Consider the following 57,671-nt stretch of genomic DNA (forward strand, 5'->3'; position numbering starts at 1 on the left):
AACAACGAACCGGTAATGATTTACTGTAACATTACCGGTTATTTAAAAAATAGCTTTTTGAGTACATGAAGAAGATAGTTTAAAGCTAGTTTGCTTTCGTTATGGGGCAAGGTAGTTGCTTAATTAATATTGTTTGTGGGATGAAAATAAGGTTGTTGTTTGAACTTTAAAATAGGGGGGCTTGTGAAATGAGTATTAAGAAAAAACTTGGTATGGGTGTTGTAACTGCAGCGCTTGGTCTATCTTTAATTGGTGGGGGAACATATGCGTATTTTAGTGATAAAGAAGTATCACAAAACGCGTTTGCAGCGGGTACTTTAGATTTGAGTGTTAATCCTGAAGTTGTTATTAATGTCGACAATATTAAACCGGGTGATGAAATGGAGCGCGGTTTTCAATTAGTTAACAAAGGAACCTTAGCGATAGGAGACGTGAAACTTCTTACAGATTATAGTGTTATTGATGCTAAAGGAGATAATGGAAATGCTGATTTTGGTGATCATATCCGTGTTGATTTCTTATGGAATTTGGATAAAAATGAGGTTCCAATTTGGTCTACTACATTATCTGAGTTAAAGGTAGCTACGCAAAATGGAAGTATTCCTGATCTTGTACAAAAAGGTGTTGTAGACCGGGAAGGAAATGGACTTGCTCCTGGTGATGATGATACTTTCTATGTAATGTTTACATTTGTAGATAATGATGAAGAACAAAATGTATTTCAAGGAGATTCATTGAAATTAAATTGGACCTTCAATTCAATGCAGACAAACGGTGAAGAGAAATAAAGGTAAATGTTATATATAAGAATGAATTGAGAAATAGTATTTTTAATAGTGTAAAGGTTGATTTAGTGAATCAACCTTTTTTGTTTTTAGATTTTTTTATGTGTAGGGGTCGCATTTTTATAGTAGTCATAACAGAGCTTTTCACATTCATAGCAGTACTTCTAACATTTATGTCGAATTAAGAAGATATATAGGAGGGATACATATGGAAATAGCTGTAGAACGAGTTTTTACAAAGGAGATTTTAACAAGAGCTGCAAGTTTGTTTCATGTAACGGTGGAAGAAAAGCCACTTGGAGATTTTGAAAATTACATTTTTAAGGCGAAGGGTGATAGTGATGAAGATTACGTATTACGTTTAACGCATTCTTCCCATCGTTCTAAAAAAGAGGTAGAGGCTGAACTAGATTTTTTACGATATGTTGCGGAGAACGGTGCAAAGGTAGCGGGACCTCTTTACTCAACATCTCAAAATCTTGTAGAAGAAATTGTAGTAGAGGATGGAACTTTCTTTTTTGCTTCCTTATTTACATACGCAAAAGGTGAGCAAGTAAAAGGAGAAGGATCGCCATATTGGGGAAATGCTTACTTTGAAGCGTGGGGAAAAGCGATTGGACAATTGCACCGCCTTACAATGAATTACCCTAAAACTGACTACCGTGATACGTGGGAAGAGGATGAAAGTAGTATTGTTAATGAATTAGAAGATGAGAACGTGAAAGAAATTGCAGCTGTATTAATGGAGGAAATAAATGCTCTTCCAATTGAAAGAGAAACATTCGGCCTTATGCATGGTGATATTCATCCAGGCAATTTTCACTATGATGGAAAAGAGTTAACAATCTTTGATTTTGATGATGCGGCCTATAATTACTTCATTCATGATTTGGCAATGGTTCTTTATTACTCTGTTCTTTTTACACCGTGGACAGTGGAAGAAAAGACGACATTCGCTCGTAAACAGTTACAAGTGTTAAGAAAAGGGTACGAATATGAGCACAGGCTGGCGGATAGTTGGTATGAATCGTTACCTTTATTTTTACGTTTACGTGATATAGGTTTGTATGGCACGCTCCAAAAGAAATTTAAAGGGAAAGATATGCCAGATCATTTCAGAGAATTAGCTGAACAACTCTATGAAAGAATTATAAAAAGAGAAGCGATTGTGAATATATAATACATTCATATTAAAACAAAGTATATAAAATAAATATATACTTTGTTTTTTTATACAAAAATATGTTTATTTTATTAAAATAATATTGTTATAGATTCGGTATGCACGTATAATTTTATGTATATTCTGAATATTCTTTAAAAATGAGGAGGGGGAATGTTGGAAGCAATCGTAAGTTGGATCAATAATATTGTTTGGAGTCCAGCACTTGTTTATTTATGTTTAGGAGCAGGTTTATATTTTTCTATTCGAACGAGGTTTTTACAAGTAAGGCATGTAGGAGAAATGGTGAAGCTTACATTTCAAGGAGAAAAATCGGATGCTGGTGTTTCTTCTTTCCAGGCGTTAGCGCTTTCATTATCAGGGCGCGTTGGAACAGGAAATATTGCGGGTGTTGCAACGGCTGTTGCATTTGGTGGTCCAGGAGCTGTCTTTTGGATGTGGGCGGTAGCTTTTCTAGGAGCAGGTTCTGCTTATGTAGAATCAACACTTGCACAAATATATAAGACGAAGCATCAAGGGCAATTCCGTGGTGGTCCGGCTTATTACATTGAAAAAGGGCTAGGAGTTAAATGGTATGCATTAGTATTCGTTGCGGCAACAATTCTTGCAACGGGGATGCTGTTACCGGGTGTTCAGGCAAATAGCATTGCTGTAAGTTTGGAAACAGCTTTCGGTATTAATACTTCTGTATCTGGAGCGGTATTAGTAGCAGCATTAGCGCTTATTATTTTTGGGGGAGTTAAGCGAATTGTTAACGTAGCACAAGTTGTAGTGCCGTTTATGGCACTTGGTTATATTTTAGTAGCTTGTGTAATTGTAGCTATGAATATTGAAAAGTTACCAGATGCTTTCATGTTAATTTTAAAAAGTGCATTTGCATTAGAAGCAGCTTTTGGTGGGATTATTGGTTTAGCAATCTCTTGGGGAGTAAAACGTGGTATTTATTCCAATGAAGCAGGGCAAGGAACTGGGGCACATGCGGCGGCAGCTGCTGAAGTATCACACCCAGCTAAACAAGGGTTAGTACAAGCATTTTCCGTTTACATTGATACATTATTCGTCTGTTCAGCAACAGCATTTATGATGATTATTACAGGCATGTATAACGTATTTGATGCAAGCGGAAAAAACTTTATCGTCAATAAATTAAACGGTGCACAGCCGGGTCCTGGTTATACACAGGCAGCAGTAGAATCTGTTTTCCCTGGATTTGGAAACGGTTTCGTCGCAATCTCGCTATTATTCTTTGCATTTACAACAATTATGGCGTATTACTACATTGCAGAAACGAATATTGCATACTTAAATCGTGATAAAGACCGTCCTTGGATGTCCATCGTACTAAAGTTTGTATTCTTAGGAGTCGTATTCTATGGTTGTGTAAAAACAGCTGCAACAGCGTGGGCTTTAGGTGACATCGGTGTAGGAATTATGGCATGGGTTAACATTATCGCGATTTTACTACTACAAAAACCAGCATTGATCGCCTTAAAAGACTATGAAAAGCAGAAAAAAGAAGGGAAAGATCCAGTATTTGATCCGCAGGAATTAGGAATTAAAAATGCTGATTTCTGGGAGCATGAATATGGGAAAGATAAAAAAGAAGAAGTATCTTAATAGGATAGGAACGAAGGAGCAAAGGGAACGACCTTTGCTCTTTTTTTATGGACAAAATGAAGCTGAAAGTTATTTTTTTGCCTATTTTTGAATATAAAAAGAATGTACATGCTTTGTTAGAGGAAGGGGGGAGTATGGTGATTGAGTTTCGTAATGTAAATAAATATTATGGTGACTTTCAAGTTTTAAAAGATATTAATCTGCAAGTACAAAAGGGTGAAGTGGTAGTAGTTGTTGGACCTTCAGGGTCAGGGAAAAGTACATTGCTTCGGTGTATAAATCAATTAGAGACAATTACAGATGGAGAATTAATTGTACAAAATACAGAGGTACACAATAAGAAAACGGATATGAATGAATTACGCCGAGATATCGGGATGGTCTTTCAACATTTTTATTTATATCCACATAAAACGGTTCTTCAAAATATTACACTAGCGCCTATTAAAGTAAATAAAGTTTCAAAAGAGGAAGCTGAGAAAACAGCGATGTTTTATTTAGAGAAAGTAGGAATCCCGGAAAAGGCTAATGTATACCCGCATCAATTATCCGGAGGTCAACAGCAAAGGGTAGCGATTGCTAGGGGACTTGCGATGCAGCCTGAAATTATGCTATTTGATGAGCCTACGTCTGCTCTTGATCCGGAGATGATTGGAGAAGTGCTTGACGTTATGAAAACGTTAGCTAAAGAAGGGATGACGATGGTTGTCGTCACGCATGAGATGGGATTTGCGCGAGAAGTAGCAGATAGGATTTTATTTATGGATGAGGGCCAAATTATTGAGGATACAACACCAGCAGCATTTTTTGCAGACCCAGAACAAGAAAGGGCGCGTCTATTTTTAAGCCGAGTGTTAAATCATTAAAGGAGGAATTTCATGCTTAAAATGAAAAAGTTGTTTACCTTAATCGTATTCTCATGTTTATTCGTACTTGTCGTTGCCGGGTGCGGAAGTAAAAAAGATGAGGCGAAAGAAACGAATACGAAGCAAGGCGGAGCCATAGAGCAAATTAAGAAGCGTGGGAAATTAGTAGTTGGGGTGAAGAATGATACGAATTTATTTGGATTGAAAAACCCTTCAACAGGGCAGGTAGAAGGATTTGATGTTGATGTTGCAAAGGCACTTGCGAAAAAAATTCTCGGAGATGAAAAGAAACTAGAATTAAAAGAAGTAACGTCTAAAACGCGTATTCCACTATTGAAAAATGGTGATATTGATGCAATTATCGCAACAATGACAATTACGGAAGAACGTAAAAAAGAAGTTGATTTCTCAGATGTATATTTTAAAGCAGGGCAATCGTTACTTGTGAAAAAAGGAAGCAATATTAAAGGTATTGATGATATAAAACAAGGTGTGAAAGTATTAGCCGTAAAAGGCTCAACATCTACAAATAACATTCGTCAAAAGTCACCAGAAGCGACTGTATTAGAATTTGAAAATTATAGTGAGGCATTTACGGGGTTAAAAGCAGGGAAAGGTGATGTTTTAACGACAGATAATGCAATTCTTTACGGAATGGCAAAGCAAGATTCAAATTATGAAGTTGTAGGGAAAATTTTCACGGATGAGCCGTACGGAATTGCTGTGCAAAAAGGTGCAGATGATTTAACGAAAGAGATTAATAGCTTACTAAAAGATATGAAGGCGAGTGGGGAGTACGACAAACTGTATGAAAAATGGATTGGCCAAAAACAAGAGTAGTAAAGTGAAACTTTAATTAGTGGGGCTTAATCCCAGTGAATAGTAAGAGTGAGGGGATGAGGGATGCTCATCCTCTTCTTGTAAAGAAAGAGGGGAGAATATGTGCCTGATTTTTCTATATTAACGAATAACATTGATATGTATTTAGAAGGCTTTAAGTATACAGTTATGTCTAGTGTAATTGCGTTAATAGGCAGTTTTATTTTAGGAGTAATTTTGGCAGTAATGCGTATTGCACCGATTCGTATTTTAAACTGGATAGGATCAGCTTTTGTGGAGTTTGTAAGAAATATTCCACTCGTATTAATTGCATTTATATTTTATTTCGCTTTACCTGTAATAGGAGTTACTTTAAATGGTTTTGTAGCAGGAACACTTACGCTTACGGTATATACTGCAGCGTTTATTGCCGAGGTTATTCGCGCTGGTATTTTATCAGTCGCGAAAGGTCAAATGGAAGCAGCGCGTTCCTCAGGATTGACTTATACGCGAGCGATGTACCATGTCGTTTTACCTCAAGCGATGAAAATCGTAATCCCTCCTCTAGGAAATCAATTTCTTAATTTAGTAAAAAACTCTTCCATACTCGGAATTATCGCTGGTGCTGATTTAATGTATCAAGGAGATTTAATTTCAACGAAGACGTTTGTTACGTTTGATGTTTATATATTTGTCGGGATGTTTTATTTAATATTAACAATTCCGCTCAGTATGCTAGTGCGTTATTTAGAAAAACGCTTGGCAAAGGAGGCGGTGTAAATGGATTTTAAGGGAGCTATAACAGGGGATCATATCCTCTTTTTGTTAAAAGGATTACTTATAACGTTAGAGGTAGCGCTCGTAGCAATTGTACTTAGCTTTATTATTGGTAGTGTAATAGGAATATTGCGCTATACGAAAATACCTGTCGTTTCACAAATATTAGGAGTTATCGTGGAAGTGATTCGAAATTTACCGCTACTTTTAATTATATTTTTTACGTATTTTGCACTTCCAGAAGCGGGATTGAAGTTAGAAATTATAACAGCTACAATTGTTGCTTTAACAATATTTGAAGCGGCAATGATATCTGAAATTGTTCGAAGCGGTCTATTATCTATCGAAAAAGGGCAGATTGAGGCTGCAAGGTCTTCAGGATTAACGTATGTGCAAGCGCTTTGGCATATTATTTTGCCGCAAGCATTAAGAAGAATGGTCCCCCCGCTTGTTAGTCAGTTTATTTCATTGCTAAAAGATACGTCGCTCGCAGTTGTTATATCATTGCCAGAGCTTATGCATAATGCTCAAATTATTAGCGGGCAAAATGTAAATTATATGATTCCGACTTTTATAGTAGTGGCTTGTATGTATTTTATAGTGAATTATAGTTTATCAATTTTATCGAGAAGATTAGAGCTTCGTTAACTCTTACAATATATGTAAGGGTTTTTTCCTTGTTTCTCCTTATTTTCCTCTAAATAGTATCTAAATCTTGCAATAATTCGATTTTTTATATTATTTTATCAGAAAAGTGTTAATTTTATATAGAAATTGTAATCGCTTTCGTGTATATTTTTATTATCAGAAAATTTTAAAAAGAGATAGGGGTACTTGTAGGGGGAGGATTAAGATGCAGCAACCAACAAATGAGAAATTACATCGTACGATGAAGAGTAGACATTTATTTATGATCGCACTTGGTGGTGTAATCGGAACTGGTTTTTTTCTAGGTTCAGGTTACACTATTAATCAGGCTGGACCAGGGGGGGCCATCCTTTCATATTTAGTGGGCGGATTTATTATGTATTTAACAATGCTTTGTCTTGGAGAACTAACGGTAGCAATGCCAGTTTCAGGGTCTTTCCAAAAGTATGCGACGAAGTTTATTGGACCAGGAACAGGCTTTATGATCGGCTGGCTATATTGGCTTGGCTGGGCAGTAACAGTAGGACTGGAATTAACATCGATCGGTTTAATGATGAAAAGATGGTTTCCAACTGTTGATGTTTGGGTATGGTGTCTTGTATTCGGAGTTATTTTATATGCTTCAAACGCTATCTCAGCGAAAAGTTACGCTGAATTAGAGTTTTGGTTCTCTAGTATTAAAGTAGTTACAATTATTGCATTCGTTCTACTTGGTGGTAGTGCATTACTAGGATTTTTACCATACGACGGAAAAGAAGCGGCACCTCTTTTCTCTAACTTCGTAAGCGATGGCGGGTTATTCCCGAATGGACTAGCTGCCGTATTACTTACAATGATTACGGTTAACTTCTCATTCCAAGGAACAGAGTTAATCGGGATTGCAGCAGGAGAAAGTAAAGATCCAGAAAAAACAATTCCACGCGCAATTCGTAATACAGTATGGCGCATTATGTTATTCTTCATTTTAACAATGACGATTTTAGTAGGATTAATTTCTTGGAAAGAAGCAGGCGTAATTGAAAGTCCATTCGTAGTTGTATTTGATAAAATCGGTATTCCGTATGCAGCTGATATTATGAACTTCGTTATTATTACTGCTTTATTATCTGTAGCGAATTCAGGATTATATGCAGCAACGCGTATATTATGGTCACTTGCAAATGAAGGAATGGCACCAACTTCTTTCAAGAAAGTAAATAAACGTGGTATTCCAATTACAGCGCTAGTCGTAACGATTGCGGTAGCTGGATTATCTCTATTCACAAGTTTCCTTGCAGAAGATACAGTGTACATGTACTTATTATCGATAGCTGGTTTATCGGCTGTTTCAAGTTGGATCATTATTGCGCTATCGCAACTTCGTTTTAGAAGTCAGTATATAAAAGGCGGAGGGAAATTAGAGGACTTAAAGTATAGAACACCACTATACCCGATTGTTCCAATTTTAGCTTTAATTACAAATAGCATCGTTGTTATTAGTTTAGCGTTTATTCCTGAACAAAGAATGGCGTTATATTGTGGTATTCCATTTATCATTTTCTGCTACATATATTATTATATGAGTAAGAAACGGAAGAAACCGATGAAAGTGGAGATGGAAAAAACAAATGAAACTAACAATCAAACACGATGATATAGAAGCAGATTTATCGTACGGTCAATTAGCGATTGGAAAAGAAAATGGGTATTCACCGTTACAATTACTCGTTTCTTCTATCGCAGGATGTAGTGCAATTGTCTTCCGAACAATTTTAGAAAAGAAACGTATTACATACGATACGTTTACAATTGAAACCGAAATTGGTAGAAGTGAAGCTTTATCAAAACCAGTTGAAAGTGTTCATTTGCACTATAAAATCAAAGCACAAAACATTACAGAAGAGCAGTTGGACAAGGCGCTGCAACTTGCAGTGAAAAATTGTACGATTGTTCAATCTGTAAAAGATAGTATAAAGGTTACGGAAACGATTGAATTAATAGGGTGAAACATAAAAACGTGAGACTACGGCTCTCACGTTTTTATGTTTTAGAAAGAGGAGAAATTTAATGGAATGTTTAGGGTGTAAATTAGCAAACAAAGAGGAAAAAATATATAAAGTATATGAAAATGAATATGTAACATGTTTTTTAGATCATGCCCCTTTCTATCCAGGACATATTTTAATTGTGCCAAAGCATCATGTTGTAGAAGTGGACGAATTAGATGATGTTGTAGCAAAATCGATTATGGATGCTTCTAAGCTTATTGTAAAAGCGATTAAGTCATTATATAAACCAGATGGAGTTACAATTTGTCAAAATGGTGGAATCTTTAATGAGTTAACGCATTACCATATGCATGTCGTACCGAGATATAAAGAGCGCTCGTTTGCCGAGTTTTATACGGTACAACCTGGAGAAAAACAGAATCATAACTTTGAAGAAACAAAGACATTGTTAAAAGAAGCGATAGAGAACATACTGCATCCCGAAAAGGCGTAAGAGTGATATTCTTAAGGGGACAGTCAGGAAAATTCTAATAAACAAAAGCCCGATTTCTCAGTTAAAATAGAGAAATTGGGCTTTTGTTTATTCTATTATTAAATTTTATCTATTAAAGAATGCTGCAGTGTCACAAAGTATATCGCTCATTCGTTATATAGAATGAGAGGAGGAATTATATGAAAGTTACAAACAACGATTATGAAAAGATGGAAGAGCTATACGAGTTGTACGAACAAAAAGTTTATTATGTAGCGTATTCTATTTTAAATAATATTCAGCAGGCTGAAGATGCAGTTCAAGAGACGTTTATTACTCTTTATAAGAACTTGGAAAAGCTCCATAGCTTGAACACTCAAGAGCTTAAACGCTACACTTTGAGGGTCGCGAAAAATAAGGCGATTGATAGTTACCGGAAAAATAAACGACATGAAACATTTTTAGAAGAATATGAAAGAGAATCAATAGAAGCAGTAGATGAAAATATTGAAGAGTGGGAAAAACGTAAAATGTCTGAGGTTCAAATTGATACATTGCTAAAAGAGTTAAATGAATCGAACAGACAGGTGTTTAAGTACAAAGTCTTCTATAACTTAACGTATCAAGAAATTTCAAGTGTCATGGGGATAACGGAGGCCAATGTCCGTAAGCAGTTTGAACGCGCTCGAAAACGAGTTCAAAATATGATGGGAGGTATACAACATGACGAATTCAAAGAACTCCAAAGAAATATATGAACTTGCTGAAAAAATTGCTTTAGATGATTTTGATAAACTCGAAGAACAGCATGAATTTTCACATACATATACGCGCAAAAAGAAATTGTTTATGGAGGAAATGCAGCTGAAAGACGGACAACCGCAGAAAAAGCGTAAAAAACATCGTATGTTAATCGCTGCTGCTTGCTTATTGATTGGCATGCCGACAACAGTTTTTGGTGCAGTGAAAGTCTATAATATGATTGTCCAAAAACAAAATTATGAAGTAAATGTTTCAGTAACAAATAAGGATTCGAAAAAGAGTGATAAGTGGTATAAGTTAAAGATTGGTAAATTGCCAGAAAATATGGAAGCAATTGATGATAGTGCTATGAAATATTCATTTAAAGATAACTACGCAATGGGGGGATTTTCATTCGCTCTTCGGAGGGTAGGGGAAAATACAGATTTTCAAACTCTGTATTCGAAAAGTTATGAAGAAAAAGAGATAAATGGTAGGAAAGCAGTAATTGTCCATAAAGAAACAGGAAACAACAATGTAATGTTTGACAGAAAGGTCTTTCTCTTTTTTGAGAAAGAAGGGATTATGTTAGAGAGTTATATTGGATCCGATATAAACGAAGAACAAATGATGGAAGTGTTAGGGAGCATTTCACTTGAGCCTACGTCAAAAGAAAAGGCATCACATATAGTAGAATATGATGAAAATCGTTTTAGCAAAGCAGATGAACCTAAAAAAACTAAGGTGATTCCTTTGAAAAAAGATAGCAAACGGCTATTTCATATAGGGAAAAAAGTTCCAGTCACGATAACGATGGATGACAGCCAAGTTGAATATGTGATAGAAAAAGTTGAAGTCTTTGATTCAATCAAAGATTTTAAACAAGAGAACTTTAATGAACTTGGCTTAGAAATACTAAGCAAGAATAAGGCTTTAAATCAGATAGGAGAATTGCTACCATACAGACGGGATGAATATAAACTCGGAAATGGTAAAGATTCAATTGATAAACTAGTAGAATCAAAATTAGTTAATCCTAAATTTGTTTACTTAACAACAAAAGTGAGAAATATTGGTGAAAAGTCGACGGAAGAAATTTATATGCACCCATCCATAAAGTTGCTTAAATCTGAAGGTAATGCATGGAACTACGCTGAAAGAGATGGAATTGCGGAAAAAAATATTATGACAGGCGAAGTTGATTATTTAGAACCTCACGGAGAAGGGAAAAGCTTTTACAATATTGGCAGTATCCGACCAGGACAAACGGTAAAAGTTAACTTAGGTTATTTTGTAGATGAGGATAAGCTGGATTCAATTTTCCTTGATGCTTTCCGTTACAGTGGGTTTAGTGGGACGGAGAATATGAATGCGAAAAATCGTTGGTGGTTCGATATTCGTCAATAATAAAACAATAGGAATAACTAGACTAAAAAGTTGCTTATATTTAGCAGCTTTTTAGTCTTCATACATATGTAAAATTTCTTTCGCACGTATACGTAAACCATCTATCAATTCTCTCGGTTCTAAAACTCGTGCATCTTTTCCCAGTCTATAAAATAAAGGCGTAATAAAATGGATTTCACCTTTATCAATTGTTGAATGTATATATCCTGTCCCATCTTCGTTTACTTCAACGAATTCCTCAAGATAAGGAACGCTTTTACATTGGCGTACGCCTTCTGTTGTCAGTAAAACATGTAACTGAGTAGGACTGTGTACTACGTTAGAGTTAGAGGCAAACCACTCTTCTAAATTCATGAATGTATCCTCATTTTCTTCCGTTGATAATATAGAAAGAATACGATCGATGCGATACAGTAATACCTTTTTCCTGTCATAGTCATAGGACGGTAAGTACCATAGCCCATCATGAGCATATACACCGATAGGATGAACATGTTTTGTTTTTATCCCCGATTTAGATTCGTATTGAAAGTGTAAATTTTTATTTTCAATAGCCGCTGTTAACACTTCGTTTAAAAGTGGTGTCTCAATTGTTCTCTTCGGATTCCAAAAGGCGATATAAGAACGTATTTTATCAACTTTCGCTTTCGCCTCATTTTGTAGAGAGCTATATAGTTTATGAGTAACAGAATTGATTTCTGTATTAAAAGGCAAGTCTCTGTAGTAGCTTAAAGATTGAAAGGCAAAAAAGATGGAGACTGCTTCTTCTTCGGTAAATAAAATAGGCGGAATTACTCTATTCGTTAATACTTTATATCCTCCGTTGCGACCCTGTTCAGCGTAAATGGGTAATCCCATATCACCTAAATCTAAAATGTATCTATGGACAGTACGAACAGAAATATTAAATTCATCAGCTATTTCTTGAGCTGTAAATGTTTTTTTCGCAGAAGCAAATATAAGAATATCTAATAAGCGTTTAGCTTTTGACAAATGTATCACCTTTTTTCTTTTTAAACATGACATAAATTGTCGTGTTTTATTGTTAGTATATTGTTTACATCATAATGTTATCAAGATGAGATGTAAGGAGGAAAAAATATGTCACGTGAAATAGTTTTATTTATTGCGGCGAGCTTAGATGGATATATTGCGAAAGAAGATGATGATTTAGAGTGGTTAATGGAAACGGAAGGAGAGGGAGATAACGGTTATACAGAAATGTACGAAACGATTGATACAATAATTATGGGAAAAAGAACGTATGATTATGTAGTAGAGCATATGGAAACATTCCCGTATGTAGATAAAAAATGTTATGTTTTTTCTAACTCAGAAAAAGGTTCAAATGAACACGTGGATTTTGTAAATGAAGAGGTAGTGGAGTTTACGAAAAGGTTGAAAGAGCAAGAAGGGTCTAAAATATGGATGGTCGGTGGAGGGAGTCTACTGAGAGAATTCTTTAAGAATAATCTAATTGATGAATATGTTGTCACGATTACCCCTCACATATTAGGTTCTGGAGTTCCGTTATTTCAAGCGAAGAATCCGGAAATTAATTTAACTTTAACGGATACGAAACGTTTTGGGCAATTTGTAAATTTATATTATAAAGTAAAGTGATAAAAAAACACGACTATTGATGGTAGTCGTGTTTCTTTATAGATGGTAATGAAATTATAAAGCAAGACCCGTAATCGACTTCGCTCGTTACAATAATATTTCCGCCGTGTAGTTCTACAATTTCTTTTACGATAGATAGCCCTAAACCAGTTCCGCCTGTAGATCGTGTTCTTGCTTTATCGACACGGTAAAAGCGGTCAAAAATGTGAGGGAGGTCTTCAGGTGGAATACCTTCGCCTTCATCTTCAATTGTAATGGAGATACGTTTATGTTCTTCTGTAATAGAAATGTTTATATGAGAATGTTCTTTTGAATGTCTATAAGCGTTATTTAAAATGTTTACTATAACTTGTTCAAATCGCTGTTCATCTAAGTTTACTAGCAGTGTAGGAGGACAAGAGAAAGAAACCTTAATATATCTTTCTTTATACATGGCGTTTACTTTTTCAGCTATGCGAGTAAGGAAGGTGTGTAAATGCACTTCCTTTACTTGAATAGAAAAGTTATGTTGTTCCATTTGTGCGAGTGAAAATAAATCTTGAACTAAGTTTGTAATGTAATCAGACTCATCTTTTATAATTGATAAATATCGCAAACGTTGTTCAGAAGGGGTGCTTTCTTTTAAAGCAATGTCAGCATAACCTCTTACGTATGTTAACGGTGTTCGTAATTCGTGAGCAACACTTGCTAGAAATTCACTTCGCTCTGTTTTCATATAATGTAAATCATTTGCGAGCGTTTGAATAGATGATGCTAGTTCACCAATTTCATCATTTCGAGTAGTCGTTAATGAAACGGACAAATCGCCTTTACTCATTTTTTCAGTTGCATGTTTCATGTGTAACAATGGTTTTGTTAATAAACGTGATAATAGGAAAATTGTGATGACTGTGAGTAGAAACGTGATGGCACCAGCAATAATGAATTGTTTCGTTAATCCATTAACTAACTTTTCAATTGATTCTGTTCCAAGAAACATATATACATAGCCTTCATGTTTTCCATCTACTACAATGGGGCTAACTGTACATATATAATTAGATGTTTTCCAATGATTTTCTATAATCTCTCCATTATGGTCTGTTCGAGTTTGCATTTTACTAATATGATCGTTTATAGTCGTGTTTATTTCGTTAGATTTAGCTAGTATTTCTTTATTTGCATTTGTAATAACGACAGTTGTTTCAGCTTCAGATTCCATTAATGCTACGTGAGAGATGGTTTGCTCATCGTAATATTTTTCAAGTACATCTCGATGACTATTTCCTCGCTTTAATAAAGCTGTCATTTCTTCATTTACTCTAGTGTTTACAAGACTATAATAGAGCAAAATAAAGAGAACACTTTCAATTAAAAGTGTAACAATTAAAAAATAAAATCCGAATTGAATTGAAATTCGTTTCATCGTTTTGCCCCTTACTGTTCAGTATCAATCCATCGATAACCTACTCCATACACGGTTTTTAAATGATGATCAATAGGGAAATTTGCTTTTCGCAATTTATCACGTAAATTACGAATATGTGAATCGACTGTGCGATCTTCTGTATTTGTGTTTAACCCCCAAATTCGTTCGATGAGCTGATCACGGTTTAATACGTAGTTCACATGGCGTAAAAATAATCCGAGTAAAGAAAATTCAATTGGTGTGAGAAGGAGTTCTTCATTATGGACAGAAATGAAGTGTTTTGTTTCATCCCATACAATACCGTGATATTGGATTTGTTTATGTTCATTTGTACGTCTTAAAACGGCTTCAATTCTTGCGAAAAGTTCTTCTTCATGGAAAGGTTTCGTTACGTAATCATCGGCTCCAATTTTTAATCCTTGAACGACATCTACTGTTTGATCACGAGCTGTAACCATAATAATAGGAATGTTACTAAATGAGCGGATTTTTTTGCACGTTTCCCATCCGTCCATCTTTGGCATCATAATATCGAGTAAAACAAATTTAAAGTTTCGATTTTCTATATGTAAAATAGCTTCTTCTCCTGAAGTCGCACATACGCAGTTATATCCAATTGGTGTAAGATAAAGCGTTAATAATTCAAGCATTCTCGGTTCATCGTCTACGAGCAGTATATCAATCATAGAGAGCCCTCCATATTTATAATCGTTACTTAAAGTGTAATGCAAAATCATGAAGAAATGGTGCAGATTATCATGCATCTGCATAATTTCTTCAGAATTGCTTGTTATTGTAAAGGTGAAATTCTAATTTAGGTAATCATATTGGCTCGAAAACGATTGATACGGAGGCGGTATAGTGAAAAAAGTGACCCGAGTTTTTGGGATAACAATAATTACAGCGGTTGGTCTTGCAGCATGTGGGCAAACGAATGATATGGAACATAAAAATCATGAATCTACAAAAGAGAAGAAAACAGAGCAAAAAGAGATGAAAATGAATCAAGAGGTAACTGCGCCGAAAGAAATGAATAAAGGGGCATCTAATGATTTATTAACAACAAGTTTAAAAAATATAACGAGATTAAATACAAATGATCCATTGCAAATGGCAGTACTAACTTCGCAAACGATATGGCCAGCAACGCATAAAGAGAATCAGCCAGGCGCTATTATTTTAGTACCAGTAAATGAGTGGCAATTAGGTATTGCGAGTGCGGATCTTATTCACCATCCGAATAATGGGCCGATTTTATTTATAGAAAAAGAAAAGGTACCTGAAATGACGTTAAAAGAAATAAAACGATTAAATCCGCTCGGAACGAAAGATGGAACACAAATTATGGTGATGGGGGATGTAGGTGCATCTATCCTTGAGCAATTAAAAGAATATAAAGTAAAGCAAATAAAAGAAACGGATCCAGCTATATTTGCTAAAGATGTTGATAAAGAATATGCCGATATAACAGGAAGCTATCCAAATAGCGTTATTGTCGGTTCGTCTGAAGAAGAAGGACGTTTGTATACAACACCAGCTGTAAACTGGATTTCTCATATGCCAGAGCCACTACTCTATACAGAAAAGAATAAAGTGCCAGAAGCGACAATTGAGGCGTTAAAGATGAGAAAAGATAAAGTGAATATATATATGTGTTAGGACCAGAGAAAATCGTTTCAAAAGAAGTAGAACGAGAGTTAAGTAAATATGGGAAAGTAACGCGTATTAGTGGAGAGACACCAGTAGAAAATTCTATCGCATTTGCGAAGTTTAAAGATGAAAAAACAAAATTCGGCTGGGGATTCACAAAACCAGGTCACGGTTTGTCATTTGTTTCAAGCGAAACACCAGACTTAGCAATTGCAGGAGCACCTTTTTCACATATGGGTAAACACGCACCTGTTGTCTTGCTGGGGGAAGGTAAAGCTTCACAACCAGTTTATGACTTCCTTGCTAGTATTCAGCCGAAGTTTAAAGATGACCCAACACTGGGACCATATAACCATGGCTTCCTTTTAGGTAGTACGAGTAATATTTCATTTGAAACACAAGGAATATTAGATGAGAGATTAGAGATTATCCAAGAGAGTGGTCAAGGTCACGGTGGACATTAATGAAACGAGAAAAGACGCTATGAAGATAGCGTCTTTTTTTAGGAAACTTTTACATAGCATAATATCCTTTACTCGTTATATAATAGCCTTCGTGCAGTCGGCTAGATTTTCTTATGGAGAAAATCAAATTATAAAGGAGTAGAGGAGTGGTATTTTGTTTCAAACGATAAAAAATGACTGGTTTTCTAATGTGAGAGGGGACGTGTTATCAGGAATTGTCGTTGCTTTAGCATTAATCCCTGAAGCGATAGCCTTCTCTGTTATTGCAGGCGTGGATCCGACAGTTGGACTATACGCCGCCTTTTGTATTGCAGTTACCATTTCATTTGTTGGCGGAAGAACTGGAATGATTTCAGCTGCAACAGGTGCAATGGCATTATTAATGGTAACGCTCGTTAAAGATCATGGTTTGCAATATTTATTTGCTACAACAATATTAACAGGTATTGTCCAAATTATTTTTGGCGTGTTCAAACTGAGCTCATTTATGAAGTTTGTTCCGAAATCTGTTATGAGTGGTTTTTTAAATTCACTTGGAATTTTAGTTTTTACAGCGCAATTGCCACATTTTAAAAATGCAACTTGGCAAATGTATGCACTCGTTGTATTAGGACTTGCAATTATATATTTATTTCCACGTATTACAACGGCTGTGCCGTCTACGCTTATTTCAATTATTATTGTGACGAGTATTGCACTTATGAGCGGATTACAGTTGAAAACAGTAGGAGATATGGGAAGCCTGCCGAAAGAATTACCGTTCTTTAGTATTCCTGACGTGCCTTTTACACTTGAGACATTAGGGATTATTTTACCTTATGCAGTTATGCTTGCAATTATCGGTTTACTAGAATCATTATTAACAGCTTCAGTTTTAGATGATATGACGCATACGGAAAGTAATAAACATAAAGAGGCACGTGGACAAGGGATTGCGAACATTGTTGCTGGATTTTTCGGAGGAATGGCAGGATGTGCAATGATTGGCCAATCTGTTATTAACATTAAGTCAGGTGGACGAGGGCGTTTATCAACATTTGTAGCGGGCGGATTTTTAATCGTATTACTATTTGTTTTAGGTGATTATGTTGTTCATATTCCGATGGCAGCTTTAGTTGCAGTTATGATTATGGTTTCAATTGGAACATTTGATTGGAACTCTGTAGCGACGATTCATAAAGTGCCAAAAGGAAATGCGTTCGTCATGATCGTAACGGTTGTCGTTGTTCTTATCACCCACAATCTAGGATTAGGCGTGATCATCGGGACAGTAATTAGTGCTGTTTTATTTGCATTCAACATGGCAAAGATTCACGTGAAACATTTATATATTGAAAATAAGAAAATATACGAAATTCATGGCCAACTATTCTTCGCATCTACGGCAGATTTTATAAATGCTTTTTCATTTGATGAAGATGTAAAAGAAATTGAAATGAACTTTACTCATGCACACGTATGGGATGATTCAGCAGTGGCCGCAATTGATAAAGTTATCATGAAGTATGAACAAAGTGGTGTGAAAGTAAGTATAACGGGATTAAATGAACGTAGCTCAAAACTTGTTGCAAATTTAGCAACTTATAATAAAAGAATTGCTAGTTAAAAGCCTCCTTTTTAGGGGGCTTTATTATATAATACGAGTAGGATAACGAAAAGGGGATTCAGCATATGTACAAACAAATTATATTAGCATGTGATGGTTCTGAACATGCACTTCGGGCAGCGGAGCATGCAATACATATTGCGAAATGTAGTGAAGAAGCAAATGTTGAAATTGTATATGTCGTAGATAATAGAACAGCAAAATCAGATATTATACACGGACAAACAGATTTTGAAACAATATCAGCTAGTCGGAAAGATAAATTAAAAGAGATTGAAGGATTATTAAAGGAAGAGAAGATTTCTTATAAATTTACGATTCTGCATGGTGATCCTGGTGATACGCTCGTTCAATATGTAAATACAGGGGATATAGATCTTGTTATTGCTGGGAGCAGAGGATTAAATACATTACAAGAAATGATGCTTGGTAGCGTAAGTCATAAAATAGCAAAACGAGTGAAATGTCCAGTAATGATTATAAAATAAAATGAAATAGCACGTAACTAAGACTTTGGGGTACCCGAGGTCTTTTTTTATGTATAAATGACATCCTTTTGTGGAAATACTAGATATATAAGTTGAAAAGATGTTAACTTACAAATTTGTAAGTTTGTTGTTAGGAAAATCGATGTTATGAAAATTTTCCCATTGGTAAAATAAAAGTATCAAAGGGGAGATAGGGAGGATGGAAGGTATGAAATCATTTCAAAATTTATCATATAGTCAAGGGGTAAGCTTAATTTGTTTAGGGGGATTTGCTGCATCTGTTACGTTAGCTGTATTAATAAAGGTATTTCATCAAATTTTTTAATTTTATAGTAGGGAAGGAATTGATTGTTATAGCTAGTAAGAAAAGTGCTGTAAATAAAGAATAGCTCTTAGCATATAGAATAAACGCTAAGAGCTATTTTTATGTTTGTTTACATATTTATATTTTGTTTAAGCTTGTTTTGACTTTGCAGATCCTGTATTTAAAGTAAGGGCAAGGAAGAACATTGCAAGTACGCAAGATACAAGTAATAAAATGAATCCGCCATCCCATCCGAATGCATCTACAATAAAGCCCATAGCTGCGCTAGCAAAAGTAGCTCCGCCTAGGTAACCAAAGAAACCAGTTAGGCCTGCTGCAGTTCCAGCAGCTTTCTTTGGTGCTAAGTCAAGTGCGTGAAGACCAATTAGCATAACAGGTCCGTAAATTAAAAATCCAATGGAAACAAGTGCGATACTATCAATGATTGGGTGACCAGCAGGATTTAGCCAGTAAACAAGAACGGCAATGAATACACCGACCATAAATAAAATACCAGCAGGTGCGCGGCGTCCTTTAAATAGTTTATCACTCATCCATCCGCAAAGAAGTGTACCTGGAATACCAGCCCATTCATATAGAGCGTAAGCTGTACGTGAGCTACTATGAGTAAAGCTTTTTTCCTCTACTAAATAAGTAGGAGCCCAGTCTACAACGCCGTAACGTACGAAATATACGAAAACGTTCGCGATAGCGATGTACCATAAAAATTTATTGTTTAGTACGTATTTAAATAAAATTTCTTTTACCGAAAGTTCGCGTTCGCGATCTTTCACTTTTTCACCTGATGGATATTCGCCAGTATGTTCCTCAATAGAAGGTAATCCACAAGATTGGGGTGTATCTCTCATCGTAATTAATACATAAATACCAACTAAAATTGAAAGAATACCTGGGAAGTAAAATATACTTTTCCAGTCATTTGCAAAGAAGTATAAGCCTAATGTAACGAGAGAAGGCATAAGTGCGCCGCCGACGTTATGAGCGACGTTCCAAATAGACATTTTTGTACCACGTTCACTAATAGAGAACCAGTGAACCATCGTACGACCACAAGGAGGCCATCCCATCCCTTGTACCCATCCATTTAAAAATTGAAGTACAAACATAAGTATAATGCTCGTTGTAATGAAAGAAAATGAGCCGAAAATAATATTAATGATACCTGATAAAAATAGCCCAGCTGCTAAAAAGTAGCGAGGATTACAACGGTCGGATACGATACCCATAAGAAATTTACTTAATCCGTAAGCGATAGATACTGCTGAAAGGATAACCCCAAGTTCCCCTTTACTAAAGCCTTGTTCAATTAAGTATGGCATTGCTAGTGAAAAATTTTTTCGAACAAAGTAGTAACCTGCATAACCGATGAAGATACCTAAAAATACTTGTAAACGTAATTTACGGTATTCGCTATCAATGCGATCAGCTGGTAAGCGTTCTGCATGGGGCGCAGGTTTAAATAATTGTGTGAAAAACATAAAATGAAAATCCTCCCCTAATTAATTGGAAGCGTTTAAGACAGAGAGAATATAAAAAGGCCATGAAATATAAAAAAGTTCCCTTTTTTATGATTCATAGCCGTATACTCCGATTCTCCGTGACTGTCAATATTAACTTCGACGAAAATTATACAACTTTGTGACAAAAATGTAAACGTTTTTATGAATAAAAGGTATTGACGGATTTTGTTCGTGGGATTAATATTTAAATACGTTAAATATTTTATTGTTTAAATAAGAGGTGGATAACATGCCAAATGATATGACTCATATTGATAAGATTCAAGCTCTTACATTCGCTATAGGAAAGAAAATGCAAACAGAGCTATTGGAACAAATGCAAGCATCAGGACTTACACCACCGCAATTTTATATTTTAAAGATTTTAGATCATTACGGAGCTTCAAGAGCGACACAATTGGCGGAGAAAATGTATGTAAAACCGAGCGCCATTACAGTAATGATCGACCGTTTAATTGATCATGAGTTAGTAGAGCGTTATCACGATGATAATGATCGCCGTGTTGTTGTCATTGAGCTAACGAAAAAGGGGAAAAATACAGTAAAAGAGGCGATGGCAGCTCGTAATGAGCATATCGCAAAATACTTTTCACAATTAGAATTACAAGAACGAGAAGATTTGTTGCGCCTCTTTGAAAAGTTAGAAACCATTATTTGCGGGACACAAGAGAAAAAAGAGAATAAATAAGAGGAATTGAGGAGATTACATGGAGCAACAAGGCAATACAAATAGAAAGTTGTTGTTAATTGGTTTAGTAATTGCGATGCTATTTGCTGCGTTAGACGGAACAATCGTTGGTACAGCGATGCCGCGTATCGTTGGTGAACTTGGCGGACTAAGCTTAATGACATGGTTAACAACAGCTTATATGTTAACATCAACGACAGTCGTACCAATTGCAGGTAAATTAGCGGATTTACTTGGGCGTCGTAACGTATATATAACAGGGCTAGTTATTTTTATGATTGGTTCAGCGTTATGTGGTATGGCAAATGGTATGACAGAATTAATTATTTTCCGTGGTATTCAAGGTCTTGGTGGCGGTATTATGATGCCGATGGCTATGATTATTATTGGAGACATGTTCACGGGAAAAGAACGTGCGAAATGGCAAGGTATTTTTGGTGCGTTATACGGTCTTGCTTCTGTAATTGGACCACAAGTTGGTGGTTGGATTGTAGACGCAGTGAACTGGAGATGGGTATTCTACATTAACTTGCCAGTCGGTATTTTAGCAACAATCTTTATCGCAATGGGATTAAAATCCCATAAACAAACGGGACCAATTAAAATTGATATCGCTGGAATCTTTACGATGATTCTTGGTGTTGTAAGTTTATTACTTGCGTTAACGTTTGGCGGAAAAGATTACGCATGGGATTCTTGGCAAATTATCGGTTTATTTGCACTAGCTGTAATTGGTATCGTTAGTTTCGTTATCGTTGAAACGAAAGCTGAAGAACCAATTTTACCGATGCATTTCTTTAAAAACCGTACGTTTACAATACTTAATGCGATTGGATTCTTTATGAGTATCGGAATGTTCGGTGCGATTATGTTCGTACCATTCTTCATGCAAGGTATTGTAGGAGTAAGTGCTGCTGAGTCGGGAACGATTATGACACCGATGATGATTACAATGATTGTTATGAGTATTATTGGTGGGCAACTTGTATTAAAAGTCGGTGTAAAACCACAAATTATCGCAGGTATGCTTATTATGGCTGGTGGTTTCTGGTTATTAACAACGATGGATATGCACACAACTAAACTGACTGCAACTTCTTATATGATGGTTATCGGTTTAGGAATGGGTCTTGTAATGCCGACATTAACATTAGCGTTACAAGAAAGCTTCCCGAAAAAAGACCTTGGTGTCGTAACATCATCAAGTCAGTTTTTCCGTCAAATCGGTGGGACATTCGGTATTACAATTTTAGGATCAATTATGAATAACACGTCAGGTACAACATTAACAAATAAGTTAGTACCTGTATTAGATACATTCCCGAAAGAAGCGGGACAAATGGTAACAAAATTTAAAGATATGATTCATACAGACCCACAAGGTTTATATTCGATGCTATTTAGTCCAGAGGCATTAAAACAAATGCCAGAAGCATTTGCTAACAGTATCGTACCAATTTTGAAAAATTCTTTAGTAGACTCACTTCATACTGTATTCTTAACAGGATTAGTATTTATCGTAGTAGGCGCTATTTTTACGATTTTCTTACAGAAAATTAAACTGTCGGATCGTAAAAAAGATGCTGAAAAGCCTGCTGTAGAAGAACAAGAAAAAACTGTATCATATTCGTAATGAAAAAGCATCGCCATTAGGCGATGCTTTTTTGAGTATAACCTTAAAAGCTTTTTTGTGAGAAATGATTGACGTATTTTTATAAATGCGTTATATTATTTTCTGTAAACGGTTACATGAAATGAGGAGAAAAGAGAATGAGTACGATTAAAGACGTTGCGAAATTAGCGGGAGTATCTGTTGCGACCGTTTCCAGAGTGTTAAATAAAAATGGATATGTTCATGAGGATACGTTAAAGAAAGTAGAACGAGCAATTGAAATGCTAGATTATAAACCTAGTACAGTAGCGCGTTCTTTATATAATAAAAAATCTCGTTTAATTGGGTTAGTAGTTCCAAATATCGTGAATCCATTCTTTCCAGAAGTTGCACGTGCCGTAGAAGATGTAGCACATAAACAAGGTTACACAGTTGTCCTTTGTAACTCTGATGAAAGTTTAGAAAAAGAGAAACAATACATTGATGTACTTAGACAAAATAATGTAGATGGATTTATTGTAGCAACGAATCCACAAAATAGTATAAATTACATGAATTTATCAGTTCCAGTCGTTGCGATTGACCGTATGTTTAATGAGCGTATTCCTACTGTATATGCTGATAACTATGCAGGAAGTCAGGATGCGACAAGGTTGTTAATAGATAAAGGATGCAAACATATTGCACATATTCGTGGACCACGTGATGTAAGTACAGCGAATGAGCGTTTTGAAGGTTTTGTAGATATCATTACGCAAAATAATCTTTCATATATGATTGCAGAGAGTACATTTGACCCAGCAAATAGTGAGCGTGTAGCAATGGAATTATTAGAAGAATACCCGCATATTGATGGTATTGTTGCTGGGAATGATTTAATTGCAATTGGTATTGTAAAGGCTGCACTTCAAAAAGGAATGGCTATTCCTGACGATTTACAAATTATCGGATTCGATGGAATTTCTTTAACAGAAATGATGTATCCATCTATTACAACTGTTGCACAGCCAATATATGAGATGGGGAAAATTGCAACAGAGTTGTTGTTAGAGCAAATGGAAGGAAATGCATTGGAAGAGAAACACTATCGTTTACCGATTAAAATTATAGAAAGAAATACAACGAAGTAAGGAGATGAAACAGATGCCAAATATTGCAGTAGTAGGTAGTATTTCAATGGACTTAGTGGCTGTTTCAAAGAAACGGCCGAAAGCAGGAGAAACAGTAATTGGTGAAGCATTTCATACGATCCCAGGAGGGAAAGGGGCGAACCAAGCAGTTGCTGCAGCTAGATTAGGTGCCAATGTAGCAATGGTTGGAGCAGTAGGAAATGATGATTACGGAACAGTAGTTAGAAAAAATTTAGAGAACGAACGTGTTTTTATCGACTATGTGGTACCGGTTACAGATAGAACGACAGGAATTGCTCATATCGTTTTAGCAGAAGAGGATAACAGTATTGTTGTCGTACAAGGAGCAAATGCTCTTGTGAATGAATCGGTTGTAAATCGTTCAAAAGATCTTCTCGTAAAAGCTGATATGGTTGTTCTACAATTAGAGATTCCGCTTGAAACAGTAAAGAATGTTCTATCTATTTGCGAAGAACATAAAATTCCAGTTATGTTGAATCCAGCGCCAGCACAAGTGTTATCAGAAGACATATTAGAAAAGGCAACGTATATTACGCCAAATGAACATGAGTGCCGCATTGTATTAGATGATTTTACATCACCAATTGAAGATTTACTGGCGAAATATCCAAATAAACTATTGATGACAGAAGGTTCTAACGGTGTTCGTTTCCATAATGGTACGGAGATTCTACATATTCCTAGCATTGCTGTTGATGTAGTGGATACGACTGGAGCTGGTGATACATTTAATGGTGCGTTAGCAGTTGCACTTTCTGAAGGAGAAACGCTTCAAAAAGCAATTCGTTTTGCGAATATTGCTGGAGGCCTTTCTGTAACAAAACTTGGGGCACAAGGCGGTATGCCGACGAGAGATAGAGTACGTGAAGTGCAGGTGATTGTCGGATGAAAAAGCACGGTGTATTAAACAGTGAGATTGCGGCAGTCCTGGCTTCACTCGGACATACAGATACGCTTGTAATTGCTGATTGCGGATTACCGATTCCTGATGGAGTAAAGCGAATTGATTTAGCTGTTGAACTTGGAAAGCCGAGTTTTTTAGATGTATTACAAGTTGTAGCTGATGATATGGCAATTGAAAAAGTGACGTTAGCAGAAGAAGTCATTATCAATAATGCGGAAGTAAATAAAGAGATTGAGCTGCAATTAAAAGAACCAGCATTTGAATATGTATCACATGAACAATTTAAAGAAAATACAAAAAAAGCGAAGGCAATTATCCGTACAGGAGAGGCTACGCCTTATGCCAATGTAATTTTGCATGCAGGCGTGATTTTTTAATAAAGGGAAGTGATGAGAATGCGTATTGAAATGAAAAACATTTCAAAGGCGTTCAGTGGAAATCCTGTTTTGAAGAATGCACAGTTTATGATTGAAGCAGGAGAAGTCCATGCATTGATGGGGGAAAATGGAGCGGGTAAATCGACGCTCATGAAGATTTTAACAGGTGTATATACAAAAGATGGTGGAACAGTCACGATTGATGGGCAAGAACGCACTTTTAAAAATGCGAAAGAAGCGGAAGAGTACGGCATTGCATTTATACATCAAGAACTGAACATATTGCCAAATTTAACAGTAGCTGAAAATATGTTTCTCGGTAAAGAGTTAATGTATGGGAAAACAGGTGTTTTACGTACTCGTCAAATGAACGCGATTGCGCAGCAGCAATTGGCGGAGCTAGGATTACATGTAAAAGGTGCTATGTTAGCAGGAGAGCTATCAGTTGGACAACAGCAAATTATTGAAATTGCGAAAGCATTGATGACAAGCGCAAGCGTTATTATTATGGATGAACCAACTGCGGCACTGACGGATCGTGAAATTGAAACGCTCTTTACAGTTATAAATAAGTTACGTAAAGAAGGGGTTTCATTCGTTTACATTTCACACCGCATGGAAGAAATATTCTCAATATGTGATGCTATTACAATTTTGCGTGATGGAGAATATGTAGGGAAAAGATTAATTCCGGAAACGTCATTTGATGAAGTAGTGAGTATGATGGTGGGGCGCAGCATTGGTGAACGTTACCCAGAGCGAAATAGTCAAATTGGTGAAGTAATTTTTGAAATGCGTAACGGAACGAAAAAGGGGAAATTTGAAAATGTTTCGTTTCAAGTTAGAAAAGGTGAAATTCTTGGTGTAGCTGGCTTGATGGGAGCTGGTCGCACAGATATTATGAAAGCGATATTTGGATATGAACCTTTAGACTCTGGACAAATTTTTATAAACGGACAAGAAGTAAAGATTGATAGTCCGATAGATGCAATTAGACAAAGAATTGCTTTTATTACAGAGGATAGAAAGTCTGAAGGATTAGTGTTAGATTTCTCAATTCGAGAAAATTTAGCGTTACCGAATTTAGAAAGTCTTTCAAAGGGAAGTGTCCTTAGTAACGAACTAGAACAACAGTTTACAGAGGACATGATGAAACTTCTTAATGTGAAAGCATCTAGTGGAGAGCAAGCGGTGAAATCTCTTTCTGGTGGAAATCAGCAAAAGATTGTAATTGCGAAATGGTTAGGTATTCATCCGCAGTTACTCATTTTAGATGAGCCAACAAGAGGTGTGGATGTTGGAGCGAAAAAAGAAATTTACTCTATTATGAATAAGCTTACTGAACAAGGAGATGCCGTTATTATGGTATCATCTGAGCTGCCCGAAGTTTTAGGGATGAGCGATCGAGTTCTTGTTATTCATGAAGGAAAAGTCGGCGGTATTTTAGGGAAAGATGAGGCATCACAAGAGTCTATAATGGCACTAGCTACAGGGGGAGAGTAAGGATGGCTAAGAAGGGGAATGTATTACAACAACTCGGTTCTTTAATCGGTTTAGTATTAATTATTGTCGTAATTACAGCTTTAAATCCAGCATTTATTGAAATTCCAAATTTATTTAATATACTGCGTCAAGTATCGATTAATGCGCTTATTGCATTCGGAATGACCTTTGTAATTTTAACAGGGGGTATTGACTTATCGGTAGGTTCTATTTTAGCATTATCAAGTGCACTTGTTGCTGGAATGATGGCAAGTGGCATGGACCCGTTCCTTGCAATGGCAGTTGGACTACTTGCTGGTCTTGTAATGGGAATTGTAAACGGTATCATCATTGCGAAAGGAAAAGTAGCTCCATTTATTGCGACTTTAGCAACAATGACTATTTTTCGTGGGTTGACGCTTGTTTATATGGACGGACGTCCGATCACTGGTCTTGGTGATCATTTAATGTTCCAAATGTTTGGCCGCGGTTATTTTCTTGGTATTCCGGTACCAGCTGTTACAATGATGATCGCTTTCGCAGTGCTGTACTTCATTTTGAAGAAAACGACATTTGGTCGCCGTACATTTGCAATTGGTGGAAATGAAGAAGCAGCAGCACTATCAGGTATTAATGTTACGAGAATTAAAGTAATGATTTACGGTCTTTCCGGAATCTTGGCAGCGCTTGCAGGTATTGTCTTAACATCACGATTAGATTCAGCACAGCCGACTGCGGGTACTTCTTACGAATTAGATGCAATTGCAGCAGTTGTATTAGGAGGGACAAGTCTTTCTGGAGGAAGAGGATGGATTGTTGGTACATTCATCGGTGTACTTATTATCGGTGTACTAAATAACGGTTTAAATTTATTAGGTGTATCTTCTTTCTTCCAACAAGTTGTAAAAGGACTTGTAATCTTACTAGCTGTATTAATTGATCGTCGAAAAGAAGCGTAATGGAGGGGCAGTTCATGAAGAAATGGTTACTTATACTCGTTGCATGTATTATGGTCATTACTGCTGGTTGTTCAATGGAACCACCAGAATGGGCAAAGGATTCTAGCGATAAAGGTCGAAATAAAACTATTAAAGTTGGATTCTCTGTTTCAACTTTAAACAATCCATTTTTCGTGACTTTGAAAAAAGGTGCAGAAAAGAAAGCGAAAGATAGTGGCATTGAATTGATTGCTGTTGATGCACAAAACGATGCAGCAAAGCAAACGAACGATGTTGAAGATTTAATTCAAAAAGGTGTGGACGTAGTTGTTATTAATCCAACCGATTCAGATGCTGTTGCTTCAGCAGTAAGTGCGGCAAATGCAGCGAATGTTCCTGTTATTACAGTAGACCGCGTTGCGAATTCAGGTAAAGTTGTTTCGCACATTGCTTCTAACAATATCGAAGGTGGTCAAATGGCTAGTGATTACATTCGTGAATTAGTTGGCGGGGGAGCGAACGTTGCTGAGTTAGAAGGAATCCCTGGATCCTCAGCTGCTCGTGAGCGTGGGAAAGGATTCCATAACGTAGCTGATAAGTCTTTAAAAGTAGTAGCAAAACAAGCAGCTGATTTCGATCGTGCAAAAGGTTTATCTGTTATGGAAAATATTTTGCAAGCGAATAGCGATATTAAAGCGGTATTTGCTCATAACGATGAAATGGCATTAGGGGCACTTGAGGCATTAAAATCTGCTGGGAAAACGGATGTAGTAGTTGTTGGATTTGATGCAACAGACGATGCTGTGAAAGCGGTTAACGATGGGCGTATGGCTGCAACAGTCGCTCAAAAACCGGAATTAATCGGAGAGAAGGCGATGCAAACAGCAAAAGAAATAACACAAGGTAAAAAAGTGGACAAATCTATTCCGATTGAATTAGAGCTTATTAAAAAAAATAAATAAATATAAAATGAAAATTAGGAAGGAAGAATAACAAATGAAATTCTTTATTGATACAGCAAACATTAACGAAATTAAAGAGGCAAATGCATTAGGCGTAGTAGCTGGAGTAACGACAAACCCATCACTTGTAGCAAAAGAAGGCGTAGATTTCCATGAGCGTATTCGTGAAATTTGCAGCTTTATAGAAGGACCTGTAAGTGCAGAAGTAATTAGCTTAGAAGCTGATAAAATGATTGAAGAAGGAAAAGAATTAGCGAAGATTGCTCCAAACGTTGTTGTAAAAGTACCGATGACAACGGAAGGTTTAAAAGCAGTAAAAGCATTTTCAGATTTAGGAATTCGTACAAACGTTACATTAGTATTCTCAGCAGTTCAAGCATTACTTGCAGCTCGCGCTGGTGCGACATACGTTTCACCATTCTTAGGTCGCCTAGATGATATCGGTCATAACGGTATGGACTTAATTCGCCAAATCGCAGAAATCTTTGCAATTCACGGCATTGAAACAGAAATCATTGCAGCATCTGTACGTCACAGCGTTCACGTAACTGACGCAGCACTAAATGGTGCACATATTGCAACAATCCCAGCAAACGTAATTGCTTCATTAGTGAAGCACCCATTAACAGATCAAGGGATTGAGAAATTCTTAGCTGATTGGGAAAAAACACAAGAGAAATAATATGAAATCGAGAATCCTAGTTTAATTGACTAGGGTTCTTTTTTTATTTGAAGGAATTTTCATGCAATTTTGCATATTGTCTTTTAAATTTTTAATATAAGCTATTTAATATATACAAATCACTCTTTATTTTTTATATTTCGATATAAAGTAAAACTTTAATCAGTGGGGGGGTCATCCCCCATCGGGCTTTTACGGGAAGTTATCTCCCGCCTAACTTCCTCGCGTTCGTCGAATTTTGAGGTGGGAGTCTTACTGCCCAGCAAATAGTGGGATAAAAAGATAGAGGGTCTGACCAGAAAACTGGAGGGCATGATTCTATAACAGAAAGCTTAACGTTTATAGAATTATGCCTTTTTATATAGGGAGGGTAGAAAGCGGGGATTTCGATTTAAATGCACTTATTTATCTGAATTTTAAGTTTTATAAAAGGAGAGACAGAGGATGAAAAGAAAAGCTCCATTTAAAGTACTATCAACGTTAGCAATTGCGGCAATTATCGGATGTACATCTGTAATGAGTGCTCCGTTAGCATACGCAGAAACGCCAGCGAAAGAAAAAGATAATGTGTCTACAACACCAATTGATTACAATTTAATTCAAGAAGATCGTTTAGCGGAAGCGCTGAAAGAAAGAGGAACAATTAATCCAGCATCTTCTAAAGAAGAGACGAAAAAAGCTGTCGAGCAGTATATTGAAAAGAAGCAAGGAGATCAAGCGAATAAAGAAATTCTTCCAGAGGATACGGCAAAAGAAGCATCTGATTTCGTGAAAAAGGTAAAAGAGAAGAAGATGGAAGAAAAGGAGAACGTAAAGAAGGCTGAAAAAAATGTTAGCCCTGAGCAAAAGCCGGAACCAAATAAAAAGCAATTGAATGGACAAGTTCCAACTTCTAAGGCAAAGCAAGCTCCATATAAGGGATCTGTTCGATCTGATAAAGTATTAGTGCTACTCGTTGAATTTAGTGATTATAAACATAATAATATTGATCAAACACCAGGTTATATGTATTCGAAAGACTTTAGTAGAGAACATTATCAAAAGATGTTGTTTGGTAATGAGCCTTATACATTATTTGATGGTTCGAAAGTAAAAACGTTTAAACAATATTATGAAGAGCAGTCTGGCGGTAGCTATACGACAGACGGATATGTAACGGAGTGGCTAACTGTTCCAGGAAAAGCATCTGATTATGGAGCTGATGGTAGCAGTGGTCACGATAATAAAGGACCAAAAGGTGCACGTGATTTAGTGAAGGAAGCTTTACATGCAGCTGCTGAGAAAGGGTTAGACTTATCTCAGTTCGATCAATTCGATAGATATGATACAAATGGCGATGGGAATCAAAATGAACCTGACGGTGTAATTGATCATTTAATGGTAATTCATTCTGGTGTTGGTCAAGAAGCTGGTGGCGGTAAATTAGGTGATGATGCAATTTGGTCACATCGTTCAAAATTAGCTACAGATCCAGTAGCGATTGAAGGGACAAAATCAAAGGTAGATTACTTTGGTGGAAAAGTAGCAGCGCATGATTACACAATTGAACCAGAAGATGGCGCTGTAGGTGTGTTTGCACATGAATTTGGACATGACCTTGGTTTACCGGATGAATATGATACGAAATATACTGGAAATGGTTCACCTGTTGAAGCTTGGTCATTAATGAGTGGAGGCAGTTGGACAGGAAAAATTGCAGGAACAGAGCCGACTAGTTTTTCACCACAAAATAAAGACTTCTTACAAAAGAATATGGGTGGCAACTGGGCGAAAATTTTAGAAGTAGATTACGATAAAATTAAGCGTGGTGTAGGAATTCCTACATATATTGATCAAAGTGTTACGAAATCAAATCGTCCAGGTGTTGTACGTGTTAATTTGCCAGGTAAGAGTGTTGAAACGATTAAACCTGAGTTTGGAAAGCATGCATATTATAGTACAAGAGGAGATGATATGCACACAACACTAGAGACACCATTCTTTGATTTAACAAAAGGAACAAATGCAAAATTCGATTATAAAGCAAATTATGAGTTAGAAGCAGAGTGCGATTTTGTTGAAGTACATGCAGTAACAGAAGATGGAACAAAAACATTAATTGATAGACTTGGAGAAAAAGTAGTACAAGGAGATAAAGATACAACAGATGGGAAATGGATTGATAAATCATACGATTTAAGTCAATTTAAAGGGAAGAAAGTGAAACTACAATTCGACTACATTACAGATCCAGCTGTAACATATAAAGGTTTCGCGATGGATAATGTAAGTGTAACTGTTGATGGACAAGATGTGTTTTCTGATGATGCAGAAGGACAGTCAAAAATGCAGTTAAATGGATTCGTTGTTTCTGATGGGACAGAGAAGAAAGCTCATTATTATTATTTAGAGTGGAGAAACTACGCTGGATCAGATAATGGATTAAAAGCAGGAAGAGGTCCGGTATACAATACAGGTCTTGTCGTTTGGTATGCAGATGATAGTTTCAAAGATAACTGGGTTGGGGTGCATCCAGGTGAAGGATTCCTTGGGGTTGTAGACTCTCATCCAGAAGCGTTTGTTGGTAATTTGAACGGGAAACCAGCGTACGGTAATACAGGCATGCAAATTGCAGACGCTGCATTTTCATTTGATCAAACACCAGCATGGAGTGTAAATTCATTAACACGTGGACAGTTTAATTATGCTGGATTACAAGGTGTTACAACATTTGATGATTCAAAAGTATACAGTAACAAGCAAATTGCTGATGCAGGACGAAAAGTGCCAAATCTTGGTCTTAAATTCCAAGTTGTTGGACAAGCAGAGGATAAGTCTGCAGGTGCTGTTTGGATTAAGCGTTAATAAAATAAAAGCACATTCTTCATATGGAGAATGTGCTTTTTAATTTGTACAGTAAGTTATTATTTTAGTTTATGTAATACAAGTGTCTGTTCATATGTAGTGTATCAAATTATGTGGGGAAAGGAAATATTTCCGAGGAAATTGTCGAAGTATCGTCGGTATTTATTCAGTTTCTTTTTTTAAGGAAGAAAGTAGTATTGCTTTTATACATAAGCTTATTTACAGTATTACTTGGTTATACGCAAAAGTAATCTATATTAGGCGAAAAAAGAGCTCTATTCGATAGAGCTTTTTTTTGTGAGTAGAAAGGAGAAGTTATAAATGAAAGAAACAATTGTATGCCCACAGTGTGAAGGAAATATTACTGCATAACATATTATCGACATCCCACATCTTTTTTCATTAAGGTGTCCACATTGTAAGGTGAAGCTGAAAGAAATAAGGATAACGCCATGTTTAATATTAGCGGCAATTTGTATAATCCCACTGTTTATTATGATTGGTGAGAGCATTAAAGAATTGCTAGGAAAATATTTTTCTATTATAGACAATGTACCAACCGTACTTATTTTCTTCTTATTTTGTTATCCGTTGTATTATTTCTATGAAAAATATAATGCCAGCTTATTTATTAAGTATGGTTTATTGAAAGTGAAAAATTGAACAGGAGCTTATCATTATGTTGTGGAAAATTTATTTAGTAATTGTAGCGATATTAACTATTACTTCATTAATAAGAGGGATGTTTCAAACACCAATTCAAAAATTTGATTTTGTAGTGTCCATTATTACGTGGATAGGGCTATTTGGTTTTGTCTTCGATGTAGAAATATTAACCTCAATCGTTTGGAAATGCATCTTCGTGTTTAGCATTATTTGGACTTTGAGTGCCGTTTTTATTTTACGTTTATATGAAGAGAAGGATGAACCGCTACCTTTTATATTCAAATTAATTGGTGTGATCCCAACTTTGCCGTTATATTATGGGTTATATCAATATGCATTTTAAAAAAAGACAATGATGGAATTAACCCATCATTGTCTTTTTTACTTTGCTTCTTACGTAAATCATACTGGCAAAGGTTAATAAGAATGCAGTTCCGATAATGAAGCTGACGCTAGGTGATGCCCCGATTGCTCCAACTGTAAAGGAACCAGCAACAACTCCTAATGAGAAGAATGCATAAAATAATCCGAAGGCTTTCCCGCGATTATCATCTGTCGTATTTTCAACAAGTAATGCATTTATCGATGGGAAAAGGATAGCGAATCCAATGCCATAAATCATCATAACGATAAAGAGCATGCCTTTTGTTGCGAATAATCCAAGTAAAGATAACGCTAATGCCATTACTGCAATACCAATTAGCATTAGTTTTGAGCGATTAAATCGATCGTAAATACGATTTGTTGGAAGTAAGAAGAAGAGGATAGCGGTAATTCCGAATACACTTAGCATCATACCTGTTGTAGATGCTTTAAGTGCTAATGCCTCAACTTTTACTGGTAACATATATGTGACAATTCCTTGTGAAAACATTAGAGTGAAAGCACCAATATATGCCTGTAATAACGGTTCTGATTTCAATAGTTCAAACATATCTTCTTTGTTCATCATTTGTGTTCTTGATGTATTTTTTCTTGACACGTTATTTGGTAAGAAGAATAGAGATACGATTGTACCAAGAACCATTAAAATAGAAATAGTAATGAAAACCCATTCTATTCCAGCTGTCGCTTTCATAATGCCACTGAAAGCAGGACCTACGATAGCCGCTGTTCCAACAGCAGCACCAGATAGAGCCATTGCCTTACCTTGCTTTGCTGAATTTGTTTGTTTTGATAAAAATGTAAAGGCAGCAGGAATTAAAAATCCGTCACTAAAACCGTGCATAAAGCGCACAACTAATAGTTGTTCACCACTTTGAACAACGGTATATAACAAGACTATGAAACTCGTAAATCCCATGCTTATATAAAGTATTTTTTTTGCACCAAATTTATCGACGGCAGCTCCAGCAATAATATTACCAATCATATTAGCAAATGAGTACATACCGACAACTAGCCCAATAATAAGAGGAGTTCCTCCAAGGCTTTGAGCGAACGTACTCATAATAGGTAATTGTGAAAATGTATCTAAAAAAGCTACGATAACAATAAAGTAAATAAAATATTTCAAGCGATATTCACCTCTCCTATGCTATTATGGCATACTGCTAATTTCAACTGCAATGAAATTGAATTAACAGATGTGGAAAAAAGTACAAAGTGACAAAATATTGAACGTTATTTGTTAAAATTTAGTGAAAATGAGATTGTTTTTTTGAAATATATGGATATAAGTATTATAATAGATTTGTAAACTTCACCAGGTTAAGTATATACATAGAGAGGGATGTTTAAAATGAAAGCATTACTTTGGCATAATCAACGTGATGTACGAGTAGAAGAAGTACCAGAACCAACTGTACGACCAGGAGCAGTAAAAATTAAAGTTAAATGGTGTGGTATTTGCGGGACAGACTTGCATGAATATTTAGCAGGGCCAATTTTTATTCCGACAGAAGAGCACCCATTAACACATGTGAAAGCACCTGTTATTTTAGGTCATGAATTTAGTGGTGAGGTAGTTGAAATTGGTGAAGGTGTTACATCTCATAAAGTGGGAGACCGCGTTGTTGTAGAACCAATTTATTCTTGTGGTAAATGTGAAGCTTGTAAACATGGACATTACAATGTTTGTGAACAGCTTGTTTTCCACGGTCTTGGTGGAGACGGCGGTGGCTTCTCTGAATATACAGTAGTACCAGAAGATATGGTTCATCATATTCCAGATGAAATGACGTATGAACAAGGTGCACTTGTAGAACCAGCAGCAGTAGCAGTTCATGCAGTACGTCAAAGTAAATTAAAAGAAGGGGAAGCTGTAGCAGTATTTGGTTGTGGTCCAATTGGACTTCTTGTTATCCAAGCAGCTAAAGCAGCAGGAGCAACTCCTGTTATCGCAGTTGAACTTTCTAAAGAACGTCAAGAGTTAGCAAAATTAGCAGGTGCGGATTACGTATTAAATCCAGCAACTCAAGATGTATTAGCAGAAATTCGTAACTTAACAAACGGTTTAGGTGTAAATGTTAGCTTCGAAGTAACAGGTGTTGAAGTTGTACTACGTCAAGCAATTGAAAGTACAAGTTTCGAAGGACAAACGGTAATTGTTAGCGTATGGGAAAAAGATGCAACAATTACTCCGAACAACCTTGTATTAAAAGAAAAAGAAGTTATCGGTATTCTTGGATACCGTCACATCTTCCCATCTGTTATTAAATTAATTAGCTCTGGTCAAATTCAAGCAGAGAAATTAATTACGAAAAAAATTACAGTGGATCAAGTTGTTGAAGAAGGATTTGAAGCACTTGTAAAAGATAAAACACAAGTGAAAATTCTTGTTTCACCCAAATAATAAAGAATTGAAAAAAGTAGTCCTTTTCTAGAAATAGAAGAGGGCTACTTTTTTTCTATACGGAAAGGTGATAGACTTTCCTTTGACTAAATGTACTTTTGGTTGGGAGGGAAAGTTGAATGCTTTCATTTTTTTTAACATTGAAACGTATGCTAAGAGCCTGTTTGCGAGCGTGGAAGGATAAAGAATTTCAAGTTTTATTCGTATTAACAATTTTGACTTTAATATCGGGTACAATCTTTTATAGCACAGTGGAGGGATTACGTATCCTTGATGCTTTATATTTTAGTGTTGTGACACTGACAACTGTAGGCGATAAAGATTTTAGTCCTCAAACTGATTTTGGGAAGATATTTACGATACTATACATATTTATCGGGATTGGATTAGTGTTTGGATTTATTCATAAGTTGGCGGTTAATGTGCAACTACCAAGTATATTATCGAATAGAAGAAAAGAGTAAAGCATGTAATTGTTTTACTCTTTTTTTACATTAGTTTAGACAAGTATTTGCAGTAGCTTAACAATACTTTATTACAATGTAAGTGCATTCATTCATTATATTCACTATGTATAAAGTTATAATGATATGAACATTTGCATATTTTAATTTAGTGATAGAAATTTTATGAAAGGTGGGATATTCTAGTCATAGGTTAACCAGACGACATCATAGGATCCTAGCAAAATGTTTACAATAATTCAATTATAAAATGGAGGATTTCAGATGAAAAAGAAAGTTCTTGCTTTAGCAGCAGCTATTACGTTAGTAGCACCGTTACAAAGTGTTGCGTTTGCTCATGAAAACGATGGAGGACAGAGAGTAGGCGTTATTCCGCGCTGGTCTGCTGAAGATAAACATAAAGAAGGCGTAAACTCTCATTTATGGATTGTAAACCGTGCAATGGATATTATGTCTCGTAATACAACACTTGTAAAACAAGAGCGAGTTGCACTATTAAATGAATGGCGTACGGAGTTAGAGAATGGTATTTATGCTGCTGACTATGAAAATCCTTATTATGATAATAGCACATTTGCTTCACACTTCTATGACCCTGATAACGGGAAAACGTATATTCCATATGCAAAGCAGGCGAAGGAAACTGGAGCTAAATATTTTAAATTAGCTGGTGAGTCATACAAAAATAAAGATATGAAACAAGCATTCTTCTATTTAGGATTATCTCTTCATTATTTAGGAGATGTAAACCAACCGATGCATGCGGCAAACTTTACAAATCTTTCGTATCCACAAGGGTTCCATTCTAAATATGAAAACTTTGTAGATACGATAAAAGATAATTACAAAGTAACGGATGGAAATGGATATTGGAACTGGAAAGGTACAAATCCAGAAGATTGGATTCATGGAGCGGCAGTAGTTGCGAAACAAGATTACGCTGGCATTGTAAATGATAATACGAAAGATTGGTTCGTGAGAGCTGCTGTATCGCAAGATTATGCAGATAAATGGCGCGCTGAAGTTACACCAATGACAGGTAAGCGTTTAATGGATGCACAACGTGTTACTGCTGGATACATCCAGCTTTGGTTTGATACGTACGGAAATCGTTAAGTATTTAAAAAAGGTCAAATCTCAGAATAGAGTATTTGGCCTTTTTATCACTATACACATGGAGGTATGAAACGTGAAAAGTAAATTGCTAAAAGGTGTACTTAGCTTTGGAATTGGTTTAGGAGCTTTATATAGTGGATCTTCAGCTCAAGCAGAAACGCCTACAAATCAAAATAATACATTAAAAGTAATGACGCATAACGTGTACATGCTATCAACAAACTTATATCCGAATTGGGGACAAAGTGAGCGTGCTGATTTAATTGGAGCGGCAGGTTATATAAAGAATCAGGACGTTGTTATATTAAATGAAGTGTTTGATAATAGCGCCTCAGATCGTTTGTTAGGAAATTTGAAGAGAGAATATCCAAATCAAACGGCGGTATTAGGTCGTAGTAGTGGAAACGAATGGGATAAAACATTAGGGAACTATTCATCTTCGACTCCTGAAGATGGGGGCGTTGCGATTGTGAGTAAATGGCCAATCGTTGAAAAAATTCAATATGTATTCGAAAAAGGCTGCGGACCAGATAATTTATCAAATAAAGGATTTGTATACACGAAAATTAAGAGAAATGATAGTTTTGTTCATGTAATTGGGACGCATTTACAAGCTGAAGATAGTATGTGTGGAAAAACTTCACCTGCATCTGTACGTACAAAACAGCTACAAGAAATTCAAGAATTTATTAAAAATAAAAATATACCAAATAACGAGTATGTGTTAATTGGTGGAGATATGAACGTAAATAAAATAAACGCTGAGAATAATAGTGATTCAGAGTATGCATCTATGTTTAAAACATTACATGCTTCTATTCCATCTTATACTGGACATACAGCGACTTGGGATGCGACGACAAACAGTATTGCAAAATACAATTTCCCCGATAGCCCTGCCGAGTATTTAGATTATATTATTGCAAGTAAAGATCATGCGAACCCATCGCATATAGAAAATAAAGTGTTACAGCCGAAATCTCCACAATGGACTGTTACATCATGGTTTAAAAAATATACGTATAATGATTACTCTGATCATTATCCAGTAGAGGCTACTATTTCTATGAAGTAGTCAAAAAAGTTTCTTCGTAAAGAAGAAACTTTTTTTATTTGCAAACAGGAAAATCACTCTTTCTTTCCAATATGTATAAGACATATATAGAAGAGGAGCGAAAAATGTGGATCGAGGAATTTTTAAAGAAGTTCCATTACCGTGTGCATTTTTAGATGAAGTAGCTTTAGAAAGAAATATTCAATCGGTTATAGAGCTAAGTGGCGATAAAAAGATTCGAATAGCGAGTAAATCATTACGATCCGTTCCAATTATGAAACGGATTTTAGCTACAAACAACCGATTTCAAGGTATTATGTGTTTTTCACCTAGAGAGGCTTTGTTTTTAATTGAACAAGGATTTAATGATTTATTATTAGGATATCCAGCTTATGATGACAGGGCTTTATATGAAATTAGTTTGCTAACAAAGAAAGGGCTTATTATAACTTGTATGGTGGACTGTGAAGACCATATTGTTTATTTAGAAAAAATTGCTGAGAAGTCTAAAGGGTGTTTTCGTGTTTGTTTGGATATTGATATGAGTAGCCGTTTTTTTCAATTTCATTTTGGTGTAAAAAGATCCCCGGTAAAAGATGTGCGGAGCGCTCTGGAAATAGTAGAAAAAGTGAAGGACTCATCATTTTTAATACTAGATGGTGTAATGGGATATGAAGCTCAAATTGCTGGGGTTGGAGATTATATACCGAATCAATGGATAAAAAGTAAAGTAATTTCTTATTTAAAGAAGAAATCAGTGTTAGAAGTTAAAGAAAGAAGAGGACGTATCGTGAAAGAAATACAAAACCTTGGTATTGAACTTAGGTTTGTAAATGGGGGGGGAACAGGAAGTATAAAAACAACTGAGCAAGATAACTCAGTTTCAGAGATTACAGTAGGTTCTGCTTTTTATGCCCCTAGACTGTTTGACTATTATAAAGAAGTACAATTTCATCCAGCTGTCGGATTTGCTTTACCAGTTGTACGTAAACCAGCTCCGTTTATCTATACTTGCCTAGGTGGTGGATATATTGCTTCAGGCGCAGTTGGTAAAGATAAAGAGCCTGAGGTTTGGAGACCAGATGGTGCAAAACTATTAGATTTAGAAGGTGCTGGTGAAGCACAAACTCCCGTTCATTATAACGGCGAGGAGCGAGTGGATATAGGAGATTCTATATTGTTTCGTCATAGTAAAGCTGGAGAATTATGTGAGCGTTTTCCAATTCTGTATCGTGTGAAACAAGGGAAGATTATTGGGGAGTATTCAACATATCGGGGGGATGGCCAATGCTTTCTATAGAGGGGAAAAAATGGAGAAATTGGACAGGGAATGTAGAAGGAACGCCGCATTATACGATGTATCCAGAAACTATACAAGATGTAGTAGAAGTTGTAGAGCTTGCACAAAAAAAAGGGAAGAAAATTCGTGTTGTCGGTTCAGGGCATTCGTTTACGCCTCTCGTGCAAACAGAAGAAATTTTAGTCTCTTTAGACGAATTGAAGGGCATTGTGAATATTGATGCGGAGAAGATGGTTGCCGAAGTATGGGCAGGAACAAAGCTACATGACCTAGGGAAGTTACTTGAAGAAAAAGGTTATGCACAAGAAAATTTAGGGGATATTGATTCACAATCTATTGCAGGAGCAATTAGTACGGGGACGCATGGGACGGGTGTTAACTTTGGGAGTTTATCAACACAAGTTATAGAGATTACGACAGTTTTATCAACAGGTGAGAGTATAGTTTGTTCAGAAACCGAGAACGTCGAATATTGGAAAGCATTTCAGTTATCGCTTGGAATGCTAGGTATCATCGTAAAGATAAAATTAAAGATTATCCCATCATATTCGCTCGTTTATGAAAGCGAAAAACAGTCACTATCTACTGTAATGAACAAGCTAGAAGAATATAAGAAGAATCGTCATTTTGAGTTTTTTGTTTTTCCTTATTCAAATGAAGTACAGGTGAAGTTTACAAATAAAACAACGAGTAAAGGAACTGATTTAAAATGGCATAAACTAAAGGTGGAGTTACTTGAAAATAGGATGTTCTCTTTGTTATCTAAAGGGTGCAAATGGTTTCCTTCCATAAGTAAAGGAGTAAGTCGATTATCAGCTAAGGCTGCACCAAACACAAAAATAATTGGCCCAAGCTATGAAGTGTTCGCTACATCACGTACGGTTCCATTTTATGAAATGGAGTACAGTGTCCCTTCAAAGCATATGAGAGCTGTTGTAGAAGAAATTTCAAGTCTTATTGAAAAGAAAAAGTATAAGGTGCACTTCCCGATTGAATGTCGCTACGTGAAAGGTGATGATATATGGCTTAGTCCAGCGTATGGAAGGGACTCGGCATATATCGCCGTTCATATGTATAAAGGTATGAAGTATGCCGCTTATTTTGGTGAAGTGGAGAAAATTTTTCTGAAATATGAAGGTCGTCCACATTGGGGGAAAATGCATACGTTAACATACGAAAAGTTACAAAACATATATCCAGAATTGCATTCGTTTCTAAAAATGAGGAAGTCGCTAGATGAAACAGGAATGTTTTTAAACCCTTATACAGAAAAGTTATTTACGATTATGAAAAAAAGCTGACAAAATATTACTTGTCAGCTTTTTTTAGTATAATCGCATTTCTTGTTTGACTAATATGCTCGTAGAATAGTAACTTATCACGGCTAAATACATGTAAGAAAACATGAATAATAAATATGCCGTTAATTACGAATTGGAATAACAGTATAACTAGTAATACTAAAGGCTCTGTAAAATTTAAGATAGAGCTACTAGAAAGAATATAATTGATTCCACCTAAAACGAAATAGAATATACCGTAACGGATGAATAGTTCCTTCATCGTAATACGATCTGATTTTCCTTTAATGTAAATACGAAGCAACGCTTTTCCTATCGTTCTTCCATTTGTAAAGTATGGAATGATAATAAAGTAAATAAAGATTGAACATGTAATGAAAAGGAGTTCGTATACATTTGTGTAAGATTGGATATTAGAAATAAATAGAGAGTTTCCTTTATTTTTAATGACAGGAACGACGATAGATAAGAACAGCCAATCAATTTGCATAGCGATAAGACGACGAACGAATCCAACTGGTTTCGTTTCTAAATCAATATGACTATCTAATTCGCTTGTTTTCGGAAGGAAGTACGTAAATATTGGTGCAATGATAAAACCAATTACGCCGCCTAATGTGTTTAAAAATAGATCATCGATATCGAATAAGCGATATGCACAATTGTATATACCGTATAGTCCAGTTACCTGTGTCAGTTCGAAAAATAGTGAAAGACAAAAAGAAATACAAACTGTTTGTAAGAAACTACGTCGGAAATAATAACGTAAATAAACACCGAATGGAACGGTTAATAGAACGTTAAATGCTACTTGTAAGAACGCAGATTCTTTTAATAAATAGAAATAAGTAGCTGGTTTCGTTAAAATTGCCGAAGTATGATTACTAATTTCTTGTATGAAATAAAATGGTGATAGTTGCATGTGCTGCGTATTAGCCGGTTGTAGGCTACAAGTATCATATGTTTGTGGTAACGGCAAAATCACAAGAAAATAGGCATTTAATAAGTAAAGTAATAATGAGTACAAAATAAATGAACGCCATTTATTTAAATAACCATACTTTCGGTAGTTAAATATTAAAAAAGGTATTAAGAGAAACATTGCTAAAAAAGGAAATAAAATAAATGCTGTTTTTACTGGAAATAAATATGCAGTCAAAATGAGGCTCCTTTCAATGAAAATTCGTTTATCATTATAACGTTAAAAGAACCTTAAAACAAAATTAAAATATTTTGAAATAGAAAAAATTATAAATTTTAATGGAATTAAGTTATACTAAATTTAATATAAGGATATTGTGATTATTATAAGTTGAGAGAGGGTACAAGATATGCGATATGAGCTTTTTTCTGTAAGTGGGGATCATATTACAACTTTTGAAAGTGTGTGGCGTTTTCAAGAGGGAGAACAGGTTTTTGTTCATGATGATCAAACAAAACGAAATTTTATTATTATCCGCCTAACGCATGATGTATTTCAACAAAATAAACATGTTATTCGTTTGTATTGTCAAGAAAAGAAAGTTTATAAATAAGGGAAGCCCTCTTACTGGATGAGAAAAGGTAAGAGGGTTTTATCATTTTATATTAGGAAAAGCTCCTTAGGAATATCGAGTGAAGTTTAATGCATATAAGTAGCATTGGATGTGGAAGAAAGGATATAGTTTTGCATTTTGTGCTTCCAAGTTTCATTTTCGTTTCTTTGAGAAAGCCACGCATGGTAATCTTGTTGTGTTTTCCATAACATACGGACCATATATTTTGCTCCATCATCTGTACGATGCATATGTGAAAATTCTATGTTAATAAAACCATTTGTTCCAGTTGATGGATAATATTGTTTAAGTGAATATAGTAAATCATTCTCATAGCCATATTTAATATGAATTAGTTTAGTAACAATAAACATAGGAACACCTCTTTTATAATAGTAGTAAAGAAGACGGATTTTTATTAGTAGGAACATAATTAATATTATACTATTCTGAAAATTTAAAGTAAATAAGGCACTTCAACTTAATAGAAGTATAAAAAAGCGAGCCATCTTAGTGTAGTAGAATGACTCGCTTTAAACTTGTAAGTTTACTTTATAAGAAAATGATAGTAAGTACCCCTACGATAATACAATAGAAAGAGAAATATTTTAAATTTCCTTTTGCCATAATGTTCATAAACCATTTTAATGAAATATATGTCATGATAAATGTTGCTATAAACGCAACGATATATGGTACGAATAATGTGTCTAAATTAGGATCTTTAGCAATATCTGTAATACTTAGCAATAACCCACCTAAGCTAACAGGAATATATAGTAAGAATGAGAAGCGAAGAGCGGTCTCTTGCTTCATACCGAGTAACATCGCTGCTACAATTGTAGCGCCAGATCGGCTAATTCCAGGGATAAGTGCACAAGCTTGAGCTAATCCGATAATGATTGCATCTTTCATAGAAAGGTCACCATCATTTTTACGCCCGCGTAAGTTTCTAATAATCCAAAGACCGACAGCGGTAATAAGAAGGGAAATCCCAACCATTTTCACGCCTTTTAAGTACTGGTCGATATAATCTTTAAATAAAACGCCAATTACACCTGCTGGAATAGTTGCAATTACAAGGTAAATAATGAAGAAGAAATCTGATTTTGCATCTTCTGCTCTTGTAAATATATAAGATAGACCATTCTTTGTTAGACGAATTAAATCATTTCTATAAATAAGTAATACAGCTAGTAATGAAGCTGAATTAACAAGTAGTTCAAAGCTAAATCCTTCTATTTTTAGTCCTAGCAAATGTTGTGCTAAAACGAGGTGACCACTTGAAGAAATCGGAATTGGTTCTGTTAGTCCTTGGAACAGACCAAGAATTAAGTATTTTAAAATGTAGTAAAATTGTTCCATAACATCCTCCTTGTTAATTAGTCTAAAGAAACAACTTTCCCATTATAACAAAGATATAGATGAATATTGGGAAGAAATAAATATTCGAAATATAATAAAAACCCCTTATAGCGATATAAGGGGTTTTTATTGTTAATGAGAAGATACTGTTTCTTGAAGACCATTAGTCAATTGAACATCGACTTTTTCTGCATCATGAATATGGTTCATAATAGTAGTATTTAATTTTTGGAACATTTGTTGAGTGTTTGCAAATTCTCTTAATATATCATCATTACAAGATTTTTGGTTTTCAATTGCTTGAATAACATTTGTAGCACCATTTTGTAACGTTTGAATCATAATTAAAATGTTTTCGATTCTAGCGTTTGTATCGGCACTCATTTCTACACCTTCATCGACTAAATGTAAATTATCTTTTGTGTTTTCGTATGCTTTTTCAATTTCTTCTTGAATTTTTTTCGTTAAGTTGCCAATATTCTTTGTACTCTCTGCCGTACTTTCTGCTAGTTTTCTTACTTCATTGGCAACAACCGCAAACCCTTTACCGTGCTCTCCAGCACGCGCTGCTTCAATACTTGCATTTAGCGCAAGTAAATTTGTTTGTGCTGCAATGTTTTGAATGACTTCTACAATTTGTTCGATTTCTTTTGAGCGTTCACTTAAATGATTCATACTGTTAGACGTGCGCTGAGATTGTTCACCTAATTTATTAATTACAATAAGTAAACGGTGAACAGATTCTTTTCCTTCATTAGAGCAGTCAATAATCTCTTCAATAGACTGAATTAAGCTTTGTTCTTTTTGTAACATTTCACTATTTAATTCATTAGAATTTGTTGTACGTGTTGAAACATTTTCAAAACACGAGTTTAATTGCTGAATTAAATTTTGGAGTGTATGGTGCTGGTTATTTACAAGTTGATGCTCTTGAATGACGTTTTGCACACGGTCATGGATAGAAGAAATCATATTTTGTTTTTCAATGTCTTTTTGTTTTAATTCAGCCTCTAATTCTTTTATACGATCTTCTAATTGATCAATTTTATGTTGGAGTGATTTCTTTTGAGTAAACATGTATTTATTTCAACCGCCTTTGGAAGTTATATTTTCTCTATATTTGGATTTTAGCATTTTTTATAATTTTTAAATATAGGAATTGTTAAATATTTAAGAATCTATTACATTTTATTTATAATTCCCTATTTTTTGTCATGAAAAATAAACTGTATTTAATAGTATTGTAAACAAACTGTAAAATAAATCATGTATAACTGTATAAGAAGGGAGTCGGATTATGAACTATTTTAAGCGAATCAGTAGTCTAGTATTAGCAGGAATTATCGGTCTTTCTAGTACAGTCGCTGTAAAAGCAGAGTCAAACGACGAGAAACTTAACAACATGCAACAGCAATTGCAGCAAAACGATGCAGATATGCAGAAGAAAGAGCAAGAGAAGCAAGCTGTTAGTAAAGAGATTCAAGGTATTGAAAACGAACTACATAACTTAAATAATACAATTGCAAAAAATAAAGAGGATCAAGCTGCTATTCAACGTAAAATCGATGAAACACATAAGCAGATTGAGCAAAAAAAGAATGAAATTGTCGTTTTAGAGGATAAAGTCCTTGCTCGTAAAGATATTATGAGAAAACGTATGGTTTCTGTTCAAAACAGTTCAAATACAAGTTTAGTAGTAGAAGTTGTTGTAGAGTCAAAAAACTTTGCAGATTTCTTACAACGTATGAATGCAGTTTCTACTATTTTAGAAGCTGATAAAGAAATTTTACGTCTACAAGAACAAGATCTTCGTCAAATTGAAGAAGATAAGAAAACAATTGACGAAAAAGAAGCATCTTTAGTAGTAGACAAACAAAAATTAGCAAAAGCGCAAGCTGATTTGCAAGATAACTTGAAAAAACGTCAAGATAACTTACAGACAGTTCAAGCTAAATACAATCAGATTGCAAGCCAACTTAATTTAGCAGCAGAAGAAAAAGCTAAAATTGAGTCAAATATGAAGGCAGTACAAGAGACGATTGCTCGTGAGCAAGAAGCAGCAAGAATTGCAGCAGAAGAGCGTGCAAAAGCAGAAGCGGCTGCAAAGGCTGAGCAAGAAGCTTTAGTGAAAGCACAAGCAGAAATTGCTGAAAAACAAAAGCAAGAGAAAGCTAATAAACCAGCTGAACCTGTTGCGAATAATAATTCGAAGGTAGAACCTGCACAACCTTCGAAGCCAACTGCTGGTGGAAGAGAAATATATGTACATGCAACAGCTTATACAGCAGATCCAGCTGAAAATGGTTATGCACCAGGCCAACAAGTGTATTCTGCATGGGGAGGCTATAATCTAACTGCAAACCCAGGAATGAAATTAATTGCTGTAGATCCAAGTGTTATTCCATTAGGTTCTACTGTATATGTTGAAGGTTATGGACAAGCAATTGCAGCAGACACTGGTGGCGCAATTAAAGGTCACAAAATCGATGTTTTAATGCCTGATAAAGCTTCATCTAGTAATTGGGGCAGAAAAAATGTTAAAGTTACAATTTTAAACTAACACGTAATCCAACTTTATAATACGTAAAGTTGGATTTTTTTGTAAAAATTATGTTAAGTTGAGTTTACATTTTGTTAAGGATAGCATACAATGATGGTGAGAGGTGGTAAAATTGACCATTTTAAATAGAGTGAAAGAATTTAGGGCTCGCTTCAATTTTTCGCAAAGTGTATTAGCAGAGAAGGTTGGAGTGACGAGACAAACAATTGCTGCAATTGAAAAAGGGGATTACGTTCCTTCGTTGTTATTGGCACTTACGATTTGTGATGTGTTCCAGTTAAAGATGGAAGATGTGTTTGTTTTAAATAAGGAGGGGAAAGAGGATGAATAGACTTGTATTTTCTTATATGCTAAATGTACTTTTAATGGTATTAGCAGGTTGGGCTTTTATTGAGTTGTATTATTTTACTATTGAAGTCGCTAATTTTATTCAAACGAAGAGAGTACCATTTGAAGTTTCAATAAGTTTAATACCGCTCGGATTACTTTTAACATTTGGTATTGTATCGACGGTTCTTTATAAAATTCAAAAGAAAAAATATAAAGAGCTCTCGTATTGGATGTTTCCACTATTATTTCCTCAAGAAGATGAGCGTGAAAAGGCAATTACAGAAAAGGCTTGTCGTACTACATTTATGTCATTATGGTATGTGTTGCCTTGTGCGGTTGGGTTTTTAACTCTTTCTCCAATTGTTATTCTATATGTTCCTGCATATCCGATATATATTGCATTTAGTATCTTCTTTATTCAGATGACGATTTTTCACGTGTCTTTATATCGAAATAAAATTGCTTAAAAAGAAACCTTCTTGCATCGGCAAGAAGGTTTCTTTTCAGCTTATACTTGTACATATAGCAATATTATTTTATCATTTTATATAGAGTAAGATTTTGTAAGGGAAAGGAATTGTATATGAATAAGCAAAGAATTTATAGTATAGTAGCAATCCTTCTATTTGTTGTAGGTGGGGTTTTAATTGGAAAGCCATTTTATGATGGATATAAGGCTGAAAAGAAACAGACTGAAAATGTGCAAGCTGTTCAAAAGATGGATTATGAAAAGCATGAGACAGAATTTGTAGATGCGTCAAAAATTAATCAACCAGACTTGGCAGAAGTAGCGAATGCATCGTTAGATAAAAAACAAGTAATCGGTCGTATTTCGATTCCAAGTGTTTCATTAGAAATTCCTGTTTTAAAATCTTCTACTGAGAAAAACCTGTTATCAGGTGCAGCGACAGTAAAAGAAAATCAAGTAATGGGAAAAGGGAATTACGCACTAGCAGGGCATAACATGTCTAAAAAAGGTGTTTTATTTAGTGATATAGCATCTTTGAAAAAAGGCGATAAAATTTATTTATATGATAATGAAAATGAATATGAGTACGCTGTTACTGGTGTATCTGAAGTAACTCCGGATAAATGGGAAGTTGTAGAAGATCATGGGAAAGATGAGATAACGCTTATTACATGTGTATCTGTAAAAGATAATTCTAAGCGTTATGTTGTAGCTGGTGATTTAGTAGGAACGAAGGCGAAGAAATAAAAAAGAAGGCCAACTCTTTAAAGAGTTGACCTTCTTTTTTACTACTTTTGAGAAATAATAGAATATTTTAGTTTGTATTTAAAAATCCTTCTATTTATGTATAATAAATTTAGAATTCTAAATTTTGGGAGGAACAAGAGTGAGACAACAGGTGAAGAAACTTCTTTTAACAACAAGTGTAGCGTTATTGATAGCTCCAATTTCAGCTTATGCGCATCCAGGACGTACAGATGCGAATGGTGGACATACGTGTCGTACAAACTTTGAAAAATGGGGATTACAGTACGGGGAATATCATTATCACAATAAACCAGCTTCTAGTAGTGGTGCAACGAGTCCAGCTCCTAGCCAAAATAATAATGGTGCTGTAGAAGCTGAAAAACAACGTGCTGCAGAAGCACAGCGTAAAGCTGAAGAAGAGAGACAACGTGTAGCTGAGGAACAAAGAAAAGCAGAAGAGGCACGTAAGCAAGAGGAAGCTAAGCGCCAAGTTGATATGGAGAAAGGTCAACTTGAAGGCGAAAAAAATGGAGAGACTGATTTTAAAGCAGGGAAAAATGACGTACAAGTACATTTAGCTGGAAAATCAGATACATATAAACAAGCATTTACAACTGCTTATACTACTACTTGGTCTTTAGAAGAGCAGAAGAAAACGCATTTTGAAAAAGGAAAAGAACAGGGCTTAGCACAAGAGACGATGGACGATAGTCAAATTACTCCAGATTTTAAGCAGATCTTTGCAGAAGGTTTCCAAGTGGGAAATAAAGAGAGAACAGAAAAAATTGAAAAAGAGCAAGCTGAACTAGGGGAAAAGGCTGGTAAGGAACTAGCTGAAAAGAATCCTGGAAATAATGAGAAAGATGTATACGTGAAGTCATATGAAACAGCGTATGAAAAAGGCTATAAGTCTACAAAAAAGGCAGTAGAAAAGGCTGGATATAAGTATGCGTTTGAAAACTATGATTTGAAGATTCCTGCCAAGTATGAAAAGAATGGCTCATTAAAAAAATGGTTTACTGAAGGATTTAAATCGAATAAAAAAGCAACGGAAATTCGAGAAGAAGGATTTAAAAAGGGAGACAGCTGGTTTTCATTTTTCTATAAGAGTTTCGTGCCAAGTGAATATAAAGAACATAAAGAGTTGTATGAGCAAGCAATAGAAAAAGGTAAGAAGGCATAAAAAAGATGAGGAGAAATTCCTCATCTTTTTTTTAATCCATCCATTTTACTAGTTTTTTAGAGATTAATAATAAAACACAACCTAAAACAATCGCTACAGCGCCGATAACAGTAAACACTTCAGCATATCCAAGTGAAGTTGTGAAGCTTGCAAGTTGTCCACCTAAAATATTGGCGATACCTGAACTTGCTAGCCATACACCCATTAGTAAAGAAGCAAGTTTTACTGGAGCGAGAGAACTAACCATTGATAGTCCGACAGGTGATAAGAATAGCTCACCTAACGTATGGAAAAGATACGTAAAGACGATAAATAGTAAGTTTGCTTTTTCCGTAATGTTATGTTCGTCACTACCTGTTTTTAATGTAGCGATAACAAGTATGATATAACCGATACCGAGTAAGATCATACCAAGTCCCATTTTGGTTGGGATTTTTAAATCCCCGCGCTTGCGAGTTGCAAGTTTTGCCCATAATGCTGAAATGACTGGGGCAAGTAAAATAATAAATAATGGATTGACCGATTGGAACCAAGATGTTGGAACTTCCCATCCGAACACAGAGCGGTCTACAAATTTGTTTGTATATAGTGTTAATGAACTACCAGCTTGTTCAAAACCAGCCCAGAAGAAGACAACGAAGCACGTTAAAATGACGATAACTGCGGTACGTTGTTTTTCTTTTTTTGTTAACGGTGTATCTCCTACTGATGGTTGTCCAGCAGCTGTTTGCAAATCGCGAGTTGGTTTTTTACCGATATCACCAAGGAAGCGATTTGATAGTGTTGTAAATAAAATTTGTCCAATGATCATTCCGATTGAAGCTGCTAAGAAACCGTAACGGAATCCGTAATGTACAACGCCATCAACTGTTGTTTTGAATAAATTTTCTGATAAAAATCCGCAAACGAGTGGAGCTAAAAATGACCCAACGTTAATACCCATGTAGAAAATGGTAAATGCACTATCACGTTTTGGATCATTCTCTTCGTATAATTCTCCAACCAGTGTAGAGATATTCGGTTTGAAGAATCCATTACCGATAATAATAAGCGCTAATCCGAGGTATAGGCCTAATTGGTTTTGCAAGGCAAATAGTGTAAGGTTACCGATTGCCATCGTTATACCACCAATTGTGATGGCTTTTCTTCTACCTAGAAAACGGTCTGTTAAGTATCCACCAATCATTGGTGTGAAATAACAGGCTCCAGTATAAAATCCGTAAATGGAGAGTGCCCATGCGGGACTAAACCCAAGACCACCGCTTACTAAAGCTGTCGTTAAATATAATGTTAATAATCCTCGTAATCCATAGTAACTAAATCTTTCCCACATTTCTGTAAAGAAGAGTAAGTATAAACCTGGAGGATGTTTCTTTTTTCTTTGCTGTTCTTTTTCTAGTTGTATCGCTGATTCCATGTTATTTTCCTCCTGACACAAACAAAAACAAGGTTAATAATTTTGTATATTTAATATTTTACTTTATTAACTATTATAAGTCAATGAAGTGAAACTTTAATCATATTGGAAGATTTTATTCCAATATGATTATTAGTTGAACGAATCGGGCTTTTATGGGCAGTTTGATTCCCACTGGATATCCGGTTATTAGCTTAATTATTAGGGGGGGAGTCTTACTGTCCGTTAATGCGGGGAAAGGTTGATTTTTCAGAAGAAATTGGAAAAGGGAAATAGCTATAGAATGGGCATTTCTTTTGTGATAGACTATGGACTATGTTTTCTTTGTAAGGAAGCGGATTATCGCGTTTTTCTATATGTGGAATTGATTTCACAAGAGATGAAATTGAAGAAGGAGAAAGAAATGAAATTGTTACAGAAAAAAGAAATTTTACTTATTAGTCTTATGCTATTCTCTATGTTTTTTGGAGCGGGGAATCTTATCTTTCCGCCTTTCCTTGGATATGAAGCAGGAGAACACGTGTGGATTGCGCTGTTAGGTTTTATTATATCAGCAACAGGTCTTCCGATATTAGGTGTTATTGCTGTTGCAAAAGCAGGAAGCTTTCAAACGTTAGCGGGTAGAGTACATTCTTCATTTGCAATTATTTTTCCGTGTATTGTGTACTTATTTATTGGACCTGGTCTTGGTATACCACGTGCAGGAAGTCTAGCATTTGAAATGGGACCAGGTCAGTTATTCCCAGAATCGGGTAGTGTAGTTTTACTAGTTTATACGATCGTTTTCTTTAGCTTTGTTTACTGGTTAAGTTTATCGCCATCTAAATTAATGGGCTTATTTGGGAAGGTTTTAACGCCTTTATTATTATGTATGATTGCACTTATTTTTATAAAAACTATGTTTACACCAGTTGGTAGTGTGAAAGAGGCTACTGGAAATTACGGACAAGTTCCTATGTTCCAAGGATTTTTAGATGGATATTTAACGATGGATGCGCTAGCGGCTTTAATCTTTGGTATTGTTATTGCAAATGCTTTACGTGCAAAAGGTATTGAAGATGATCAAGGCTTAGCGAAATATATGAGTATTGCTGGTATTGGAGCAGGTCTTTTATTATCTATTATTTATGTCATCCTCGGATATGTGGGTTCAATTAGCGGTTCGTTAGGTACGTTTAATAATGGGGCGAATGTGTTAGCACAAGTGATGACGACGTTATTTGGACAAGGCGGAGTAGTTTTGTTAGGCCTTATTTTTACTATTGCGTGTTTATGTGTTTCAATTGGACTTGTTACATCTTGTAGTCAGTTTTTTACAAGTGTATTTCCGAAAGTATCGTATACAGTTTGGGCGTTTATATTGAGCTTTATTAGTATGATTTTAGCTAATTTAGGGTTAACACAAATTTTAAAAGTTTCAGTACCGATTCTTGGATTTATTTATCCAATTGCATTAACGCTTATTATTTTAGGGTTATTCCATAAATATATTGGGAAGTATGTGTGCATATATCCTGTTACAATTTTGATTGTAGCGGTATTTAGTGCAATCGATATTTTAAATAAAAATGTGATGACGAATCAGTGGACGCCAATATTGAAGTATATTCCGTTTTATACAGAAGGTGTAGGATGGATCATTCCAGCTCTTGTAGGTGTGTGTATTGGTGTAATCGTTAGTATCATGATAAATAAGGACAAATAAGTGAAAGGGTGTTTTCTATAATGGGAAAACACCTTTCTTTTTTTGGAAAAATAGTTTTAAAAATGAATAGACTAAGAGTATGATAAAGATAATTGGTAATATATAGGTTTCGAATGAATGGTGAGGGGGGAGCATATGAAGGAAGATTTGAATAAGAAAATAGAAGCACTCGAAACTACAATTGAAACGATGCAAGAAGCACTTTTTGAGTTGAAAGCAAAACAAAGGGAAATAGAAGTAGAAAACGCTCAGCAACATGTTAGTAAGGAAAAGAAAGTATATATCGAAACGATAATAGATGAAAAATTACAAGAAGATGTAGTAAAGATCAAAGAGCCCGTGCAAAAAGTTGAGGAAAAACAAGTAAATATATCTGCTTTTAAACCGGAACCATTCAATATTATTAAGTTTTGCCAAACATGGTTGCCGCGTATATTTGTCGGTATTATGCTACTTGGGGTTATTTGGTTATTTAAAGCAGGGGTAGATGCTGGTTTATTAACACCAGCGATACGAATTGTGTTTGGTATCGCCTTATCTATCGGTTTGTATTATATAGGGGATATTCAAATTAAACGAGAGCGGCAAGCGTTAGGGTTAGTATTAGCTGGAGGAAGTATTACAGGCATTGTTTTAACGACGTTTGCGGCACATTATTTATATGGATTTATTCCAGCAAGTATTGCGTTTATCTGTAATATTGTATGGGTTATTTTAGGGATTTATTTAGCGAAAAAGTATCAATCGGAATACCTTACTATCTTCGTAGCGGTCGGAGCTTTCTTCGTTCCGTTCTTGTTAAATAGTACGACTCCGAATCCTTATATTTTCTTTGGATATGAGACGATATTAACACTTAGTTTATTATGGTATGCGTTGAAAAATCGTTATAAGTACTTATATATGATTTCTTATGTTGTTGCTGCCATTGTCCTGTTTGTCTTCTTTGCTGTTATGTCGATATTAGTAGAGAATTTGCAAATACAGTTAACGATTGTATATGGTGTAATTCATTTGCTGTTATTTTGGCATATGTTTTCAGAGAGAGAGTTTATACAAGAAGCAAGAGTAGCGATATTTAGTACAAATGCCGTTTTCTTTATTTTATCTATTGCAAAAATACCTGATTTTACTACGTGGGGATTGGTCATAAGTGCACTCGTGCATACTGTTATGTTTGTACTTGAATATAGGAAGAATAAACAGTCTATATTTGCAAATCTCTTATTTGGTTTTGCAATGGGGTCATTTAGTTTAGCGATTTTATACGAGTACAGTTTAGTGAATGCAGCAATTGTATTATTGTTACAAGGTTTTCTCGGTATGGTTACTTCTATTAAAGCAAAACAACAAATTAAACTGTATGTAAGTGCCACTATTTATGCGATTGGAATGGTACAGACGATTTTTAGCCCGTTTGATCATTTTGTTTCAGCTGGGTTTGTTGCTCATATTATTTTAATAGGTACATTTTATTATTGCATGAAACGAGCGAAAGATGTATTAACGAGTTTTGGAAAATATGTTTATTCTATAGCTCTCTATTGGTTCATGGTCATTGTATTTATTACAATTACTAGAGTTGGCGAAGTTCTTTCTACAGATGGAAGTATAATAAGCGTATCAGTATCGTTATTATGGATGGTATATGCATTATTTGCAGTTTGGCTTGGACGGAATAAAAATATGAATGAAATATTGTATGCTGGCTTAGTTGTTTTAGTAGTAACGATAGGAAAGTTATTCCTTCTAGACTTACCAGAAGTTTCAATGATGATCAGGGCAGTGTTATTCTTAATTGTAGGTAGTATAGGTATCGTCATTTCCAGAATGTTTTTCTCAAAAGAAGAGAAATGAGAAGAAGGCAATCCGCATGTGGATTGCCTTTTCTTTTACTTCTTATTAATCGTTACAGCTTCATTATATTTAGCAGTTGTATTTTGGCGTAGACGAAGTGTTGCTTGTCCAGTTGTATTTGAATCAAGTTGTACGTTCACAATTTTTTCAGCGGAACCAAAGCTGTTTGTTGTGAATGAGAAGGCGCTACTATATCCGAAAGTAGATGGCCAAGTGCCGTTTGTATTTTGGACTTTTGCTACCTGTGTTCCGCCAGTCGTGAAGATACCTAAAGAATAGTTATTATAAGTTGTATTAGGTAATAAGTTGTTTACTTGAATCTTTATTTGGAACACTTCATTGTTTGGTAGAATGCTAGGGCGTGTAATCACATAATCGTTTGCTGTTACGGCGCCGTTATATCCGTATGAACCAGGTTTAAATGTATTTGTATTAAACCATTGATAACCAGCGTTTGGTGCACTCCAAGGTTCTGGTTGTGGCTCTGTTGATAAGCTTGGTTGTTCAAATGTTTGTAAAGCAGTAGGTGAATCAAGTTGTAAACCGTTTACTTGATCTAAGCTTGTAAATGTCTCTTGTTTCGATAGCCAATTTACGATATTTTCTAGTAAAACAGCATCGTTTTCTTCTTTATAACCATCGTAAGTTTTCTTTGTTTGGCCAGAATCTTCACGAACGTATTTTGGCGTAGCATCTTCAACAGGAGAAGAGTCACCGATAAAGGCAGCTTTTCCAAGTCCTACTTTTGCAATTGCAGCATATGGACCCTCTGCAACGCCACCGCCGTTATAAACACCACTATCAACAGCGTTATTCCATTTTGATGGGTTTTCTGGAAGATAAACAAGTCCTTTTGCTAGTTTTGGATTTGTAATTGCTAGAGTAGAACCAGCATGCATTGCTACCGATGAAACACCTTGTGTAATTCCGAATGATTGTTCAGGCGAAACAATGTTTTTAGCTGAAACATCACCAAGTGCATTGTAACGGAAGCGAATACCAAAATTATTAGATAGCCAATCGGAACTTTCTACTCCTTGCATAGCTTGTGAGTTTGCTTCTTCGTTAGACATTCCTTTTGCGGGATTTTCCCAAGCACCGCGTCTATATCCATTAAATACTTCAGAAGAGTCCCAGCGATTTTTATTACGATCTGCATTATAATGATCGGCAATGAAGAAGATACTGCCGCCATTTTTTACATATTGTAACATTGCATCTTGTTCAGATTTTTTGTAAGGAATATTTGCCTCTGGAACGATAAACACGTTGTAATTTTTTAAGTCTTCGTATGTAATAGGTGTTGATTTACGAAGTTCTTTTACATGATATCCATTTTGGGCAATGCCGTTTCCGAAATCAGAAAAGCCGCCATCAATAACCCAGTCAGCTGTCCCTGCAGTTTGACCGTGCGTATTATCAAATAATACTTTCTTCCCATTGTTTTGATTTACAACCTTTGCAGCAATTTCAGGAGCTGGGTCTACAGAGCTTTCGGCATAAGTAGACGGTATGAACGAACTCCCCATACTAAGTGTAATTGCTGTTGCTAAAGAAAATGTAATCCATTTTTTATTCTTCATAGAAGAATCCCCCTAATAATAAATATATGTGCTTTAATAATGTAATTTATTTTTCTGAAAAAATAAAGACAGAAAACGTAAAAAATATTAAAAAATTGTAAAAATACCGTGAATTTTGTTGAGAAATATTTATATAGACAATAAAAAACCCCTTCCAATTAATAAGGAAGGGATAAATTGTTTAACTAATCTTTGAAGTAGGTGTTTCATCAATCTTATGAAACCCTTTCATGTAATACACGATAGCTAAGCCAATAAGCCAAATTGGGCCAACGATTAATGCAATTCGTGTATCTTCTGAATACGCCATTATACATAGTACAAGTGCAAGGAAGCCAAGTGAGAAGTAAGAGCTTAATGGATGTAAAGGCATTTTATACGTTAGCTTGTCTTTTTTCTCAGTTGATAATCCTTTACGGAATTTAATTTGAGCGACTAATATAATTCCCCAGGTCCAAATTGCCCCGAAAGTTGAAATACTAGTTAACCATGTAAACACCTTTGCAGGCACAAGGTAGTTTAATATAACACCAACAAGTAAAACGATAGCCGTTGCTACAATTCCTTGACTTGGAATCCCATTTTTATTTAAACGACCGAATCTTTCAGGAGCTTTCTTTTGTTGTGCCAATGTAAATAGCATACGCCCTGTACTAAATAAACCACCGTTACAAGAAGAAAGTGCAGCTGTTAATACGACAAAGTTAATAATACCTGCTGCTTTTGCAATGCCGATTTGTTGGAATGTTAATACGAATGGACTTCCTTTCTCACCAAGTTCGTTCCATGGATAAATTGCCATCATAACGAATAATGCCCCGACGTAAAAGATTAGGATTCTCCAAAATACGTTATCGATAGCTTTTGCGAGTGTTTTCTTCGGGTTTTGAGCTTCACCAGCTGTAACACCAATTAGTTCAACGCCTAAATAAGCGAATAATACCATTTGTAAGGAGAGTAGTAATCCGGAAAATCCATTTGGGAACCAGCCACCATGTGACCAAAGATTTGAAATACCAGTAGCGATACCACCATTTCCGAATCCGAATAAAATAATGCCAGCTCCAACTACTATCATACAGATAATTGTGACAATTTTAATGAGAGCAAACCAAAACTCAAGTTCTCCAAATACTTTTACTGATAAGAAGTTGAAAGCGCTCATTAATAATAGAGCGAGTAGTGCCCAAGTCCAGCGCGGGATATCTGGGAACCAGTACTGCATGTAAATTCCAGCCGCCGTAATTTCAGCCATACAAGTAACAACCCATAAGAACCAGTAGTTCCAACCAGTAATATAGCCAGCAAGTGGGCCGATATAATCATTAGCGTATTTACTAAAAGAACCGGCAACCGGTTGTTCAATTGCCATTTCTCCGAGCGCTCGCATAATGAAAAAAATAACGAGTCCAGCGATCATATAACCTAGTAAGATGGAAGGACCAGCTAGTTTAATAGCAGAAGCAGATCCTAAAAATAGTCCAACGCCAATAGCTGAACCGAGTGACATTAAAGTAATATGTCGTTCTTTTAAACCTCGATTTAAAGTTCCAGATTTGTTTGTGTGCTGCATAAGAAGAATCCCCCTTGTAGAATGAGCTACCTAAATATTTAACTATTTCAAATTATAAAACATTTCTATCTGTTATGCTACAAAAATAATCATAAAAGAACTGTACTACATCTGAAGTTGTCAGACTTAAACTTAAAATTCTCACTATTAGAGAATATATTGACTCTTCTTTTTATTGATTGTTAAGATTAAGTATTATATTTTCTCACATACTAGTAAGAAAAGAATGTGTGATAATAATTCAGATGTAGGAAGGGTACATAAGCATGTTTCAATTACAACAATATAACACTTCTGTGAAGCAAGAGCTTTTAGCTGGCATCACAACTTTTTTTACATTTGCGTATATTCTTGTCATCAATCCGAAAATATTATCTGATGCAGGTGTACCATTTGATCAAGCTTTTACGGCAACTATTATTGCGACAGTTATTGGGACGCTATGTATGTCGTTTTTAGCTAACTATCCAATTGTTATTGCTCCAGCTATGGGGATGAATGCATATTTTGCTTATTCTGTTGTTCAACAGGCAGAGGGGATTACATATGTCATTGCGTTTTCGGCAGTATTTGTAACAGGTATTATTTTTCTTTTATTATCTTTCACTTCATTTAGGCAAAAGTT

The 57,671-nt window shown here is 35.5% G+C and carries 55 protein-coding genes and 1 pseudogene (1 of these 56 running past the window's edge); 44 read left to right on the plus strand and 12 right to left on the minus strand.

Annotation, left to right across the window (positions count from 1 at the left end):
* Positions 1-188 precede the first annotated feature (188 nt).
* From ACUN26_RS00005 to ACUN26_RS00060, 12 genes are all read left to right on the plus strand, one after another.
* Positions 189-788 (plus strand): TasA family protein, encoded by a 600-nt coding sequence (locus tag ACUN26_RS00005; protein ID WP_000023361.1) that lies wholly within the window; start codon positions 189-191, stop codon positions 786-788.
* A gap of 205 nt (positions 789-993) precedes the next feature.
* The gene (locus tag ACUN26_RS00010) at positions 994-1,965 is read left to right on the plus strand and encodes a phosphotransferase enzyme family protein (protein WP_000401664.1); all 972 of its coding nucleotides are present in this window, start codon (positions 994-996) and stop codon (positions 1,963-1,965) included.
* Between the two features lie 159 nt (positions 1,966-2,124).
* Positions 2,125-3,585, plus strand: a complete 1,461-nt coding sequence (locus tag ACUN26_RS00015; protein ID WP_000387486.1) for an alanine/glycine:cation symporter family protein — start codon at positions 2,125-2,127, stop codon at positions 3,583-3,585.
* A gap of 137 nt (positions 3,586-3,722) precedes the next feature.
* On the plus strand, positions 3,723-4,451 hold the full coding sequence (locus tag ACUN26_RS00020; protein ID WP_162148119.1) for an amino acid ABC transporter ATP-binding protein: 729 nt from the start codon (positions 3,723-3,725) through the stop codon (positions 4,449-4,451).
* Between the two features lie 12 nt (positions 4,452-4,463).
* The gene (gene glnH / locus ACUN26_RS00025; RefSeq protein WP_000916471.1) at positions 4,464-5,291 is read left to right on the plus strand and encodes a glutamine ABC transporter substrate-binding protein GlnH; all 828 of its coding nucleotides are present in this window, start codon (positions 4,464-4,466) and stop codon (positions 5,289-5,291) included.
* 102 nt (positions 5,292-5,393) lie between these two features.
* Positions 5,394-6,050, plus strand: coding sequence for an amino acid ABC transporter permease (locus tag ACUN26_RS00030; RefSeq protein ID WP_001112673.1), 657 nt, complete (start codon positions 5,394-5,396; stop codon positions 6,048-6,050).
* Entirely contained in the window at positions 6,051-6,695 is a 645-nt protein-coding gene (locus ACUN26_RS00035) for an amino acid ABC transporter permease (RefSeq protein ID WP_000345979.1), read from the plus strand.
* A gap of 205 nt (positions 6,696-6,900) precedes the next feature.
* Entirely contained in the window at positions 6,901-8,328 is a 1,428-nt protein-coding gene (locus ACUN26_RS00040; protein WP_001187119.1) for an amino acid permease, read from the plus strand.
* Positions 8,303-8,680 carry an OsmC family protein gene (locus ACUN26_RS00045; RefSeq protein ID WP_000778840.1) on the plus strand — a complete coding sequence of 126 codons (378 nt, stop codon included), beginning with the start codon at positions 8,303-8,305 and terminating at the stop codon, positions 8,678-8,680. Before ACUN26_RS00040 ends, ACUN26_RS00045 begins: the two co-directional genes overlap by 26 nt.
* 61 nt (positions 8,681-8,741) lie before the next feature.
* Positions 8,742-9,176 carry an HIT family protein gene (locus tag ACUN26_RS00050; RefSeq protein WP_000388979.1) on the plus strand — a complete coding sequence of 145 codons (435 nt, stop codon included), beginning with the start codon at positions 8,742-8,744 and terminating at the stop codon, positions 9,174-9,176.
* 179 nt (positions 9,177-9,355) lie between these two features.
* Entirely contained in the window at positions 9,356-9,913 is a 558-nt protein-coding gene (locus ACUN26_RS00055; protein WP_000869287.1) for an RNA polymerase sigma factor, read from the plus strand.
* A complete protein-coding gene (locus tag ACUN26_RS00060) occupies positions 9,879-11,303 on the plus strand; it encodes a DUF4367 domain-containing protein (RefSeq protein ID WP_000185118.1) in 1,425 nt (474 codons plus the stop codon). The genes ACUN26_RS00055 and ACUN26_RS00060 overlap by 35 nt, the downstream gene beginning before the upstream one ends.
* Before the next feature lie 51 nt (positions 11,304-11,354).
* Here the strand turns inward: ACUN26_RS00060 and ACUN26_RS00065 are convergent, their stop codons facing one another.
* Complete coding sequence (locus ACUN26_RS00065; protein WP_116485995.1) at positions 11,355-12,329, minus strand: helix-turn-helix transcriptional regulator; 975 nt, start codon at positions 12,327-12,329, stop codon at positions 11,355-11,357.
* Between the two features lie 75 nt (positions 12,330-12,404).
* Between ACUN26_RS00065 and ACUN26_RS00070 the strand changes: the two genes are divergently transcribed.
* Positions 12,405-12,926, plus strand: a complete 522-nt coding sequence (locus ACUN26_RS00070; protein ID WP_000085758.1) for a dihydrofolate reductase family protein — start codon at positions 12,405-12,407, stop codon at positions 12,924-12,926.
* A gap of 13 nt (positions 12,927-12,939) precedes the next feature.
* Here ACUN26_RS00070 and ACUN26_RS00075 read toward each other — a convergent pair whose 3' ends face one another.
* Positions 12,940-14,331 (minus strand): sensor histidine kinase, encoded by a 1,392-nt coding sequence (locus ACUN26_RS00075; RefSeq protein WP_000822530.1) that lies wholly within the window; start codon positions 14,329-14,331, stop codon positions 12,940-12,942.
* Between the two features lie 11 nt (positions 14,332-14,342).
* Complete coding sequence (locus ACUN26_RS00080; protein ID WP_000565472.1) at positions 14,343-15,020, minus strand: response regulator transcription factor; 678 nt, start codon at positions 15,018-15,020, stop codon at positions 14,343-14,345.
* A gap of 175 nt (positions 15,021-15,195) precedes the next feature.
* Between ACUN26_RS00080 and ACUN26_RS00085 the strand changes: the two are divergent.
* From ACUN26_RS00085 to ACUN26_RS00100, 4 genes and pseudogenes are all read left to right on the plus strand, one after another.
* A pseudogene (locus ACUN26_RS00085) lies at positions 15,196-16,448 on the plus strand (cell wall-binding repeat-containing protein).
* A 154-nt stretch (positions 16,449-16,602) separates the two neighbouring features.
* Complete coding sequence (locus ACUN26_RS00090) at positions 16,603-18,054, plus strand: SulP family inorganic anion transporter (protein WP_000487910.1); 1,452 nt, start codon at positions 16,603-16,605, stop codon at positions 18,052-18,054.
* A 65-nt stretch (positions 18,055-18,119) separates the two neighbouring features.
* Complete coding sequence (locus tag ACUN26_RS00095) at positions 18,120-18,542, plus strand: universal stress protein (RefSeq protein WP_000277986.1); 423 nt, start codon at positions 18,120-18,122, stop codon at positions 18,540-18,542.
* A 208-nt stretch (positions 18,543-18,750) separates the two neighbouring features.
* Complete coding sequence (locus tag ACUN26_RS00100) at positions 18,751-18,867, plus strand: DUF4027 family protein (protein ID WP_000834733.1); 117 nt, start codon at positions 18,751-18,753, stop codon at positions 18,865-18,867.
* A gap of 128 nt (positions 18,868-18,995) precedes the next feature.
* Here ACUN26_RS00100 and glpT read toward each other — a convergent pair whose 3' ends face one another.
* On the minus strand, positions 18,996-20,345 hold the full coding sequence (gene glpT / locus ACUN26_RS00105; protein WP_000466380.1) for a glycerol-3-phosphate transporter: 1,350 nt from the start codon (positions 20,343-20,345) through the stop codon (positions 18,996-18,998).
* A 271-nt stretch (positions 20,346-20,616) separates the two neighbouring features.
* On the opposite strand from glpT, the gene ACUN26_RS00110 reads away from it, so the two are divergent.
* The 12 genes from ACUN26_RS00110 to ACUN26_RS00165 all read left to right on the plus strand — a co-directional run bounded on the left by ACUN26_RS00110 (position 20,617) and on the right by ACUN26_RS00165 (position 33,036).
* Positions 20,617-21,075 carry a MarR family winged helix-turn-helix transcriptional regulator gene (locus ACUN26_RS00110; RefSeq protein ID WP_001132370.1) on the plus strand — a complete coding sequence of 153 codons (459 nt, stop codon included), beginning with the start codon at positions 20,617-20,619 and terminating at the stop codon, positions 21,073-21,075.
* A 19-nt stretch (positions 21,076-21,094) separates the two neighbouring features.
* Complete coding sequence (locus ACUN26_RS00115; RefSeq protein WP_000437658.1) at positions 21,095-22,708, plus strand: MDR family MFS transporter; 1,614 nt, start codon at positions 21,095-21,097, stop codon at positions 22,706-22,708.
* A gap of 137 nt (positions 22,709-22,845) precedes the next feature.
* The gene (gene rbsR, locus ACUN26_RS00120; protein ID WP_000104025.1) at positions 22,846-23,817 is read left to right on the plus strand and encodes a ribose operon transcriptional repressor RbsR; all 972 of its coding nucleotides are present in this window, start codon (positions 22,846-22,848) and stop codon (positions 23,815-23,817) included.
* 13 nt (positions 23,818-23,830) lie between these two features.
* On the plus strand, positions 23,831-24,727 hold the full coding sequence (gene rbsK / locus ACUN26_RS00125; protein ID WP_001132873.1) for a ribokinase: 897 nt from the start codon (positions 23,831-23,833) through the stop codon (positions 24,725-24,727).
* Complete coding sequence (gene rbsD / locus ACUN26_RS00130; RefSeq protein ID WP_000716145.1) at positions 24,724-25,119, plus strand: D-ribose pyranase; 396 nt, start codon at positions 24,724-24,726, stop codon at positions 25,117-25,119. Before rbsK ends, rbsD begins: the two co-directional genes overlap by 4 nt.
* An 18-nt stretch (positions 25,120-25,137) precedes the next feature.
* Positions 25,138-26,622 carry a ribose ABC transporter ATP-binding protein RbsA gene (gene rbsA / locus ACUN26_RS00135; protein WP_001217695.1) on the plus strand — a complete coding sequence of 495 codons (1,485 nt, stop codon included), beginning with the start codon at positions 25,138-25,140 and terminating at the stop codon, positions 26,620-26,622.
* Positions 26,623-26,624: 2 nt separating this feature from the next.
* Positions 26,625-27,560 (plus strand): ABC transporter permease subunit, encoded by a 936-nt coding sequence (locus tag ACUN26_RS00140; protein ID WP_001074641.1) that lies wholly within the window; start codon positions 26,625-26,627, stop codon positions 27,558-27,560.
* Positions 27,561-27,574: 14 nt separating this feature from the next.
* Positions 27,575-28,501: a ribose ABC transporter substrate-binding protein RbsB gene (gene rbsB / locus ACUN26_RS00145; RefSeq protein WP_000758982.1), complete on the plus strand. Its 927-nt coding sequence runs from the start codon at positions 27,575-27,577 to the stop codon at positions 28,499-28,501.
* Positions 28,502-28,535: 34 nt separating this feature from the next.
* Positions 28,536-29,183, plus strand: coding sequence for a fructose-6-phosphate aldolase (gene fsa / locus ACUN26_RS00150; RefSeq protein ID WP_000667666.1), 648 nt, complete (start codon positions 28,536-28,538; stop codon positions 29,181-29,183).
* Positions 29,184-29,627: 444 nt separating this feature from the next.
* Positions 29,628-32,027 (plus strand): M6 family metalloprotease immune inhibitor InhA2, encoded by a 2,400-nt coding sequence (gene inhA2 / locus ACUN26_RS00155; protein ID WP_000823000.1) that lies wholly within the window; start codon positions 29,628-29,630, stop codon positions 32,025-32,027.
* A gap of 375 nt (positions 32,028-32,402) precedes the next feature.
* Positions 32,403-32,690: a hypothetical protein gene (locus tag ACUN26_RS00160; RefSeq protein ID WP_225988027.1), complete on the plus strand. Its 288-nt coding sequence runs from the start codon at positions 32,403-32,405 to the stop codon at positions 32,688-32,690.
* Positions 32,691-32,706: 16 nt separating this feature from the next.
* Positions 32,707-33,036, plus strand: coding sequence for a hypothetical protein (locus tag ACUN26_RS00165; RefSeq protein WP_000964464.1), 330 nt, complete (start codon positions 32,707-32,709; stop codon positions 33,034-33,036).
* Positions 33,037-33,054: 18 nt separating this feature from the next.
* Here ACUN26_RS00165 and ACUN26_RS00170 read toward each other — a convergent pair whose 3' ends face one another.
* Positions 33,055-34,209, minus strand: a complete 1,155-nt coding sequence (locus tag ACUN26_RS00170) for an MFS transporter (RefSeq protein WP_000873261.1) — start codon at positions 34,207-34,209, stop codon at positions 33,055-33,057.
* Between the two features lie 225 nt (positions 34,210-34,434).
* On the opposite strand from ACUN26_RS00170, the gene bdhA reads away from it, so the two are divergent.
* The 6 genes from bdhA to ACUN26_RS00200 all read left to right on the plus strand — a co-directional run bounded on the left by bdhA (position 34,435) and on the right by ACUN26_RS00200 (position 40,722).
* Positions 34,435-35,487 carry a (R,R)-butanediol dehydrogenase gene (gene bdhA / locus ACUN26_RS00175; protein WP_000645833.1) on the plus strand — a complete coding sequence of 351 codons (1,053 nt, stop codon included), beginning with the start codon at positions 34,435-34,437 and terminating at the stop codon, positions 35,485-35,487.
* A gap of 119 nt (positions 35,488-35,606) precedes the next feature.
* Entirely contained in the window at positions 35,607-35,951 is a 345-nt protein-coding gene (locus ACUN26_RS00180; protein WP_000947914.1) for a potassium channel family protein, read from the plus strand.
* Between the two features lie 264 nt (positions 35,952-36,215).
* Positions 36,216-37,067, plus strand: coding sequence for a phospholipase CerA (gene cerA, locus ACUN26_RS00185; protein ID WP_000731003.1), 852 nt, complete (start codon positions 36,216-36,218; stop codon positions 37,065-37,067).
* 73 nt (positions 37,068-37,140) lie between these two features.
* On the plus strand, positions 37,141-38,142 hold the full coding sequence (gene sph / locus ACUN26_RS00190) for a sphingomyelinase C (RefSeq protein ID WP_000837526.1): 1,002 nt from the start codon (positions 37,141-37,143) through the stop codon (positions 38,140-38,142).
* A gap of 106 nt (positions 38,143-38,248) precedes the next feature.
* Positions 38,249-39,421 (plus strand): amino acid deaminase/aldolase, encoded by a 1,173-nt coding sequence (locus ACUN26_RS00195; RefSeq protein WP_000373788.1) that lies wholly within the window; start codon positions 38,249-38,251, stop codon positions 39,419-39,421.
* Positions 39,409-40,722 (plus strand): D-arabinono-1,4-lactone oxidase, encoded by a 1,314-nt coding sequence (locus tag ACUN26_RS00200; RefSeq protein WP_000948671.1) that lies wholly within the window; start codon positions 39,409-39,411, stop codon positions 40,720-40,722. The genes ACUN26_RS00195 and ACUN26_RS00200 overlap by 13 nt, the downstream gene beginning before the upstream one ends.
* 7 nt (positions 40,723-40,729) lie before the next feature.
* On the opposite strand, the gene ACUN26_RS00205 is transcribed toward ACUN26_RS00200, so the two are convergent.
* A complete protein-coding gene (locus ACUN26_RS00205) occupies positions 40,730-41,881 on the minus strand; it encodes a VanZ family protein (RefSeq protein ID WP_000128033.1) in 1,152 nt (383 codons plus the stop codon).
* A 172-nt stretch (positions 41,882-42,053) separates the two neighbouring features.
* On the opposite strand from ACUN26_RS00205, the gene ACUN26_RS00210 reads away from it, so the two are divergent.
* On the plus strand, positions 42,054-42,257 hold the full coding sequence (locus ACUN26_RS00210; RefSeq protein WP_001268335.1) for a hypothetical protein: 204 nt from the start codon (positions 42,054-42,056) through the stop codon (positions 42,255-42,257).
* Between the two features lie 86 nt (positions 42,258-42,343).
* On the opposite strand, the gene ACUN26_RS00215 is transcribed toward ACUN26_RS00210, so the two are convergent.
* The 3 genes from ACUN26_RS00215 to ACUN26_RS00225 form a co-directional block, all read right to left on the minus strand.
* The gene (locus tag ACUN26_RS00215) at positions 42,344-42,631 is read right to left on the minus strand and encodes an antibiotic biosynthesis monooxygenase (RefSeq protein WP_000471244.1); all 288 of its coding nucleotides are present in this window, start codon (positions 42,629-42,631) and stop codon (positions 42,344-42,346) included.
* Between the two features lie 178 nt (positions 42,632-42,809).
* Positions 42,810-43,622, minus strand: a complete 813-nt coding sequence (locus ACUN26_RS00220; protein ID WP_000434781.1) for an undecaprenyl-diphosphate phosphatase — start codon at positions 43,620-43,622, stop codon at positions 42,810-42,812.
* Positions 43,623-43,754: 132 nt separating this feature from the next.
* Positions 43,755-44,699, minus strand: a complete 945-nt coding sequence (locus ACUN26_RS00225; RefSeq protein WP_000495004.1) for a methyl-accepting chemotaxis protein — start codon at positions 44,697-44,699, stop codon at positions 43,755-43,757.
* 220 nt (positions 44,700-44,919) lie between these two features.
* On the opposite strand from ACUN26_RS00225, the gene ACUN26_RS00230 reads away from it, so the two are divergent.
* The 5 genes from ACUN26_RS00230 to ACUN26_RS00250 all read left to right on the plus strand — a co-directional run bounded on the left by ACUN26_RS00230 (position 44,920) and on the right by ACUN26_RS00250 (position 48,911).
* The gene (locus tag ACUN26_RS00230; RefSeq protein WP_001105800.1) at positions 44,920-46,182 is read left to right on the plus strand and encodes a 3D domain-containing protein; all 1,263 of its coding nucleotides are present in this window, start codon (positions 44,920-44,922) and stop codon (positions 46,180-46,182) included.
* 112 nt (positions 46,183-46,294) lie between these two features.
* On the plus strand, positions 46,295-46,513 hold the full coding sequence (locus ACUN26_RS00235) for a helix-turn-helix transcriptional regulator (RefSeq protein ID WP_002093836.1): 219 nt from the start codon (positions 46,295-46,297) through the stop codon (positions 46,511-46,513).
* On the plus strand, positions 46,506-46,979 hold the full coding sequence (locus ACUN26_RS00240) for a hypothetical protein (protein WP_001081109.1): 474 nt from the start codon (positions 46,506-46,508) through the stop codon (positions 46,977-46,979). The genes ACUN26_RS00235 and ACUN26_RS00240 overlap by 8 nt, the downstream gene beginning before the upstream one ends.
* Positions 46,980-47,095: 116 nt before the next feature.
* The gene (locus tag ACUN26_RS00245; protein WP_001041715.1) at positions 47,096-47,728 is read left to right on the plus strand and encodes a class A sortase; all 633 of its coding nucleotides are present in this window, start codon (positions 47,096-47,098) and stop codon (positions 47,726-47,728) included.
* Positions 47,729-47,867: 139 nt separating this feature from the next.
* A complete protein-coding gene (locus ACUN26_RS00250; RefSeq protein WP_001249830.1) occupies positions 47,868-48,911 on the plus strand; it encodes a YHYH domain-containing protein in 1,044 nt (347 codons plus the stop codon).
* Positions 48,912-48,942: 31 nt separating this feature from the next.
* On the opposite strand, the gene ACUN26_RS00255 is transcribed toward ACUN26_RS00250, so the two are convergent.
* Entirely contained in the window at positions 48,943-50,328 is a 1,386-nt protein-coding gene (locus ACUN26_RS00255; protein ID WP_000443131.1) for a peptide MFS transporter, read from the minus strand.
* Between the two features lie 403 nt (positions 50,329-50,731).
* Between ACUN26_RS00255 and brnQ1 the strand changes: the two genes are divergently transcribed.
* Entirely contained in the window at positions 50,732-52,033 is a 1,302-nt protein-coding gene (brnQ1, locus tag ACUN26_RS00260) for a branched-chain amino acid transport system II carrier protein BrnQ1 (protein ID WP_044810333.1), read from the plus strand.
* A 135-nt stretch (positions 52,034-52,168) separates the two neighbouring features.
* Positions 52,169-53,890 (plus strand): DUF2339 domain-containing protein, encoded by a 1,722-nt coding sequence (locus tag ACUN26_RS00265; RefSeq protein ID WP_000656748.1) that lies wholly within the window; start codon positions 52,169-52,171, stop codon positions 53,888-53,890.
* 35 nt (positions 53,891-53,925) lie between these two features.
* Here ACUN26_RS00265 and ACUN26_RS00270 read toward each other — a convergent pair whose 3' ends face one another.
* Positions 53,926-55,473: a DNA-binding protein gene (locus ACUN26_RS00270; protein ID WP_000791528.1), complete on the minus strand. Its 1,548-nt coding sequence runs from the start codon at positions 55,471-55,473 to the stop codon at positions 53,926-53,928.
* Between the two features lie 181 nt (positions 55,474-55,654).
* Positions 55,655-57,046, minus strand: coding sequence for an amino acid permease (locus ACUN26_RS00275; RefSeq protein ID WP_001164887.1), 1,392 nt, complete (start codon positions 57,044-57,046; stop codon positions 55,655-55,657).
* 266 nt (positions 57,047-57,312) lie between these two features.
* Between ACUN26_RS00275 and ACUN26_RS00280 the strand changes: the two genes are divergently transcribed.
* Positions 57,313-57,671 carry the beginning of an NCS2 family permease gene (locus ACUN26_RS00280; protein WP_000487216.1) on the plus strand. It continues 934 nt past the right edge of the window, so 359 of the gene's 1,293 nt are visible here — the first part of the coding sequence; it begins with the start codon at positions 57,313-57,315; the stop codon falls past the right edge of the window.

This window comes from Bacillus sp. WC2503 (assembly GCF_052682895.1).

Bases quoted from the DNA above. Each gene is read 5' to 3' on its own strand.
- ACUN26_RS00005 (WP_000023361.1), top strand. From the start codon at position 189: ATGAGTATTAAGAAAAAACTTGGTATGGGTGTTGTAACTGCAGCGCTT.
- ACUN26_RS00010 (WP_000401664.1), top strand. From the start codon at position 994: ATGGAAATAGCTGTAGAACGAGTTTTTACAAAGGAGATTTTAACAAGA.
- glnH (WP_000916471.1), top strand. From the start codon at position 4,464: ATGCTTAAAATGAAAAAGTTGTTTACCTTAATCGTATTCTCATGTTTA.
- ACUN26_RS00035 (WP_000345979.1), top strand. From the start codon at position 6,051: ATGGATTTTAAGGGAGCTATAACAGGGGATCATATCCTCTTTTTGTTA.
- ACUN26_RS00040 (WP_001187119.1), top strand. From the start codon at position 6,901: ATGCAGCAACCAACAAATGAGAAATTACATCGTACGATGAAGAGTAGA.
- ACUN26_RS00045 (WP_000778840.1), top strand. From the start codon at position 8,303: ATGAAACTAACAATCAAACACGATGATATAGAAGCAGATTTATCGTAC.
- ACUN26_RS00050 (WP_000388979.1), top strand. From the start codon at position 8,742: ATGGAATGTTTAGGGTGTAAATTAGCAAACAAAGAGGAAAAAATATAT.
- ACUN26_RS00055 (WP_000869287.1), top strand. From the start codon at position 9,356: ATGAAAGTTACAAACAACGATTATGAAAAGATGGAAGAGCTATACGAG.
- ACUN26_RS00060 (WP_000185118.1), top strand. From the start codon at position 9,879: ATGACGAATTCAAAGAACTCCAAAGAAATATATGAACTTGCTGAAAAA.
- ACUN26_RS00065 (WP_116485995.1), bottom strand. From the start codon at position 12,329: ATGTCATGTTTAAAAAGAAAAAAGGTGATACATTTGTCAAAAGCTAAA.
- ACUN26_RS00070 (WP_000085758.1), top strand. From the start codon at position 12,405: ATGTCACGTGAAATAGTTTTATTTATTGCGGCGAGCTTAGATGGATAT.
- ACUN26_RS00075 (WP_000822530.1), bottom strand. From the start codon at position 14,331: ATGAAACGAATTTCAATTCAATTCGGATTTTATTTTTTAATTGTTACA.
- ACUN26_RS00080 (WP_000565472.1), bottom strand. From the start codon at position 15,020: ATGATTGATATACTGCTCGTAGACGATGAACCGAGAATGCTTGAATTA.
- ACUN26_RS00095 (WP_000277986.1), top strand. From the start codon at position 18,120: ATGTACAAACAAATTATATTAGCATGTGATGGTTCTGAACATGCACTT.
- ACUN26_RS00100 (WP_000834733.1), top strand. From the start codon at position 18,751: ATGAAATCATTTCAAAATTTATCATATAGTCAAGGGGTAAGCTTAATT.
- glpT (WP_000466380.1), bottom strand. From the start codon at position 20,345: ATGTTTTTCACACAATTATTTAAACCTGCGCCCCATGCAGAACGCTTA.
- ACUN26_RS00110 (WP_001132370.1), top strand. From the start codon at position 20,617: ATGCCAAATGATATGACTCATATTGATAAGATTCAAGCTCTTACATTC.
- ACUN26_RS00115 (WP_000437658.1), top strand. From the start codon at position 21,095: ATGGAGCAACAAGGCAATACAAATAGAAAGTTGTTGTTAATTGGTTTA.
- rbsR (WP_000104025.1), top strand. From the start codon at position 22,846: ATGAGTACGATTAAAGACGTTGCGAAATTAGCGGGAGTATCTGTTGCG.
- rbsK (WP_001132873.1), top strand. From the start codon at position 23,831: ATGCCAAATATTGCAGTAGTAGGTAGTATTTCAATGGACTTAGTGGCT.
- rbsD (WP_000716145.1), top strand. From the start codon at position 24,724: ATGAAAAAGCACGGTGTATTAAACAGTGAGATTGCGGCAGTCCTGGCT.
- rbsA (WP_001217695.1), top strand. From the start codon at position 25,138: ATGCGTATTGAAATGAAAAACATTTCAAAGGCGTTCAGTGGAAATCCT.
- ACUN26_RS00140 (WP_001074641.1), top strand. From the start codon at position 26,625: ATGGCTAAGAAGGGGAATGTATTACAACAACTCGGTTCTTTAATCGGT.
- rbsB (WP_000758982.1), top strand. From the start codon at position 27,575: ATGAAGAAATGGTTACTTATACTCGTTGCATGTATTATGGTCATTACT.
- fsa (WP_000667666.1), top strand. From the start codon at position 28,536: ATGAAATTCTTTATTGATACAGCAAACATTAACGAAATTAAAGAGGCA.
- inhA2 (WP_000823000.1), top strand. From the start codon at position 29,628: ATGAAAAGAAAAGCTCCATTTAAAGTACTATCAACGTTAGCAATTGCG.
- ACUN26_RS00165 (WP_000964464.1), top strand. From the start codon at position 32,707: ATGTTGTGGAAAATTTATTTAGTAATTGTAGCGATATTAACTATTACT.
- bdhA (WP_000645833.1), top strand. From the start codon at position 34,435: ATGAAAGCATTACTTTGGCATAATCAACGTGATGTACGAGTAGAAGAA.
- ACUN26_RS00180 (WP_000947914.1), top strand. From the start codon at position 35,607: ATGCTTTCATTTTTTTTAACATTGAAACGTATGCTAAGAGCCTGTTTG.
- cerA (WP_000731003.1), top strand. From the start codon at position 36,216: ATGAAAAAGAAAGTTCTTGCTTTAGCAGCAGCTATTACGTTAGTAGCA.
- ACUN26_RS00200 (WP_000948671.1), top strand. From the start codon at position 39,409: ATGCTTTCTATAGAGGGGAAAAAATGGAGAAATTGGACAGGGAATGTA.
- ACUN26_RS00210 (WP_001268335.1), top strand. From the start codon at position 42,054: ATGCGATATGAGCTTTTTTCTGTAAGTGGGGATCATATTACAACTTTT.
- ACUN26_RS00215 (WP_000471244.1), bottom strand. From the start codon at position 42,631: ATGTTTATTGTTACTAAACTAATTCATATTAAATATGGCTATGAGAAT.
- ACUN26_RS00220 (WP_000434781.1), bottom strand. From the start codon at position 43,622: ATGGAACAATTTTACTACATTTTAAAATACTTAATTCTTGGTCTGTTC.
- ACUN26_RS00225 (WP_000495004.1), bottom strand. From the start codon at position 44,699: ATGTTTACTCAAAAGAAATCACTCCAACATAAAATTGATCAATTAGAA.
- ACUN26_RS00230 (WP_001105800.1), top strand. From the start codon at position 44,920: ATGAACTATTTTAAGCGAATCAGTAGTCTAGTATTAGCAGGAATTATC.
- ACUN26_RS00240 (WP_001081109.1), top strand. From the start codon at position 46,506: ATGAATAGACTTGTATTTTCTTATATGCTAAATGTACTTTTAATGGTA.
- ACUN26_RS00245 (WP_001041715.1), top strand. From the start codon at position 47,096: ATGAATAAGCAAAGAATTTATAGTATAGTAGCAATCCTTCTATTTGTT.
- ACUN26_RS00255 (WP_000443131.1), bottom strand. From the start codon at position 50,328: ATGGAATCAGCGATACAACTAGAAAAAGAACAGCAAAGAAAAAAGAAA.
- brnQ1 (WP_044810333.1), top strand. From the start codon at position 50,732: ATGAAATTGTTACAGAAAAAAGAAATTTTACTTATTAGTCTTATGCTA.
- ACUN26_RS00265 (WP_000656748.1), top strand. From the start codon at position 52,169: ATGAAGGAAGATTTGAATAAGAAAATAGAAGCACTCGAAACTACAATT.
- ACUN26_RS00270 (WP_000791528.1), bottom strand. From the start codon at position 55,473: ATGAAGAATAAAAAATGGATTACATTTTCTTTAGCAACAGCAATTACA.
- ACUN26_RS00275 (WP_001164887.1), bottom strand. From the start codon at position 57,046: ATGCAGCACACAAACAAATCTGGAACTTTAAATCGAGGTTTAAAAGAA.